Source organism: Domibacillus sp. A3M-37 (assembly GCF_024213455.1).
Classification (GTDB): Bacteria; Bacillota; Bacilli; order Bacillales; family Domibacillaceae; genus Domibacillus; species Domibacillus tundrae.
The window spans coordinates 1-54,681 of record NZ_JANAVL010000012.1 but is presented as its reverse complement, the minus strand read 5'-3'; the positions used below and the strand labels follow the sequence as shown (position 1 = coordinate 54,681).

Below are 54,681 nucleotides of genomic sequence, written 5' to 3'. Positions count from 1 at the left end.
AAGGGCAGCACACAAAATTTCAACCCTTAATTTCAATTATTGTCCTTTTTATTTTTATTTTTTATCCAGTATAGGGCCTGCAAATCAGGTTTGCTACTCTAAAAGCAGCACATTATATAAATCAATTAGTCAGGAGGGAATCGTTTGACTTTCATTCATTTTTTCATTCTCATTCCTATTTTAACAGCTTTTTTTATTCCACTCATAGGAAAGTTAGCGCCCAAACTTCATCTTGGCTGGCCAGCACTTTTTGTTCCGGTTATCTTATTCGGGTTTTTCACTGCTCAAATCCCGGCCATTTCTGCTGGCGAAACCATTTCTGGATCTGTTGTGTGGATGCAGGCGTTAGATCTTTATTTTTCTGTTTATTTAGATGGACTCAGCCTTATTTTCACTTTATTAATCACAGGAATCGGAAGCCTGGTTGTTTTGTATTCAATTTTTTACCTGTCAAAAGAAAGAGAATCACTCTCCCACTTTTATGCGTATCTGCTGCTTTTTATGGGCGCGATGCTTGGAGTGGTGTTATCAGATAATTTAATGGTGCTGTACCTTTTCTGGGAATTAACGAGCGTCTCTTCCTTTTTATTAATTGCCTTTTGGTTTAGACGAAAAAAATCTCGATACGGTGCCCAAAAATCCTTTCTTATTACAGTCGGCGGCGGTATTTCGATGCTTGTCGGGTTCATCATGCTTCACGTGATGAGCGGGACAAACAGTATCCAGGAAATCATTGCAATGAGAGATTCTCTTCAGGAGCATGAGTTATTTGTTCCAGCGCTTATCTTGATTTTGCTTGGTGCCTTTACGAAATCAGCGCAATTTCCATTTCATATATGGCTTCCTGATGCAATGGAAGCGCCAACGCCGGTCAGTGCCTACCTTCATTCGGCCACAATGGTCAAAGCGGGATTATTTTTAGTGGCCCGCTTTACACCTGTTTTCGGAGGAGAAGAGACATGGTTCTGGCTTGTGAGCGGTGTAGGAATTTTTACAATGTTTTGGGGTTCCTTCTCAGCCGTGAAACAAAAAGACCTGAAAGCGCTGCTCGCGTATTCAACGATCAGCCAGCTCGGGTTAATTATGTCACTGTTCGGTCTCGGTTCTGCTGCCCTTCAAGGTGGTGCTTCTACCGAATCTGTTATTTACACAAAAGCGATTTTTGTGGCACTTTTTCATCTTGTGAACCATTCTACTTTTAAAGGTGCTTTGTTTATGGTGGTAGGCATTGTTGACCATGAAGTGGGAACGCGGGACATCCGGAAACTCGGTGGTTTGATTTCATTGATGCCGGTCACGTTTACACTGGCTGTGATCAGCAGCTTCTCAATGGCGGGTCTCCCTCCATTCAACGGATTCTTGAGCAAGGAAATGTTTTTTACAGCTGCGCTGAATTCAAATAATTTGACCATCTTCTCAATGGACACGTGGGGTTTATTATTTCCAATTATTGCATGGACGGGCAGTATTTTCACCTTTGCGTATTCCATGATCATTGTCTTTCGGACATTCCTTGGTCCGTATCGCCGTGAAAGGCTGGAGAAAACGCCGCATGAAGCACCGATCGGAATGCTGGTTTCACCGATTATATTATGTGTGCTCATTATTCTGTTGTTCTTCATGCCTAATCAATTAAGTCACTACCTGCTTTCACCGGCCATGAACAGCATCTTGCCGACTTATCAAAATATGGAAGGCCTTATTCCTAAAATCTCTGCCTGGCATGGATTTAATTTGGAACTATTAATGACTGCCGGCGTTGTTGTGTTTGGCGCTTTCCTTATGAAGACATTCCGTTTTTGGAATTTTGTTTACGACTTGTTTCCTGAGCATCGAAGTATCGACCGCGGATATCAGTGGGTACTGGCCAAAAGCGAAAGTGGATCAAAACAAGTAACAGACCGCTATATGACAGGATTTTTGCGTCACTACCTTTATTACATTTATGGATTTCTTCTGCTTTTAGTGGGCGGCACACTCTGGCTGTCGGGAAGTATCGTGATTGATACTTCAGATGATGCTCCAGTAAGTTTATATGAAGGAATAATGGTCCTTATTATGGCAGCCGCAGCAATCGGTGTCCTTTTTACGAAATCGCGAATGACCGCCACGCTGTTAAATGGCGTGCTCGGCTATTCAATTGCTATTTTCTTTGTCTTATTTAGAGCACCGGATCTGGCTCTTACACAGCTTGTGGTAGAAACTGTGACCACTGTGCTGTTTCTTCTTTGCTTCTATCATCTGCCTGAATGGTCGAAGGAAGAGCGTTCAGTAAAGGTGCGCCTACCAAAAATAATTATTTCCATCGGGATGGGGGTACTGACTGTTTTACTTGCACTTTCTGTACAGGGGAACAAGATGTTCAAATCGATCTCAAGTTATTTTGAAAATTCCTATGAGCTTGCAGGCGGCCGGAACATCGTTAATTCAATTTTAGGGGATTTCAGAGCCTTTGATACGATGCTTGAAGTCGTTGTTCTATTTATCGCGGGCATCGGTGTCTACACGCTCATTAAATTAAAAGCACCGAAAGGGGAGGATGATATTGAGAGAGAATGATGTCATTTTGCAGACGGTGTCAAAAATCGCTGTGTTTATTATTTTAACGTTCGGCGTGTATTTATTTCTGGCAGGTCATCATCATCCAGGAGGCGGATTTATCGGAGGACTGACGCTCTCATCAGCTTTTGTCCTTTTGTATTTGGCATTTGATGTAGAGACTATTAATGCCGGTATTCCGCTGGATTATAAAAAAGTGGCGGCATCAGGTGTTCTGATCGCTGTCTTCACCGGAATGGGCTCTCTTTTATTCGGCAGCTCATTTCTCAGCCAAACATTCGCTTACTTCGACCTTCCTATTTTCGGAAAAACAGAGCTCGCTACTGTAGTCCTGTTCGAGTTAGGTGTGGCGCTTGGTGTCATTGGCGTTGTTGTCACCATTATGATTAGTATTAGTGAGGATGTGTAATATGGAAACGATCATTACTCTTTTAGTTGGGATACTCGTATCTATAGCCACCTATCTTCTGCTCTCAAAAAATTTAATCCGGGTTGTGTTGGGCACAGCCATTTTGTCACATGCCGTTCATTTGCTTCTGATGACAATGGGTGGGTTGAAGATGGGAAGTGTCCCCATTTTAGGCGATCAGGTTGAAACGTATACCGATGCGCTGCCTCAAGCACTGATTTTGACAGCCATTGTCATCAGTTTTGCCGTAACCGCCTTTTTCCTTGTTCTTGTGTATCGGACATATCAAAGTACTGGAACCGATAATTTGTATGAGCTGAAAGGGTCAAAAGATGAATAATATTTTAGTTTTTCCAATGGTCCTGCCGATCATAGCGGGTGTTCTTCTTCTCTTCTTCCGCTCAAATCCAAACATTCAGCGGTGGGGCAGCATCTTAACGATGATCGTCGTCTTTTTAATCAGCCTTTGGATTTTGCAGCAGGTAATGATTCAAGGCATCCTACGTCTTGATTTTGGGGAATGGCTGCCTCCATTCGGGATTACCTTTGTTGCAGATGCATTTGCGATGCTTCTTGTAACAGCATCTTCTCTTGTATCTATTCTTTGTTTAGTATATGCAGCTTTTGCCAAAGATGAAAAAAGAGAGCATTTCTTTTTATATCCTTTCTTATTGCTGCTGGTTGCCGGTGTAAATGGCTCATTTTTAACAGGAGATTTATTTAATTTATTTGTTTGTTTTGAAGTCATGCTTCTTGCTTCCTATGTGTTAATGACACTTGGTGGCGAGAAAAAACAGCTGACCGAAGGAATCAAATACATTTTAATCAATATTTTATCATCCTGGTTTTTCTTACTTGGTATGGCCTATTTATATGGGACGCTCGGAACATTAAACATGGCGCATTTGTCTGTGCGGATTGCAGAAGCCGGACAACCACCTCTGCTTACGACTATCAGTATTTTGTTTTTAGTCGTCTTTTCTTTAAAAGCGGGCTTGGTTCTTTACTTCTGGCTCCCGGGATCTTACGGAGCACTTCCGACAGCTGTTTCTGCCCTATTTGCTGCACTGCTCACAAAAGTAGGTGTCTACGCGTTATTCCGCTTCTTTACGTTATTGTTTTATCATGAGCCCTCCATTACGCATAAAATGATCGGATGGATGGCTATTGCTACAATGGCGGGAGGAAGCCTGGGGGCTATTGCCTACAAAGACGTAAGAAAAATCGCCGCTTATAACGTGATCATTGCAATTGGTTTTATTCTCGTTGGCCTGGCATCGAATAACACAGAAGCCATCCAGGGATCCATTTATTACTTAATCCATGACATTCTTTTAAAAGGAATGCTGTTTCTTCTCATTGGTACAGTGATTTATGTAACCGGCAAGACAAGATTTGATCAGGCAAGCGGTTTAATGACAAACTACCCTCTGTTCGGCTGGATGTTTTTAATTGTGATTCTTTCATTAGGTGGAATTCCACCGTTCAGCGGATTCGCCGGTAAGCTTTTAATTGGCCAGGGGGCTATTGGTGCCGGTGAATATGTAATGGCCGCCACTGCTTTTTTATCCAGTTTATTTGTTTTATATTCGCTTCTGCGCATCTTTTTAAATATGTTTTGGGGGGAGACATCTATTCACCTGAAGGATCAGGTTCATTTAGCAAAAGGCATGCTGACCCCTCTCCTGATTCTGGCGGTATTAACAACCGGGCTCGGACTAGGAATGGGCGTCATTTCTCCATATGTTTCAGAGGCAGCCAATGTGCTGATGAATCCCGAACTTTACATTGAAAGTGCCTTAAATAATAAATAATCCAATTGCTTGTCAAGGAGGTGGAGTGCATTGCCTATACAGCTTCTGTTAAACTTATTAATTGCTGTTTTATGGGTGTTCTTGAAGGATGCAGATACGTTTGAGATTCCTGATTTTGTTGCTGGGTTTTTAATCGGAGTTGTTATTATCTTCCTTATGCATCGATTTTTTGGAACGCCTTTTTATTTAATACGTGCGTATTCCATGCTGAAGCTGCTTTGGATCTTTAACTATGAACTTTGGACATCGAGTATCTTAATCATGAAACAAATCTTACTTCCAAGTGCTACATTTGAACCTGGGACTTTCTCTTATGAAACAAAACTCAAAAGCGATTGGGAAGTGACCGCACTTGCGCTCTTGCTTATGTTAACACCCGGTTCAACTGTATTGCGCATTTCACCTGAGGGAAACGTGTTTTATATCCATGCAATGGACGTGAAAGATTCAAAGCCAATGCTCTTAAAGTCCATTCGGATGTATGAAAAAATAATTCTGGAGGTGACTCGTCCATGACAAACTTAATCTTTGTGGCAGCGATTGTTTTGTTCAGCATCTCTATTGCCCTCTTGCTGATCCGAGTTTTAAAAGGGCCGACATTGCCTGATCGTGTAGTAGCTTTCGATGTGATCGGGGTTAACCTTATTTCAATCGTGGCAATATTAAGTGTTGTACTGCGGACAAAAGCATACTTAGAGGTCATTTTGATTATCGCTATTCTTGCTTTTATCAGTACGATTGCTTTCTCAAAATACATTGAGAGGGGACGTATCATTGACAGAAAACCAAATCGTTGAATTGATCGCAGCATTGATGGTCTTGCTCGGCAGTATTATGGCGCTCATAAGTGCTTATGGTATTTTAAGTCTGCCGGATGTTTATACGCGCTCACACGCCGGAACAAAAAGTTCGACACTTGCCGTACTATTGGCGTTGACCGGCGTATTTATTTTTTTCTGGTCTGCTGAACATTATGTGAGTATCCGCCTTATACTCGGTATTGTCTTTCTATATTTAACGGCACCTGTTGCAGGACACCTCATTTGCCGGGCTGCCTATAATTCAGAAGTAGAACTGGCAGGTGAGACAACAGATAACAGCTTGCAATACAACATTTATGAAAAGGAGAAAGACACCACTCACTAAAAAATCTCCATTATAATTTAGGACTGCTTGAATATCATTCAAGCAGTCCTTTTGCTTTATTATTCTATTAGATCACCGACTTCGAGTGACAATGCAACAAAAACGATTAAATGCTTATAAAGGATTGCAGGGTGAAACGTCCCTTCGAAAAATAAAAATCAAAGTTATTTGTGTAATGGATCTTAGCTAACTGTTCGCAGTTTAAAAGAGGTTGCAACTTGTTTTGGATCCTAGGATATAGTCTACTGTTTTCAGTTAACAAAATGTGGTCACCTTTTTCGATACCCGAAATAATATAAGTAACAGCATTCTCTATATACTTTTCCGCGTCTTGAAAAGGATAAAAAACATGTCCATGTAATGATTGTATTTAAAGGATTTAAAAAATGAAATCAATCCATCCGGTTTCCATAACGCATAAGAAACCTTTTGAGCATTTTTAATATCTTAAAGGTGCTTTTCTAACCTTCCAATCAGATTTTTCTAACGAAGGAAGAGTCTGATTGGAAGGCAAAGACTTGTTGATAAAATAGCCTTGTGCATGATTACATTCAAACTCGTGGAGTTTTTCCATTATCTCATGCGTCTCTACTCCTTCTGCTGTCACCTTTAATGATAAGTTATGAGCCAAGTTAATAATCGATTTCACAATAATTATATCGTTCCCATCGTTTAACATATCCATAACAAATGATTTATTCAATTTAATTTCATTGACGGGTAAATGCTTTAAATAAGCCAAAGAAGAATAGCCAGTACCAAAATCATCAATAGAGAGCTTCACACCCATATTATGTAATTGTGTAAGTATCTCGATGGCTCTTCCAGGATTAGTCATGATAAAGCTTTCTTTAATTTCCAGAGTAAGCAATGCAGGGGATACCCGGTATTGATCTAAAATTTCTTTTATCTTTCCGGGAAGCCCTTCGTCTTGAAGGTTACGAGTAGAGAGATTTACAGAAACAGTAAGGTTGAGTCCAGCGTCCAGCCATTCTCGAATTTGAGAGGCTGCACGGTCGAGCACCCAAAGAGTCAAAGAGTTAACGAATTCCATTTGTTCTGCCAACGGGATAAATTCATCTGGGAAAATCAACCCCAAACTTGGATGCTGCCACCGTACAAGAGCTTCCATCCCTACAATAGTATTTGTTTTCATATCCACTGTAGCTTGATAGTAAAGCAGCAGTTCTTCATTTTTTATGGCGGAGCGCAATTCTCCCATTATCATCATTTGTTTGAGACTATATAAATCAAACTTAAATTTTTAGCGTGTTTACGTCTTCCCATTCTTTGACCATACTGCTCTTAATAAAACGGGCAAAGGAGCGGGAAACATGAGAAAAGGAGTAACGATTCAAAACAGCCATGGCTGGACACTGGAACAGGTAAAGGCTTATGAGAAAACGGTGAAAAAGGCTTCTATGGCCAAGCGGTTGGCAGTGATCCGGCTCATGATGGAGGGCTATTACGCAATGGAAGCCGCCCAGCTGCTGAATGTTCACCGGGATACCGTTTCCGCCTGCGTCAAGAAATTCAATCAAGGCGGGATGAAGGCGCTGCTTCACCGTGGATCTTCGCCGGGCAAGCCGCCTCTATTGTCACCAGGCCAGGAAGCCGAAGTAAAACGGATGATTGAGCACAGCACCCCGGCTGAAGAAGGGTATGGCTGTGAAACCTGCTGGGATACCCGGATCTTGAAAGAGGTCCTGGAAGGAACATTCTCGATTAAGATGACCCGGATGGGCATTGGCAAGATGCTGAAACGCTGGGGCTTCAGCTATACACGCCCGACGTATACATGGAAACGGGCAGACCCCAGGAAACAGGAAGCCTTTCAAAAAGAGCTCCACATGGAGTCTTAAAGGCAGACAAAAACAGATCCCCACTTACGGCCACCACGCGTCTGTCAGCTTGTTTGGCTGTGTGAACGTCCAAAATGGCGAGTTCTTCTGCATGGAGAAAGAGCCGTGCAATGCGCAGACGTTTCTGGCGTTTCTCCGTTATATTCTAGGGATGCATAGAGACCGGCATATCGTCATGATCCCAGGCAATGCCCGGATTCATCATGCCAAGCTGTTGAACCCCTTTTTAGAAGAGAATGAACACCGTCTCACGCTGCTTTTTCTGACGCCGTATTCTCCCCAGCTAAATGCCGTTGAGCGTATTTGGGGCTGGCTGAAAGGAAGCGTCATCGTCAACCGGTTCCATGCCACCCAGAAAGATATCCGTGCATCCGTCCGTTCGTTCATGGAATAGTTGGACACTTGCCCGGAGAACGTCCTCCAGCGAATTGGTTCGTTAACTATGTTGAAAGATTAAGTTGTACTTATATAAATTCGTTTCGCTAATAACTTCATATAAAAATTTTGCTTTTTCTAATTCCTTTGCTAAAGAAGAAAGCTTCTTATGGGCCTGTTCTAATTCTTCTTTCTTTTATTATTTAATCCGAAGAGCCTAGGGAGGATTTCCCGTTACGAATTTGTCATATTTCATTGATCTGTCTTTTATTAAAATTTAAATGGATGGATACTGACTGAGCCAGCTCCTTATACTGCCTCAACGCTATAGGGAAACTTAAGAAAGAAGGAAAAGAGATTCAACCGCAATTTTCAAATTACTTTAAATACCTTTATTTTGAATTATAAAAAGAAAGAAAGGGAAGAATGATTTTCTCTGAAAAACTCATAAATGGGTTATTTTGGTATTTATATAGATTTTCTCTCTAACTTATATAAATATTCAGTATAATTATAACGTAAAGAAGTATTTACGTTATAATCGAAAGTAGGATCCAAAATTTCACTTTAATTTTTTTGATAGGGGTTTTTATATGTCAGGCTCAAACTTAACAAAATTTTCACTCGAATTAATGGACACACTAAAAAGGACATTGCAGAAAGAACACAACCGAACAGTGTCTGATGCTGACTTACATGATCAAATTGAATCGATGTCAAAAGTAGAAGTGATGGACAAATACCTTGAATCTCTTGAAGGAAAAATGAATGCCGATGAAGTTTGCAAAGTTGTAAAGGAAGTTTATAAAATAGATCTGGATACGAAGCCTGTTTTACCTACAGAAAATGATCTATCTGCGATCCATTCTAGTAGAAGAGCTATCATCAATTCACACCTCAGAGATTATGGAGAAAATGTAACAGCAAAAGAAAGTCGCATGGCAATTAATCAAATTTTCGGGATAAATTTAGATGGGATCTCTGCTTTGGACAAAGCAAGGATCTCATTATATTCAAAAGGACAGTGGCTTGCTCAAAAGGAGAACGATTTATTTGCGGTTTACACAGGAGATGGCGATATAGACGCAGAAGTTGTTCCTACAAAGTATTTCACTGAGAAAACCGAATTAAAAACCTTGCCAAATGAGCTACAGTATTCTCTCTCAGAGATGGGCTACTATTTTGACGAAAAAAGAGGAAACTATTATTATTCGAACCCCACTGGCCAGGCCGTATCTAACCATTTTAAGACGACAACTATGGGCAAAATCGGTGAAGTCATTCAAAAGTCGTTTTCACATTTGTGAAAACGACTAGTTTAAATGATTTTTAAAGCTTCCTTTACGCTGCTAGCTTAATATAAGTCAGCAGCAGTACCTGCATTACTTATCATTTCTCATCTTTTATAGCTATTTAAATAATAAATTTTTCTTTTTTTACTTTGCAAAAGATGAGAGAAATTTAACGCGATCTCCCATCGGTGGAACATTGTTATCAACCAATGAAATTTCCAGCACAGCCGGACCGTTTAAGCCAGTCAAGCTGTTAATGGCCTCTTGATTTAAATCTTCCATACTGTTAATTTTAAAACTTGGTATATTCATAGCTACTGCCATTGCTGAAATACTCACCGGCTCCTGCTCAAAAGCTGGATGAGAGCGTTGATACTGCAGTGTGTGGCCGTGATAGACCATGCCCAGGCGTGCATTGTTCATTACCACAAATAAAACTGGCAACCCATACTCTTTCGCTGTTAAAATTTCCATTCCATGCATAAAAAAGCATCCGTCACCTGTAATACATACAACAGGCCGTTCCGGTTCTGCTAACTTTGAACCGATTGCCGATCCAATTCCACTTCCCATAGCACCAAAATGGACATTAATGTCGTAGGTGTGAGCATCCAGAACCTTCATGTGATGAATAACGTAAGACATAAATTCACCTATATCCACAGAATATCTAGTAGATGTAGGCAAATAATTTTGCAGCTTTAAAAGTACATTTTTTGTATTGTATTCTTCTGTATTCTCCAATTTATGAACCATCGTAGAAGGCGCCTTTGCACTCCCAGACAACCCCAATTCTTTTAATTCTTCTATTAAAAATACTAAACTTAAATTAATATCACCTAAAATAGGAATATCAATCTCATACTTCCGGTTAAACACTGTCTGATCAAAGTCCATTTGTATCGTGAAGCGATCCTTTGTCAGATTTGTATTGTAATTGTTTGTAGCCGTTTCTCCCAAACTTGAGCCAATAATTACTAAGGCTTCCCCATCTCCTTCGTTAATTAACGCAGAGGCGGATTCATGGCCAGCAAAACCAAATACTCCTGCTGAAAGAGGGTGGGTTCCTGGAATAAGCCCTTTTGCTTGAGGGGTTGTCATAATAGACCAATCCAGCAGTTCAGCTAGTTCGATGACTTGATTAACTGAGTTTCTTCCTCCTTGTCCCACAAAGAGATAGCCGCTTTCTTTTTTGATCAGTTCCTTGGCTGCCTTTTTTATTGCCTCTATATTAGGAATGATCGGTTTTCTAATAAATGGAGCTGGTATTTTAATATTTTCTACTTTTCCCTGCTGAATATCAATTGGCATAGAAACATGAACTGGTCCTGGAACACCGGACATTGCTATTTCGGCCGCTTTTACAATTTCGCTAAGTAAGTTCTTGGAATCATTAACTGTTACACTATATTTTGTAACCGATTCAAAAACAGGTTCAGCATTTAATTCTTGAGAAGCATTTAACCCAACTGTATCAATAGGGACGGCACCTGTTAAAAATAAAACAGGTAAGTGTTCCCGCATCGCATTGGCAGCCCCTGTCACCAGGTTTGTTCCACCAGGCCCGCTGCAGCCCACACATACACTTAGTTGATTCGAGTACTTAGCATAGGAAGCCGCCATATAGGAAGCTGCTCCTTCATGCTTTGTTACAATTGGCGTAATACCGGGAATATCATAAAGCTCATCAAAAAGTGCATTAACTGAACCTGCCGGAATACCAAAAATATACTTAACTTCCATCTTTTTAAAATACTCTAATACCGCACGTATTGCTTTCATAACATCCTCCTTAACTAATTTATGGACTTATTTCCATTATAAAGGTATTTATCGTCAAAATCTTCACTTATTATTGGCTTACTGAAAAAATACCCCTGCATCAAGCAACAATTCATCGAATGTAGAAAATCAACTTGTTCCTTCGTTTCTACCCCTTCCGCGATCACATCAAGATTTAAATTTTGAGCCAGGGTAATAATCGTATTTGTAATAGCTGCATTATCACTATCTTCTATGATGTCTTGAATAAATGATTTATCAATCTTCAACGTACTGATAGGCAAGTCCTTTAAATAACCTAAAGAGGAATATCCTGTTCCAAAATCATCAATCGCAATCTTCACTCCGAAATTTTTTAGTAATTCCATTGTAGTCAGAGTGATCTCTGTATTTTTAATTATCTCGTTTTCTGTAAGCTCCAAATGTAAAAATTCAGGTGATAAATCAACCTCTTCTAAAATACTTTTGATGATTGGAAATAAGTTATTCTCTTCAAATTGACGAACAGATAAATTAACAGCAACATTTATAAAATAGCCTTGATTATGCCATTTCTTTGCTTGTTTACAAGCATTTCTTAAAATCCATTCCCCGATTGGTACAATTAATCCTGTTTCTTCCGCAATCGGTATAAATTCAGCGGGTGAAATCATTCCTTCTTTTGGATGATTCCATCTTACTAATGCTTCTACTCCTATAATCTTGTTTGTTTTACTGTTAATTTGAGGCTGATAATGGATCACCAGCTCATCATTGTCTAAAGCCTTATACAATGCATTTTCAAATTTCATGCTTTTAAACGTTCTATTATCCATTCCGCTTTTAAAAAAGTAGAAGCTGTTTCCTGATATTTCTTTCGCTTTGTACATAGCTGTATCTGCATTTTTGATTAATGTCTCAGTAGTTTGTCCGTTTTCAGGAAAAAGACTTATGCCGATACTTGTTTTAATATACACTTCGTTTTCTTTTAAATAAAAAGGTTTGGAAAAAAGGTCACTTATCTGCTCGACAACCTCTAGTACTTCTTTTTCACCTTTAATGTTTGGCAATATAATAGTAAACTCATCCCCTCCCTGTCGTGATACACTTGCTCCTTTTGGAATGCTAGAACTTAATCGTTTTGCGGCATCTTGTAATAACAGATCGCCAAAGCTATGGCCTAAGCTATCATTAATCATTTTGAAGCGGTCTAAATCTAAATACATAATAGCGATTTTCTTGTCTTTATTTGTTTGTGCGTTCAATAATTCTCGGTTTAGCCTGTCATTCAAGGACACTCTGTTTGGTAAATCTGTTAAACTGTCAAAGAAAGCAAGGTATTTAATTTCTTCTTCCATTTCTTTTCTTTCGGTAATGTCTTTGAAAGTCACAACCTCTCCTAGTGTTTCTCCTTCCTCTTTCATAGAAGCGATAACATATTCAACGGGAAAGCTGGATTGGTCTTTTCTATAGAAATACTGTTCTGTCTCAGAATAAGCTGATTTCCTTTTTTTCTTTTTTGGATTGTTTTCCTTGAAAATGACATTATAAGGTTTTCCAATCAGTTCTCCCTTTTTATAACCTAGCATCGTTTCTGCAGCTACGTTGCAAAAGGTGATGTTTGCATCAAGATCTAAACCGAAAATACCTTCACCTGCAGAGTTGAGGATCAATTCTTTTTCACGACTGAGTTGCTTTAATTCTGTTACAACTCTCTCCAATTCTTTATGTTTTATTCGTATTTCAGATGTTCTTTCTTCAATAAGCACTTCTTGTTTTTCCATATATAATAGATTGGAAAGCGTAGAGGTCGTAGCATCCACGACAGACTGTGCCAACTGCATATCTGCATCTGAATAAACGATTCCTCTTTCCTCCAAATTAGCTACGGCAACAACACCAAGAACCTCCCCTAATGAAACCATCGGTAGCATAAAAAGCCCTTTAATACCAAAATTGTGGCAAAGATCATGGTTTGGTCGTTCGTCGGCAAATACATCCGGAATAAGCAAGGCTTTTTTTGTTTTAATAACTTCCTGCATAACGGCATCATTGGTTTGGTCAAACATTGTCTTCGCGTGTATCTGCATCCACTCTTCTTCTGCCCAGTCACTATCCTTGCTTAACCCTGCTGGTTTTATTTTTTTCTCTGCTAAAGGGTCTAACAAATGTACTGCTACATTGTAGTTATTTAAAACTTTCCCTACGTAGAAAAAGCCAGTATCAACCACTTTTCGCATCGTGGAACATAAAGATAATTCGCGGGTAAGATCGAGCAGCAATTGTTTTTCTGCAATGAGATTTTCCTTACGTGTTAAATTAGTTGTATTTCGAATAGCAACAGCCGCCATATTAACATATGCTTCAACGGTTTGAATTTCTTCCTCTGTTAAGTTCATTGGATAACCGTAATCAAATAAAAAAACAAGGCCGAACAATTTATTCTCATATGAAATAGGAAGAACCAGTAATGATTTAATTTTAAATCCTGCCACAGATCGAGGATCCGGACGATTATCCTTCGATGTATCTGGTATATAGATTGTTTTTTGGGTTTCGATCACTTCTTTTGCGAGTAGGTCTCTTTCTGTATCGATTACCTGCATATCCAGCGTCATTCCATTCATGACCTCTGGCTTTCCAACATATCCCCGGAATGACCCATCATCCTGCGGCAAATAGATCCCAACAGAGTCGCACCGAACAATTTCCTCGGATATTGCTGTGACAACATATCCTAATACTTCCCGTAAATCTAATTTCGTATTGATTAATTTTGTGATATTCGCGAGACGTGAATACCTTGTTTGTTCTTTCACCATTTATGTCTCCTTCCAATTTAACTTCTATACTTTCTCCAGCTTACGAAGAGATTCCTCACTTTAATTCGAAAGATTGTTATACCAATAAGTAAGCTTCGTGCCTTTATAAGATCTTCATCCACTAAAAAATTAGAGGCAGCCGATTTTAGTTTTTTGCAAATATAATGTTGAAACCATATTTTCATTAAATTGTATCTATTAATCTTTTATAGCATTAAATTTAATTTTTCTTTATACAAATAGTCCTATGTCTTTTTAAATTCATAGTGTGGAATATTTTGGTTTAACATTATAAGTCTTCCATTATTATTAGTCATGACCACATTATACCACGCATCTTTTGCATATTTATTGTATTTTAACTGTATCATTTGACCTGAATTTTGGAATCTAAACATAGGTTGAACATAATTTACATTTTATCTAAATATAAATCGGTCTATTGGGCAATTGTTGAAAAAGCAAATTACTTTTTTCTCGCTATTGACTTATTTCTATTTATTGTAAGTTTAATTAACATATAGGGATTTAGTTCTGGACTTGAGTCAACTTTTTAAATAGCTGTGAGCTTTGTCCGTCCTGATTATTTCCGTTTATAAATTGATCTATTACATCTATTACCTGCATATATGTAGGTAAAGAAAACGAGTTAAAAAGCATGGCGTCCTGCTACACTGCCTTAGGGCTGACTTCAACCAGTCGGGATCAACAGAGCTTTTCCAGGCAGTTGATCTTAAGCACAGCCTCCTTTAAGGGAAAGATCTGCCCGTTAATGTGTGGTAATGGATAGCAAACAGAGGGTGATAGGTGATAATATGGTCATTTTCATTGAAAAGGCACTACTTTTCATGATTACATTGCGGCTTATTTCAGGAAGCATCGAGATCACAGCTGCGCTGTTAATGTTCAAATTTAATGATTTAGAAAAAGCCTTTTATATTAATAGCCTGCTTGCACTAGTAGGTCCCGTGATTTTAATTATGACAACGGGAATTGGCCTTTACGGGCTGGCGGGAAAAATGCCTTTAACAAAAAGCATTGGTCTTGTATGTGGAATTTTACTTATTCTTTACAGTTTGCGTTCTAAATGAGAAAGTGGACCGATTCAGTGAAATAAATGATTCGGTCCTTTTTGACGTTTTTTAGTTTTTAATTTAAAAATAAAACACCAAATAAAATCAGCATAACAAAAGCGCTTAATGTTGCTATAAAAGACGCTGCAGACACATTGCCTTAATGAAGAATTTGTTTATATGGGGTATTATAATGACCTGCTTTGGATTAATTTTCATCTCCAGGTTTGTAGTTATAAATTCCTTTTCCGTAATCATGTGTATGATCATTATCAATTTCTAAAGCCCCTTCCTGGTTAAAAGTAGCTAGCGTAACAGTATGAATGTTACCTTCGCTGATATTATAAGCTTGAAGTTGTTTATAAAGCCATTTTTCATCTTTTTCAATAAAATTTAAATTGTGTATGATCACTTCTCCATCAATGATTATTGGAATCGATACAAAAGCAGGTTTAGGTGATAGTTGCAGATCAATTGGTTGAAGAGACCGGATGCTAGATTTAGGAATGACGCTCACTTTCCCGGTTTCCTCCATTAAAGCAATTGCTATGTCTGAGGGATTGCTAAAACCCTTAATCCTAAGTTCTCCAAGTAATTCTTCAACTGTCATCTTTATCTGCTTTAGCCCTTGCTCATCAATATCTCCGTTGCGTATTAACACAGTAGGGGTTGAAGTTAAAGTATTTTTAAAAAAATTAATTAATACAAGTTTTGATAATAAAAGGTAGATAATCACGATTGCAAGTGAATATCCACCCGCTAGCCAATTGTTTTTTGAGGCAATCGGCTCCGATATAGCCGTTCCGAGAGTGATTACGAAGATGAGGTCATAGCTATGCATTTGTGCTACTGATTTTTTTCCGGACAACCTTGTTAATGCATAACCTAAGGCTACTACGTATAAAGGTGTCCATATATATTCAATAATTTCCACTTAATCACCCCTTCCCATTCATGCTTGGTCCATGTACCTATCTGCTAGCGGCACCTTAGTTTTCCATTGAAAGATTAAAAACGTATGGAATACTTCCCGTTTCTCAAGTTGACGAGGAAAAGTGCTTGGAACGACAATATTCTTTTCTTCTTTTAACTCTTTTACAGCATCGATCCATTGGTGTTGGTACATCGTATCGCGAGTAATCAACCAGAAAAGCATGTCACGTACACAACGGTCAGTCGTCATGTTATATAGCTGGCAAACCCGCCAACGACTTTGTGATTCTATCTTTAAATTGGTACAATTTCTCCTGACATATAGGAATCAGTAACTTGCTCATGGGTAGCAGCGAGACCTTTGGACATTCATCATTCTTGTGATAATCTTCAGTTTTGACATTCCAAGAAAGTATATAAGAAGATGCTGCATAAATGTTTTATTAAGAAGCAAATATCATATTTTTTCGCCATTTCAGTTACATAAATCCATTTTTAAGGAAATACTATCTTTATGGAGTGGTATAGGCAAATGGAGCAAAAAACATGAGGCGGCATTACGAAGAATGAGAAATTTGCATGGTGGCTCTTTACCTGTCCAATAACCAGATGTGTGACGTTTACCTGCTCCAGAAAGACAAGAATCTTTTCGTTTTTCTGTTCGAGTGCCTTCAAAAAACAGTATTCCTGTTCCCAAAAAAATTATACAAAAAAACCGAGATTTCTCTCGGCCTTTAAAATAGTATTTACCAGCTTGCCTTCTTCACTTCAGGTACCTGTCCTTTATACGCAAGTTCTCTAAAACAAATAAGACAAAGCTTAAATTTATGTAATACAGGGTGAGGACGGCCGCAACAGATTAACGGCTTTTGAGATGTTACCCGAAAAAAGTGACATAACTACGTCTTCAGTGAAGCACGCCGCGTAAGTGTCATCGTCCCTTTTGTTTTTTTAAGCCCCTACTATTTTGTTATACAATTCTTTAAAAGATTTTCTTCCTGTGAAAACTTTATAAGTAATTAACCTTTCTATGAATTTTTGATTTTTTCTTGAAAATATTTTTTTAAACTATACTGTCACATTAGTTTAAAAAGAACCTAATAAAGATTTCCCGAACAGGAAAGTCCACGCAGAGCAAAGCTCTTCTTTCGCCGTAGAAGTATTAATTATACACATAATCATTTTTCTGTTACGTTATCTTATTCTAATTTTCTTAGTATCGGCCCCACCTACGCCAAATACTGTGACAGCCACACGTGCCATCCAACCCATCTTCATTCTATTAGAAAATGTTTACATAATCAACATTATTTGGTCGTCAAATTACGACATATTCTAGCTTTATTCAATGAATGCTTTACCTACAAGGACCTTAAATAGGGCCTTTTTCTTTAACTTTTAAAACAGGATTCTAACCAAAAAGCTAGCCTTGCTATTTCTTTAAACTAAATATCGTCCGTAATATTTTCTTCAGTATACTTTAGAATAGCAGAAGCTGGATGTATTCATCCAACATTCTATAGGTTTAGCCTTCTTTCCATATTGTTTTTCAAATGGTTAAATTTTTCAAATGAATCTTCCGAGTGTTTTATCATTCCACTGATGCACCACATGCTGCTCCCGGTTTAGCACTTTCTGCAAATAAATCATCGTCGTATGAATGTCTTCATGATCCAGTGCCTTCATAATTGAAAATACATCGGCTTTGTTTAGATGTGAAATAATCGCAAAACTGTGCCTGAATACATGAGCTGTAATTTTAATATGGCCAGAGCGGACAAACGGCAAATCAACGCCCTTCAATATTCTTTGCAGATAATGCGCCAGCCCATCCGGCGTAAATGCCCGGCCGGTACTCGTTATAAAAAGCGGTTCGTCACTGCCGTTCGGAAAATGAACGGAGCGAAATCGGGCTTTTCTGTATTGAATGATGCTATCCAGCACTTTTGATTTCAGCGGAATTTCCCGGCGTTTGCTTCCTTTTCCAAGAACTGATAAATAATATTGGCCTGAAATGCTGTCATACCGGACATCGGATATTTTTAGACGGCATAGTTCTTCATTTCGCATTCCAGTGCTCACTAACACATGAATTATAGAAAAAGTGATGTGCTGCTGCCGCTCATGAAAATAGTCCAGCAGTTGAATGACCTCGGCCGGTCCCAGATCGCGGTTCGGACGATCCTCTGACCGGACGGATGCGTTCAAAAGCCCCTCATGGATTGGCTTCTGAATATAGCCGCTTTTATAAAGGAAGGAAAAGAAACTTTTCCAAATGACCGTTTTTCGCTCTAATGTAGCTGGTGAATAGCTTCCCCTTCTTTTGACATGCGGACTTTCTTCTGCTACCCACTTCTGATACCGTCTCAAATGGCGCTTCCCTAAGCTCTTAAACAGTGAGCCATCCACCGTATCCAAATCTAAATGCATCACAGGTCCATTCTCAAGCATCTGTTTGATCATCATTAGCAGTTCTTTTTCATATTCACGAATGGTTCGTTCCGAGCGGTTTGCTTTTTTATTGATATTCGTTTCACGGTACAAATAATAATGAAGCATATCGCGGTCATCAAAATAATAAAAGTCCGGCTTCCCCTCTTTTTCCGCCTGGTCTTTTCGTTCGGACAAATCTGTAATCGTTTCGTCTGGATTTTTCGGAAAAAGCGATCCCCATTCTTCATACTTGATTAAGTCGCTCATCTTTAACTTCCTTTACCTTTGTATTTATTTAGATTAAAATCTACACTCTTATTATAAAGAATAAAAATATAAAATTATACTTATTAAAACATAAAGATTATTTTTAAAATAAATAAAAAAGTAGCTTTTTATCTTAACATCAAAAAATGCTGTATTTGTTGAAATAAGAATAATAATGTATTTTTAAAAATTTTTTAAATTTGTTATTATAAATTATATATATAATTTTTGTTTTTATCACTGTAAAATACTATATTAAGGATAGTGAATTTATTTTAATAAAAAATAAATTATTATCTCACTTCTACAAAATAAACTATTTTAAAGAAAGTATATAGAAAATTCATCTTTAAAGCACTTCTTCCTAACACTAGTAGAAATCCCTACTTGCATTAGGAAGAAAATCCCTTGTGCGATTAACTAATTTTTTCTGTCTACTTGTTTACTTATCTATTTGTGTAATCGTATTTAAACGCCTTTTTATTTTGTTTGAAGAAGCAGGTTTAATTAAAGTACTTATATAATAGAAGAAACTTGGATTTTTATACGCAAAAGCGGCTGATGAAAGGATACGTGAACATGGATATTTTGAATTGCTATACAACAAAAGAAGCGGCTGATTTGCTTGGAAAGTCAGCAGTTACAATTGGTCATTATATACGGACTGGAAAACTGACGCCTGTAGAAGATGTATGGGGCGGCCACCGGGGGAACTTATTTGAAAAAAGTGCGGTAGAAAAATTAAAGGCAGAATTAGCTAATGAAGAGCCAGATGGAATGATGACGGGTGAAGCAGCTGCTTATTTAAAAGTCACAAGAGCTGTATTGCAATCTTATCTTAATGAAAATTTAATTCCTTATGAAAAAAAGATGTGGCGTAATCGGGAAGTCGTCATGATGAAAAAAGTTGATCTGGATCTGTTTCAGGAACAGTATCAGGAACGAGTTTTAGAAGATCGCTTAAAACAGCGGATTTTTTACGATCGTAAAAGGCGGCAGGCTTTTTATCAGCGATTTTCGTCAAATACTATTCAAGAAGCACGTTTAATCCGAAATAGTGAAGGAACATGGCTATTTTTAGTGATCGATACAGGTTTTGAAATTTCGTATGAAGAAGGCATTTACAAGCATGAGTTGAAACCAGATTATGCTCTATCTTTTGGAAAGCGGACGGGGACGCCAGGATATGCAAAACTAACACTTCCTTTAAAACTATCTCTTACTAGACAGTTTCTGGATCTCCTGTATCAGCAATATGATCTTTCAAATGTATATATGGAGTTCAAGCTAGAAGAAAACAGTATTATTCTATATATCAAAGATGCGTTATTTAACTCGGTAGAAAATGCCGAAACAATTGCCCATTTTTTGGAGAGTAAAGTAGAAGAAGGTCACATTGCGGCCAACTCGAAACAAATACGCATCGAGTCTGCAGAGAAAAGTTTATCAATTCATCTGCCGGCTAATATCAAAAAGAAAATTAAGCAGTTAGCGAATGAGCGAGGAACTACGATGCAGGAAATATCAAAAAAAATCATTGTGGATTATTTTAAATAAGTCCGTCCCCACTTTTTATGGTGATAACACCTCTTCATATGCTGCGACATGTTGAGGTGTTACCCATTAATATTCGTACTGTTATTAATATGAAAGTTAATCATTTTATTGGTCCTTAATCAAAAAAGTAGTTTCAAGGTGTAGAAAGAAATTCTTCCAGTGAATCCAATGCTTTTATCTCGTCAGTCCCTTCTGCCATAAGAATGACTTCAGTACCCGGCCCCAGTGCTGCAGCCATGACACCCATAATGCTTTTTGCCGCGATGACTCTTTCATTTCTGATCAATGTAATGTGGCTGCTAAATGTATTGGCTTTTTCAACAAACTGCGCGGCGGGCTTGGATTTAAGCCCGTCTTTTAAAGAAATTTTAACTTTTCTTTCTCTCATAGTCAGCTTACCCTCTTTTCCGTTTTTATTAATTCATCCATTCATATCGCCTTAATGTAATCGCTTACTTAATTTCATTGTACCCAACCTTTATATTTTTTATAATAGTAAAAGTGCCCAAACATTTCGTTTTATATTTGTGCACCTCTTATCATTTCGAAATATTCATAAAAAATCAATATTTTAAAATAAATTTATGTATACAAATAGATATGTATATAAATATACACATCTACTTGTATCTTCGCAATCATAAAGCAAGCCAATGTCATTTATGCTGGTTTGCACTTGTATTCTTTAACTCGTCTGCTTGAATACTCAATCAACCATATCCTCTGTACTCTACAGTCCCAAAAGTGACCAGTGGCTTTCTTGTAACCGTTTTTCTGTCTACACTGCATTTCTCCAATCCAGTATTCCTATGACTTTTTTTAACACTTGACCTTTTATATCTCTCCTATCTTTGATTCTTATTAGGGGAACATAAGTAAATAATCGGACTTTCCAAAGCTGCTCTATCCACTTTCAGCTTTTCTTATCTTTACTGTATTTTTTGCTTTTAAATCTTTATCCATGAAGAAGGTTCTTCTAAAGATCCATACATGCTTATGAACATTATATTTTTAGACGGTTAGTCAACTCAGAATGAGGAGGAATCAATAAGATCTTTCCTTTGCTTTTTCTTGCCTCCATTAGAGCATGGGCTTCGGCTGCATCAGCCAGCTTATAAGTATGGCCAATCATCATTTTTAATGCTGCTCTTCTAAATAGCTATTTATTTTTCTGCAACAGGGCGTACTTTTTCTGGTTGATGCTTTCTCATCGTTCCAAAGCAAAACCCAATACGGCTCTGCAGCTTGCATGAAGATCTTTGGACTGAATAAAGCCGCTATTTCCATATATCCATATACTTTTTCTTGTACTTTTTTTCGTCGACAGTTTCAATTAACTCTATAGCCGTTTGTTTGATTTTCTCATCATCTAAATGATCGTATAAATTTCTCATGTTTTGAATGATATCACAACGAATTAAAGTATAATTTTTTTCATCTGTACCATCTTTAAAACGATCAACCATGTATTCCATAACCAGCTCTTTTTGTTCTGTACCAGCAAGCCCTACTTTCCATATAGACTGTAGGCTATGCCTGGCTGTAACAAACTTTTCATCTTTTGTTACTTCCCACAGCCTAGGAAAATCTTTCATCATTCTCTTTTCTGGATCACTTATAGCTAAATTAGCCAAATATTGTGCAGCTCGAGAGCGTTGATGGTTATCCTTATGAGTTAAATCCTCTAGCAGTTGATCCCAAACTTCGTAAGCCCAATCCACTTTTTGTTCTGTTGCTTCTAAAATATTAAGATATGCTTCATAGCGTTCCTCTTTATTCTTTGATTTTGATTTTTCGAATTCTTTTTTCATTTGACTATCCATTCTCTCTACCACCTTAAATTACTTGAATAACGATCATAACCTACTACTTTTATGAATTGCGCCTGTTGTCCATATTCGATGCTGAAACAATTTTTGATTGACCATACGAAAAATTATCCTTTATAGCTAATTTTCCCTGTCTCAACTAATCCCTTAAGCCCCATAAACATTAAATTCCAGCCGTGTTCAGATCCATCGTGATACTCTCCAAGAGCTTTTTCAATAGCAGCTTTTATCCAATTTTCTTCATGAGGAACGATGATATTTTGTGTAAATGTCATTTCACAGCCTTGGTGAAGTTCTTTTAGCTCAACTGTAATCGTATCTTGTGATTCACTAAACGGCGGCATTTTAAAAGTAAACACTAATTTTTTGGGAGGATCAATTTCCAGGTACTCCCCAATCGCTCGATAATCTTTTCCATCTCGATGGCCAATGATTTCCCAATCACCTCCTATTTGAGGATTATTTCGTATGAGCTTATTTGTCCCTTCCAATGTAAAGAACCATTTTCTCATCATCTCATGCTTTCCACTGTCATGCTTATGGACTGGCTGGCGGAGCGGCACAATGACCCAAAATTGAAAGAAATCGGACAGCTTCTTGCTGTGCTGGGCGGTAAAAAGCAAGGCGGAAAAGTAATTGTTGGAGGAAACAACGGCGATTTAATGGACAAAGCCATTAAATATGTAAAATGCAACTCTATTGATCAATTCTTGAAAGAAGCTGCACCAGTTTTAACAGATGCTCAAAAAATGTGCATTCTAGTAAATATCATTGACTCATCTCTTGCTGATGGAGAAGCTGAAATTGAAGAACAAGAGATGTTCGGTAAGTTCTTGTCTGCTTTCGGTATTTCAGAGGAACGCTTCCTCCCTTCTTTAAAGTGATTGTTTTGAAAAACGATCGTTCAGTTTTCACAGATCAGAACCATGCTAAAAACAAGCCAGGCTTTGAAGTAGAATTATCTATGCCTAAATAAATATTAAGTAAAAAACTTGTCTTTTTAATACAGTTTTTTTACTTTTATACAATTTATTTACTTTTATCCCTTTTATTTTGAGAGGTTTTGCTATACACTTAAAAGAACGTGCATTCCCATAAGTGAAGATCGGAAAGCGGTTAAATATTAAAGTGAAAGATCATCCAGACAGCAGTACATGCCTTAGGATGGGAGCAGTCTCCTACATCCTCCTTAATAATCAATTAACCGAACAGCAAAAATGGCAGGATTTTGCACATGAACTATGCCATTTCCTTCGTCATGCTGGTAATCACAAAGCACTCCCATTCTCTTTTGAAGAGTAGCAAGAAAAAGGTTTTAAAAATTACACGACACGGTAGACGCGACCATTTTAATCAGCCAGCGAATTCCCGTCAAGGTTATTGCAAATCGTTTGGGCAATACACCCAAAATGATTTTGGCTGTTTATAGCCACTCATTTAAAGAGTTAGAAGAAGAATCAGTGCAGTCATTTGGAAGCCTGATGAACATGTAAATGGGGGAGCTTTTTCAAAAAGAGACCCAAACCCTTTATACAGCGGTGTTTTAAAAGATATTGATATTAGAGAAGCGAACATTCACTAGTAAGTAGTAAAATGAAATATCTCCTGAAGCGAATAAACCAAACGTTTCAATGGGGTGGTCTTTTGATAATGTTCTTTATAATCGACCGTATAAACGGCATCCTCATTTTTCCAAATCGTGTGAAAGTAGTTCTCTACCTCGTTGATTAGATTGCTTTCGTTTGAACCCTGAATCCATACATCTGTTTCGAGATTAAAATCATTTAAATTTCGTGATGTATGATTGGCCGATCCGCTAAGAATGACAGATTCCTCTTTACGCTTAATAAATATCATTTTAGGATGAAACTGTTCCGGCTTCTGTGCAAACCAGCGAACGTCAATTTTACCGTCTGAATCTTCTAGTAATTTATCTGTCACTGGCATATTAGGAAGTCCTAATGCCTTTTTCCCGAACAATATTTTGTTTGTATCAAGAACGAGCTTAACCTCCACTCCCCGTTTGGCCGCTTCTGTCAAGCCTTTTACGGTGGTCCGGTCTGCCAGGTAAAACATGGCCATCCAGATTTCGTCTCCTTTTTTTGTTTTGGCAAGTTCATTATGCAGTTGATCCCCTATCTTCCCCTCTGTCAGAAGACGAACATGAAGGTCTCCTTTATTTTTATAGGGTGTGACAAGCTCTGGGAAAATTACTTTACGCCGCGTATCGGCAGCCGCCTTTTCACTTTTTAACATATCGTTTGTAAGGGCGCCTTTCACTTCAAAAGCGACATTTGCGAACCTGGCGCTTGCATCTTGTGGATTAGCAGAGCTGATTAATGTGGTTTGTTCTGTTGTAATGGTTTTACGATGGTTTGCTTTTACATTAAATAATTTTAAATAGGAACGAACGGTCATATCGGGAGCCGTAGAGGAAATGGCATTTGGAAGCCAGCCGTTTTGTCCTTGCCCAAACCAGGCAAATAACATTCGATAAATACCGCTGTAAATAGGTGTTGAATCACGGAGAGGATCCATATTTGTGAGAATAATCTCAATACCGGCTTTTTTCATTTCCTCAAACTCCGGTACATCATGTGAGTTATAGGATGTATTTACCTCATCTGAAATAAAAATAATCGGCATATCTGGATTTGCCGCTTTTTTTTCTAACAGCTTCCCTGCGATTATTTTGGTTATCTCAGGGTATTTCTTCTCTTTTTCATGGTAGGAGTTAAATAAAAAATAATCCATGACAATAAACTGCTCTGCTTCGTCAATGATATCCAGGGTGCGGGCAAAAATTTCTTCTTTAAAGAACTTTTCACCGTTTTTTTCACCGGAAATATTATAGTAAAACTGGACATCTTCATCTAGCACACGGTACTCTTCACTTTCATATGAAATATGCTGAGGCGGCTTTTTATACACATTATAAAGCATGACCAAGACGTAAATAGTTAAAAAAAGAATGGCCAACAACTGCCACTTTTCCCATTTATCGAGTTTTTCTTTCACGGTCCTCACTCTTTCCCATTCAATTTCTTTTTATCCTCCCCTTCCTGAATCAAATACATTCGTTATAACCAGGGCAAGATCGATTTCACCAAATGGAGTAGTAATTACATATGTCCGATTGGGATGGTATCAATGACAACAGCTCTGGCCGCGTTAAAATAAATATTCCTTTTTGCAAGCGAGTGTCATGACGAGAGGAAGGGAGGCCATACTGACAATACACCACATGCTTACTTTGTCTGTACTTTTGTCCGTACGTACACCTCGGCTAATAATTGCTATCTTTTTGATAACTAAGCGTATGGTCTCCTTGCGTATTCTTTTTATGCCACAAGGTGTACATGTTGTAACCTTTTTTGATTAAGGTACAAACCTTATATTTTGCCATCACTTCATGTACATAAATCCATTTCCTTGTGAGAGCCTATTTTAACGTGGAGGTGTATAAAAATGGAGAAAAGAACGTGTGGCGGCAGTACAGATGAAGGGAAACTTGCCTGGTGGCAGCTGTCTCTTATTGGGGTAGGCTGCATTATTGGCACAGGGTTTTTCCTAGGGTCAAGCATCGCAATTAAAATGACAGGTCCTTCAGTCATCCTGGCTTTTTTGATGGCTGCATGTGGAACGTATATTGTACTTGAAGCGCTCGCAAAAATGTCCGCAAAAGATCCGCAAAAAGGGTCCTTTCGCTCCTATGCAAAAAAAGCATATGGACGCTGGGCTGGGTTTAGCAGCGGCTGGGTTTACTGGTGTTCGGAAATGTTAATTATGGGCAGCCAGCTTACGGCTATTTCCCTTTTGTCTAAATTTTGGTTTCCGCATATTCCTTTATGGGTGTTTGCATCGGGTTTTGCTGTTTGTGGTCTCCTTGTTCTCTTTATTGGAACAAAAGCGTTTGGAAAATTAGAAAGTATATTTGCTGTGACAAAAATAGCCGCCATCTTTATGTTTATTGTCATTGCCATTTTAGCGCTGACAGGGGTTATTGATGGCGATGCAAAAGAGGGGCTTCCTCAATCTGTTCATGAATTTTTCCCGAATGGAGGGTTTGGGTTTTGGAGTGCTCTTTTGTTTGCTTTTTACGCTCATGGAGGAATTGAAGTAATGGGCGTCATGGCCATCAACCTTCGCAATAAAGAGGATGCGCCAAAAGCAGGAAAAGTGATGCTTAGTTTGCTGGCACTTATTTATTTTACCGCTCTTTCCTTGGCATTGTTACTCGTTCCATGGACTTCATTCCAGCAGGACAAAAGCCCATTCGTTGTGGCATTAACAAGCTATAATCTCGACTTTTTCCCGCATGTGTTTAACGCGGCGATTATTATTGCCGGTTTCTCAACGATGTCTGCTTCCCTTTTTTCAGTTACCACGATACTCCTGACGCTGTCCGAAGAAGGGGATGCGCCTGCCATATTCAGCAAGCAAACAAAAAAGAAGTTAAAAGTACCTTTGCCTGCTGTAGCTTTAACCTCCGTTGGGCTTATACTTTCTATCGTTACATCCTTGTTACTGCCTAATAAAGTGTACGAATATATAACAACGGCTGCTGGTTTAATGCTGCTGTATAATTGGTTTTTTATTTTAACGATGTATCACAGATTAATCGAACCCTCTGCCGGGGACAAAATAAAAAGGGTGATCGGAATGATTCTTGTCTTCTCGGCTGTCAGTGGCACACTCTTTCACGAAACAAGCCGGCCTGGATTTTTTATCAGTTTAGGATTCGTCACAGTCATCGGCTCCATTGTCGTATTATTGCGTAAAAGATGGAAAGAAGAAGGGGGCACCGAAAGCACTGCTTAAGCAATTTAAAATAGCGCCTGATAAGCTTGAATGCCAAAATATATCCCGAATCCAATCATAGATAAGGAAGAAAGAATGGAAATGATTCTCAAAAACGTGATGGATAAAAATCTGCGGGCTCCACTGGATATAAAGGCCATTGTTAAATCCCATAAAAGAATGCCCGACACAATGGCCATACTGTGAATAATGATTTGACTTCCTGCAAAGGTTTCGGATGTTTCCACAAGGACGGAACCATATATTCCTAGCCAGAAAAGAATCGTTAGCGGGTTCAATAGTGACATGAAGAAACCAGATAATAATGATCGTTTAAGACGGATATTTTTACCGAACCTCAAATCCATTTCAATTTTATGGAGTGTAAGCAAATTTTCTACACCTGTATACGTAAGAACAAAACATCCAAACGACCAGAGGAGCGTTTTCATAAAAGGCGAATCAATAAATTGCCCAACCCCGAAATAAACCATGATCATATACAGAACGTCGGCTGCTAAAGCACCAAGACCAAAAATCCAGGCATGAAAAAACCCGTTTTTAATTCCCGTATCTAATTGTGCAGCATTAACAGGGCCTATTGGCGCAGCTAAAGATACGCCTAAAAATACATAGGTAAAGATTGAATTCATGAAATATCCCTCCGTACAAACGATGTTTTTGCATCATATTCAAAAGATGCGGCTTGTACGATTATTTAAAGGAGAAATTCTAATGAATAAACAAATCATACTTCCCCTTTTTTTACTGACAAGTGTTCTTTTAATAGCAGCATGTCAGTTATACGAGGGGAAAATAGCTGTAGAAGCAAATGAAAAACGGACTGAAAAAGCACCGATCCAAAATCTTACAAATTCAAAAAAGGGCGTTATGTTAACTGTGGAAAAGGAACTGTACAGCACATCAGAGACTGAGATCACGTTTATGATCATAAATGAAAGCGATTTTGAACTTACATATGCCGAACCTTTTGCCATTGAAAAAAATATCAATGGCACTTGGTATTCTGTTCCCTTTCAAATAAATACGTTTGAATCCAAAAGCTATTTACTCCGCCCTCATGAATCATCTGCACAGACCGTTACACTCGATCCTTATTTAGAAAGTGACCTCCCACCGGGCAAATATCGGCTCGTAAAATTTTTTGGCGAACTCCTTGATTCTGAACCAACCGCTGAAAAAAAACTCATACTCTCTGTTCCTTTTAAAGTAAAGAAATGACATCATGTTCACTCTATAAAAAAAGCGATCTTCTTATGGAAGAATCGCATTCATTTTATAAAAATAGTTCTAGTGCACACGTTACATATACAACCCTGCCAAAAAAATACTGAGCGCTTCTTGATAGATTTCATCAAATTGTGTGATTGGAAGCGGATTTGTACCCTGGCCAAGCTCAATGGTAAAGCCAGGACGCCGCCACTCCTGGATAAACCAGTCTTTGTATCCGGCATAGCTTTCTATTGTATGGACAGGCTCATAGCCGCTGACCCGGCCGAATTCTCTGACGAGGGTTTCGGATTCTAGAGGCTCCGAGTTTGCAAATCCCCAGTAAATCTCTTTTCCCTGTGTATGAAAAGCGAGCACTCTTGAAAAGTCCCGCCTTCTTGTCAGCTCTGCCATAGCAATCGCTTCCGGCTCGGTTAATGGCCGTTCCCCTCCATAATCCCGCGGACCCGGCTCTTTCGGATTGTTCTCTCTCTCTTCTTCCCATTTCGCTGGAAACTGATCATTCAGATCGACGCCTTGAATATTGGCTTTCCATCCAGAAAAGTCCTCATTTCCATTATTTAACTCCACCACTCTGCTTCTCCACGGTTCACTGGCAGGTGGGCCGTTCACTACAAGATTTACACCATCCGGATTCACCATCGGCACAATGGATAAAAAACTTTCTTGATACAAACGGTAGGTTGAAAGGCCCCGGATCGGATTTTGGTTGGTCAATGATAAGACATAGTCATTTAAAAACGTCATGATCACTGGTGTCGTTATCCATTCATTGGCATGAAATGAACCATTAGAATGAACTCGTTTCATCCCATTTCCAATCGTGACTTCAGGTATTTCCTTATCAAGCACAGAACGGCCGATCGAAGGCACACGTAAAAATGGATATACGGTTCGTAATTGCCTAATATCCGTCATCATTTGGCCATAATCGTACGGCCGCTTGCCCTGGACAATTCGCCAGGTAACCCGTGACGGTACACTAATCGTTTGCCCGACCTGCAATTGATCAGGGACCAATCCAGGGTTTGCCAGGACGATTGTATCAATTGGGATCATGTAGTTTTGAGAAAGACTCCATAACGAGTCGCCACCCTTTATTCGATAATTTCGGGTAACAAAACCTGGAATTCGCACTCTTTGTCCAACTGTCAGTCGATCCGATTGAAGTTCCCGGTTGGAATCTCTAATAAGCTGAAGATGAATGGTAAACAATTGGCTGTAGTACCATAATGAATCACCCGGCCTTACAAAAATATCCATATGGCTCCCCCTCATCGTTCTTCTTCCTAAAGTGTATGTGAATTTTCCGGCTATTATATATAAAAAAAGAGAGGGAATAACTTCTCCCCCTCTCTTTTCCAATCGTCTATTTACCCTTCCATGGATTCATCAAACGCAGCAAATACCTTGTCAAATTCCTCGCCGCTTTCGATAATGGATAATTGCTCGTCACCTTCAATTCTAAAAAAGAAGACATCGATCTCTTTTTCCGGCTCTTCTTGAGTTTCTTCTACAGACCCGACAGCAGCGTATTCTGTTCCATCGAGATTTAACGTGCCCAGCACTTCAAATTCTTTCTCCTGATCGTTCTCATCCATCAACGTTAGAATGTCACCAGCTACAATTTTTTCCATATTACCTTTCCTCCCATGTTCTTCTAAAATAATTGCGTCAAAATATTATACCCACTCACTTATCTTTTAAAAGAAAGACAAATTTTTATCACAAAAATTATCAGATTCAGTATGTACTGACGTCTAGATCTTTAATTGCGCATGGGGAACGACAGGTTAGTCTTGCCGCGCTGATCCTGGGACGAAAGTAAATATCATCAAGCGAAACCAAGACAGATACTCGTTATCAGCCATGTGTGACGTCCTGCACACAACGGCTGTACAAGCCCAGCGTCGCCTTATGGGAAGTTTTATGTTTCTCGATGATTGATTTTATCGTATTGCTTGTTGGCCGCTCATCTCTAAGCGCCATACGCATAGTAGACCTTCGCATATTTTCACCTCGCTTAGTACAAAGACGGAACCGCCCGCACTTCTCTCTTATTGAATAAAATGGTATTTATAAAATAACGGTCTGCGTCGAGTTGGTGGTCATTTTGTTTAACTGGTTCGTCTACGCCGCGATCTGCTGCTTTCTCGTTCCAAATGTAAGACGCATATTCACGAAACGTTTCTTTGCAGCAGTCGTTGTACAGAATCATCATCTTCTTCAACGCGGATTCGACATTTCGGATGCGGTCCACAACTTCATTTATCGCACTGACCACTTTCATTTGCTCCTGCTTCAGCAAAGTAATGAAGGACGCGGCAGAGGGATCGACAATAATTCCTTTTAACAGATGCTTTATGTCTGCTGTAAAGGCTTTTAAGTCTTCCAGATATTCCGGATCGGTCTTTTGACGATTCCGAGCCCGGCCATCGTAATGATATTCCTTTGCTTTGTACCAGGTTCCATCATAAAAACCCCACAATCCAAAGGTTGTCGGGTTTTTGGTGCCGTAATCGCACGCTACGTAATATTGTGTAGCCTGTCCACCGTATTAACAACATGCTCATCTTTATCAAACATGTCATAAATAACGCCTTCAGCAAGCACCCACAAGCCAAGAATATAGCGCTTGAAGAAAACTCCGCTGTATGAGCGTCGGTACCGCTCTTTCACTTTCTCAGATAGCGATAAATTGTCATCCATCGTAAAGTGAAGGTGCAGCATCCGCTTATCCTTCACTTTATCCAGGTATTCGACCTTGAACCAGTGATATGGTCCGGCCGGATTGCAGTTAAACCATGTTTTCGATCCCTCAACAGAACAACAAGCGGTTGCCTGATTGACGAATGATTGCGGCATCAGAGCCACTTCATCGAAAAACATGCCTGCCAGCGTGATCCCTTGGATAAGATCCTGGGAACCTTCATCTTTTCCGCCGAAAACGTAAAAATAATTTGTTACACCTTTGAAGCGGATCGTTAAATAGTTATCAGCGCGGTGTTCCTTTACCTTATATCCACGCGTTTTAAGCATCCGTTTGAGCGGCGTGATGACTGCGCCGATTGTTTTACCGGCCATCCCAAGGCTTTCTTCATTAAATGTTTCCATTGCCCACATAATATAGGAAAGTGACATCACAACTGTTTTGCCAGCACGAACAGATCCGTCGCAAACAATGCCATCCTGATCTTTAACAGGAGAATCTTTCCGCCACCAGGTCAATACTTGCAGCTGCTTATTTGAAAACGGCTTAAACGTAAACGGAGCGGGCTTTTTCTTCCTCGACATTTTATCTAAAACCGATACATTCTTAATCACTTTCGGTTCCGCTGCCTTCATCGCCCCACCCCTCTTTCGTCTTGCCTTCGATTGCGTCTAAGAAGCCATCATCTTCAAATTCGTCCTCGTTATCATCCTGAGCGGCACGCTGCGCAAGTTTCAGTTTTTCTTCTTCAATACGACGTTTGAATTCGTCAGGGAACAAATCGAAATAGCGGTCCAGCTTATCCAGTGCAAACTTCTTATCAATAAGCTTCACACTTACGCCATCTCTTCCTTGTCTTACTTCACTGACAATTGTTCCGTCAATTTCATCGCTGTTTTTGAAGAACATTTCATTGTAGGATTCAACGCGCGGTACCATTTCTTCCACTTTTCCATCTTCTTTTAAGACGACATCATATCTTCCAGTGTGAAGTCTTTTCGATGAAACGTCACATAGTCGGTAATGTCCGCAAACGCGATCTTAACGTAATAATCTATCACGTCTTTTGCGCTGATAAACAGGTCTTCTTGCAGGTCCGCTTTCAGCTCGCGGATATACGCCGCAACCTTAACATTTCTTAACAGGCGGCTCCCTTGAACATGAGCCGTATCTTTCGAATAACCAGCCTTGATTGCAGCCATTGTCGCATTGTAGCTTTTTACATAGTGCATGCAAAAATCCCTTTGCTGTTCACTGATTTCAGCCGTTTCCGGTTCTTCCATAACTTTCTTTTTGCTAGGAGAACGAGCCTTTTTCGTTGGCGTCTTCTTTTGTTGTACAACATTCTTTTTCGTTTGTTGTACAACATTCCATTTATCACGCTGTTTCCAGACAGCGATCTTCTTTTCATCTATGCCTAATTGATCTGCAATCGCTCGATTTGTTATTTCACCCTTATGCTGCTTCCATATCCTAAAAGCTTCATCCCTTTTCGGGTCTCTCCGTCTGGCCACGTCACATCACCACCACCTCCAGGATTGTTTTTGAGCAAAGAAAAAAGCACCGCTGTGGGTGCTTATAGAGAACGAAATTAAATTCATGTCATACTTATAACTTCTAATTTGTCTTTACGTACATTCAATTGCTTGCTTAACGCTTCTTTAACTAGGGTTCCTACACCATCATCTACATCTGGATTTATTTCCACCTGTTCATATTTCTGACGGCCTTCTGGCATCCCATTAGAGTCCAAAAGGTAATAACTCACTTTAATTTTTATAAGAACACCTCCTTTTCCTTTATATTTAGACAAAGTAAGATAATTTCCTGCCTCATTCCTTACGCTAATCGCTTTGTGTATTTGGACATGAAAAATAGCACCCCGTAGGATGCTTGTTGTCTTTGCTTGTATTACATGTCTGCCGGTTCATCTTTAATACTGACCGGTCTTACTAATGAGATCTTCGTAACTAAATCCAAGTTAATCGCATCGTTGTTCTCGTCAATAAGCCATTTGTCTTCATGATCGGTAAACATCCTCAAGACCACTTCTTCCTGACCAGGTGGACCTTTAACTTCGATGATCTCACTATTGTCTTTATCGAATTGAAGTTTGACTTTATAGACGATTTTATCCATTGCGCACTCCCCCTTTACCTTGCACTTCGACAAAAGGATTTATTTCCCTCCCACTTACTCGCCTCAAAATCTGTTATCATGTTCAAGTGACTTCAAAGGAGTGTACAATATGGAGAAAATTGATTTAAGCGTCGTCTATAATATTTTAGAATATCCAGACATTAAAAGTGGCCGCTGTGATAACTGCGATACGGCTAAATTCAAAAGTTCCATTAAAGATAGAATCTTTCTTCGTGAGTGCCGGAATTGCGGCATGAAAAAGATTGTTTAACCCTGTCATTTGATGGGGTTTTTATTTTGATAAAAGAAAAAAGCACCCCGAAAGATGCTTTATTTTTGTTCTTTAATTTCAATTCTTTCTCTTAACTTCTCTTCTTTTAATTCTTTTTTAACAAAAGAATTAATAAAGTTAGCTTGAAAATGAATCAGATTATCTGAATAATAACGGAATCCTTGGAATACGGAAAAGAATAAGTAACCTAATATAAATATAATAGCAAAGGTAAACCAATTAAGTTCATGGCGGAATATTATCACTCCCACAGATATTAGCGACAAACCGAGTGATACTACTAATGCTCCCAGACCGTGAATTGTAGTCAATAGGTATCTGTGTCTCTCTGCGATATAATTTCGTTTGTCTTCCGGTATTAAAAGTAATTGTTTTTGCCAATAAAACTCGAATGTAAAATATGCTCTATGGTGATCGAATTCATGTTTTCTTATTCCTAAGTCGTCTTCGTCGTCTATTAAAGCTATTATCTTGCTCATAATTTTGGATGATTGCTTAGAAAATATCCAATTCAATGAAAAGTATATTTGGTGCATTAAATATCCTAATACTATACCAACAAAACCCAGAGAAATAAGGATCCCCAACAATTGCGGTACAGTAAATTCAGTTCCGAGAAATGTAGTGTTTTCATACGAAATATAGGTAACATAACTAAACAAAATAAAAACCCACCCAGGAATACCCCATCTAATTAAATACTTTGTCTCGAAATTCATTCGCATTACCCCCCATAATCGATATTTCGACAAAAGGAGATAATTTCCTGCAAAATAAAAACGCCTAATAAGGCGCTTCTCAAAATTGGTTACTAAAATAAACGACAACCGACTGCATCATTACACCAAATTCTTCGTTAAACACTATTAAAGAAACAACAAGCAGTGCGTTTGTTGCAAGTTTCCCAACAAATTTACACATTACGATATAAATAATCAGCGTTATTATTGCAATAGGCGCAAAGTGCAATAATGTGCTTACTCCAGCATCTTTAATGCTTTCTATAGTATTCGTAATGGCTAAGTTTACTTGTTCCATAAATACCACCTCCTTACCAATTATTATATCGGCAATGATGGTTTTTTCCTATAAAAAACGTTACCAAAGCGGCAGTGCAAATTGCCTTCTCATTATTACGCCATTTGTACGACAAAAAACGCATCCTTTTAAAGGACACGCAAATTATTCAAGCTCAAAAAAAGCCTTCTGAACTCTAAAGTCTTTGCATATAATCGACTAAGACCTAGAAAGGAGGAGCTCTATGAGCATTAGCATTTCGAACAAAGGACTATTATTATTGGTCATAATAATTTTATTTCTCTAAGCCGCCTGATTAGGTTATCTCCAAGAAAAAGCAATAAATGTTCCGAAGGAGGCTGGGGGCCTCCTTTTTTTAATTTTTTGTTTACTTTATTGTATGAAGACATATTTAAACATACTACAATAAATATAAGAAAAATTAAGAAACAAGAAAAAGGCTGCCGTTTTTTCTATCTTCAATTTTCTTTTCAGCACGTTCAAGGTATGTCTGAACAGACGATTTCGTAATCCCGAGCAATTCCGCCGTATACTCGAATGTGATTCCTTCCGCTTTAACCAACGTAAAAATATCCCTTTCCCGCTTCGTTAAATCTGCCAATACATCATCCAGCAACCATTGCTCATCAGCCGTAATTTTTCTCTCTTCTTCAATCACTTTATTCGGCACAACCGCCTCAATCAGTTTCGGATCTAATGTATAAGCACCTGTCCGATCTGCCCCGCGTCTTGCATCAGGATTCCGGCCGGACACCATCCATTGAATCGCAAACTCTACTTCGCTGATCATGCTGTTGATGAGCGTTTTATCCTGGAGGTCCTGCTCCAACAATTCGGGTTTGGCTTCGATGGCTGCCTTCATTTCCTTCAGCGCTCGTAATGATTGTTTGTATTCGTAAATGAGTGTCCGCATGTTTATTCCCCATTTCTTTTTATTAGGCAAATAAAAAAGGACACCAAACAGCGCACGAATTTTCGTGTCTGTTCAGTGTCCTTCAGATGGCTGAGAGAACTTATTTAGCTGCTTTTATTCCTAATTCGCTTACGGTAAATTTTTGTTCTTCTTGCTCTCGATGTTTTTGGAAAAACTTTTCATCAATTCCTGTTAAAACAGTAAGAAAACTTTGATCTATTTTTAAATCATCCATTAGATCTGAAACAGAGTAAATACCCTTTTCAAAAAGCAACTGTAATATACTCTTTATTTTCATTGGTTTTTCTACCGAAATTTCATTGTCCAAAGGTTCAATTTGCTTATAGCCCTTCTTGTTAATAGACATAAAAAAGTAGCGCTGTTGCTGATAATTAATAAAACCTAACTTATATGCCCTCATCCCTATTGCCTGTAAGGAAACCTTCCACTTTTGTTTTAGATCTATATAAGCATCGGGATTTGATACCTTAATTATCCTACTGCAGTCTAATTTAAACTGTTTTTCTGGCAACAAAAATTCTGAAGCGAAAGCATGAGCTTCATCTTCAAGTTGTCTGTACGATTTCTTATCCTGCATTGTAAATTCTACTTTATAATGCAGAAGTAAGTGACCTAGTTCATGTGCTAAATCAAAATTCCTCCGTGCAGCTGACTTTTTAATAGAACCTAAAATTATATATGGTCTATCCTCTTCAGTCCACAAACTATAAGCATCAATTGTCTCTCCAATTTCTTTCTCAAAAACAAACGCACCTGCTCTTTCAAGTAGAAAGAGCAAGTTTTTGTTTGAATTTTCCTCTAAACCAATTCTTCCCCTGGCTAATTCAGCAATATGTCTAATTTGTTCTTCTCTACTCATTTCTGAGTTTTTCTTTAAAAATGAGATAGTGTCTTTCCTTAATTCTAAGAGTGAGTTCTTTGGATAATTAATTTTTGATTCAATTTTCTTCAAGAAAACGTCAATAAACCTAACGTGCATTAATTCACTTTGAGACTTATTTAGCGAATTGATTGTCTCAGAACGATATGCAATATTTTGGACTTGTATATTATTCATATCAACATCAGATAACAAGTCATTACTGTAGAAATATGAAGATTTCACATTGAAAATTGTTTTTAAGATGTTTACCACTTCTAATTTGGGAGACATATACCCATTTTCATATTGCCAAATAGCCTGCTCGGTTACACCGACTTTTTCTGCCAACTGACTTCTACTTAAATCATTTAGAATCCGTATGTTGGTCAAACTTTTACCAATGAACACAGGCTGTACCTCCTTAAAACCCTATTTCTTCTTCTCTTCTGCATCTAATGCTATGCCAAATACATGAGCATCTACGGCATCTCCTGCATCACCGCTATTAGTTAAGACATCTTTTAACTCATCATCAATGTCGATCACAGGTGCTCCACTAATGTATTTAGTCAAGTCATCGATTAAGTATGCTTTATTATTAGCAGGATTAGGCATCCATAGTCTAATTTGTTCAATTTGTTGACCTTCATCGATTAGATATGTGACGATATAAAACCGTTTATAGGTAGACTGAACTTCAGCAATTTCTTGATTGTCATGCTCGCTTAAACGAGTATCTTCTATTAATTCCAACTCAAGCTGGCCTAAAAACTCAGCTGGTTCAGTTGGGACATGTTTAAAATCAACATTTGAGTTGATCTTCATCAAGTTCTCCATATAGGAAATTTTCCTATTGCGTGTTTGTCCCTTAGCATCTCTTCCACGGTCGACTTGTTCCTCATTGAAATACCTGGCGTTTCTCACAATAAATAAAGTATCTTCATCATCGTGATTAAATTCCAAGTACTGCCAGGTTAAACCAGCTTTAGCTAATTTACATTCAACACCATACTTCTCGCATGAAACTGCGACCTGATGATCAATGTGATTTCCTTTAACCCAAGCATAAGCACCGCTTACTTTTAGAGTTCTTGCTTTTTCTCGACGAACATCTAGATATTCACGATATCCCTCAAAAATTCCATCCACAATTTTTTGATTTAAATCTTCTGCTAATTTATAATTCGTCATTTTCCACATACCCCCTATATTTTCTAAAATAAGATTTAATCATTTAATTTTATTAAAGAAAATATGATTTGTATATGGATTTCTTAAAGTTATTTCAAATTAATTAAAATTCCTCTCCTTCTTCTCGTCTCAACCTCTTAATTTTTCCTTGATGTGTGATAATTTTATATTCACCATGTGAAGGCAGTTCTCTAATTTTGACCTTCCCTTCACAAATTACAACCACACATACATTCGGTATATCCATTATATCTAATTCCAGCTTCATTGTGGAAGGATCAATTGTGATATCTTTCATAGTAGAGAAGCCCCCAGTCTGTTAAAATAAGATTGTCGATAATATTTTAAAGAGCCGGGGACTTTTTCTCGGCTTTTTTGTATAAATTTTCATCGATCGGTGCATACTGGTACTGACATTTGCAAAACCCAACTTGTACAACCCAAAACCATTTCTGCAGTCAGGTACTTGCCTGGCTGTTTTTTTATGCTAACCCCCACCGTTTCTTCGCCATTTCCAGACGTTCCGGCGTTAAATCCTGATACTTCGTTAAAATGTGTTCATCTGACACACCTTTGTCCACGAACCGCTTGTACTGCGCTTTGCTAAGGCTGCCGTTTGAATTAACCGTGCGCTTTAACCGGTAAGGCTCCGCGACCTGCTGTGCTTTCTTCAAATACGCCGGCCTCTTGGCATCAAACTTCTTGCAATACTCGGTCATTTCTTCTTTGGTCCACTGCTGTTCAATTACTGCGCCTCTGTATGCCATATCATTTTTCCTCCTCATAAATATTCAACGACCAGCTCAGGTAAAAAGCGGAAAATACCGTCCAAGCTAACTCGCATTTTGATCGGTTCACCATTTTCCCTGGCTTCCGTCAGCATCTGAGTGGCTTTTTCCCAGTCACATTCACTAGAACTTTTCTTTAATGCATATCGCTGATAATGCCAGATGGCAAAAACGTATTCGCCCCACTGTTCGGTGATCTGCTCCGTTTCTTCTATCTTTTTCCGATTTCCTGACTCCCACATTTCAAGCGGGCTTCGTATATGACCGGGAATAAGTGCCAATACATAAAGAACAGATATCTCTCGCAACAGGTTTCAATTACAGACACAGGGGTATCTAAACTAAAAACAGTCCAGAGGAGCTGTGAAAGATGCCTAGAAACAGATATATAGTCAAACTCGAGCGGAACGGTGAAATAACGCAAATTGCGATCATTGCCAGAAACCTTAAAGGTATGTATAGAGAGATTGACAAACTATACGGACATTTTCTTACTGATGAGAAAGGAAACGATGCAGGAATAATTTCTTTCGAAGAAACACCTTTATGCCACACCATGAAAGAGGAATTACATACACTGCCAAGCAGCAACCGAAAAGGATTATTATCTAAATAATAGATACCCCAATAAAAAAACTGTCAATAGACGGTTTTTTTATTTTATAGTGCCAAAACTTAACAGAAGCGCTCCCGGTCGTTCCCCATCCATTGCTTTTCGATAACGTGCGCTTTCTTAACATCAAATGGTTGTCCATCCTTATTAATAGGCTCCACTTCAAAAATCGTTAGCTGCTGCATACCGGTCACCTGCCTGCATTAATTCTTCAAACCATTCACGATCCCCCGTCAGCAGCGCTAAATCAATGAGCGATGATCGATCTTGCCACTGTTTAATCAAATGATCAGCTGGTTGCAATTCTAGGGGAGAATAAATACCTGGTGTTGGTTTCTTCATCTGAGGATCTCCACCAATCAGATAAACCACTTTCGTTAACTCGACTTGTTGCCCGTGAAAACCGTGCTGCATAATATTGCTCACATATCCAATTGCCTCGAGGCATCCGCCGATTTTAACTTTCTTCCACTCTCCAATTCTCAACAAGGCTGCCACCCCTTTAATTACACTTTTTTTGTGTTACATAAATTAACAAAGTAACATTTAATTTTCTTCACATCGGGTATACTATCCATTCAAAGATTTCAATAATAAGGAGGTTTTCTCAATATGTCACCAATTGAACTTTTCGGATGGATGTTATCACTGCTTTTGATGGTTAGCTTTATTGCTTCATTAATTTTCATATCAAGAGAACCCAGATTGTTTTCGAAATCGGAATACGATTCACCACAAAATAATAATCAAAATCGCGAACAAAAAGGTAAACAATTTTATTAAAGCGCTTCTAGCGCTTTTTTATTTTGCTTTCATCGTTTCTGCGTCCAACCTCCTTGTAACATGTTACATCCTCCTTACGACGCATATTGAATGTACTGTTAATCATTTACATGTGTAATCTACTTTTAACAGGGGTATATATGCTTATAGATTCAATCATTTGATCCTTTACACGAATTTTTCTCTACTCCTTTTATGGTAAAGAGAAATTTTGGTGGGGGGTGATGAAATGAGAAGGATCCAAGGCATAAATAATTTAATTCCTTACCTTGATTCGATCGACTTCCTACTAACTCATGAGGAAATTCAAGACCTAATTGCTCAAAAAAAGCTTCCTCACAAAAAACCGGTTAGTGGAATTTTCATTTTTGATTTAGACCACATCGATTGGTGGGTCAGCGGAAACCGAATCAAAGAATGATGTTTTGGAGCCCTACTTCTTAGTGGGGCTTTAATGCTTTACAAACTCTGGATGTACTGATAATTAAACAAATGCAACGACCTCTTCCTCTTCTTCATCAAAGGCCACTATCCAAGGAACTGTTTTAGGTTTCTTCCCGCAATTCTCACATTCCAATTCTTCATAGAAATAAGTGGATTTTTTGTTATCTACAGCATCTCTTAAATCATAATCAAATCCCATACGCTCTTTGCACTTGGGGCATGGAAAAGTTAATATTGGCAAATTCTTTCCTCCTCGCATTTTTGGACGAATTGTTTATTCGAAAATACTCAACTGACAATCTGCTTTAACGACTCGCTGCTTCTCTTTTTTATGCCATTTGTTCGCTGCGATCATACAGCTCTCTGGTAAAAACTCCAGGAGTTCGTGGTAATACCCTTTAAATACTGTGCCACCGCCAGCATTTGATATGAACCATTCATCAGGTGGTTTAACACCGCCCGGACAGCAAAACCCCATGCGGGATAAGCAATATATTTTTCCATCCGGAAACAGTAGTTCATCCCCATGTTCCAGCATCGCAAGCGCTCCTTTATGACGAGATATGGACGTACCATTGTTTAGAATCACTAGAATAAAATAGTTCGATAATACTAGTTTATAGCCTATTTTCCAGGGAATATACAAGACAGGAGGAATTATAAAAATGTTTATTTTATCAAATCAACAATTAATTCAAGCCTATAATCAGGCGAAAAAACTGAACCTGGAAATAGCATTCATACATATGCTTAATAAAGAAATCGAAGCAAGGAATCTCTCCAAAAAATTAGTACCTTCTGATGCTTGAAGTATCAGAGGGTTTTTACATGTATAAAGTGCTTACTCAACAGTTTCGGTCTAATGTTGAGTATTAATTTTCTCTGAACTTTTTTATTGTGGTTAAATAATTCGAAACGGTTAGGAGGCAGGTCTATTTGAGTCTATATTTAAACGATCATTATGTTGATGACATCTCGAACAAAATATTGAGTCTACGGGACCAATTGATTAATGAAAAAGCTAATCTGGACAGTAATCCAGTCTATGCAAACATTGAAAAATATTTAAAAAGCTGGCGTGAAAATCTTGTTGAAATTTACGCTTACTCTATTTCAAGAGATATGGACGTCACATTCAGTATTTTGAGAGAATGGGGAAACGAAGCTGTTGATACTCTGGTGAATCTGAATATGCCCTTGGATATTGCACTTGATGAAGTGCGGGATTATCGGAACCTAATCGGTCTTATCATTAAAGATGAAGCCGTTAAATACGATTTATCCTTTGATCAATTTTATGAGATCCTTTCACGGTTTGATGCCGTGGTGGACCGGGCTGTTCACTGGCTTAGCATATCTTATACAAGAAAATTCCTTACCCGTATCAATGCTGCAGAAGCAGTCGCACTGGAATTATCAATACCTGTAATTAAAGTAAATGAGACTGTCGGCGTTCTTCCTTTAATAGGAGACATTGACACGAAAAGAGCACAGGAACTAATGGATAAAGCCTTGACAAAAAGCAGTGAATTGTCTTTAGAATATATTGTTATAGACTTATCAGGTGTTCCAATCATCGATACCATGGTAGCAGATCGAATATTCAAAGTCATAAACGGTCTTTCTCTTTTAGGGGTTAAAACATTACTGGCCGGGATCAGACCCGAGATTGCCCAAACCATGATTAACTTAGGCGTCAATGTCAACACTTCAGATATCCGCGTCTATTCCTCTCTGCAAAAAGCTTTGAAAAGTTTACGAGTGGAAAGCCTTTGATTTTCTGAATCAAAAGGTAATTTACAAGCATGAGTGAAGAATTGTCTTTCACTCGTGTTTTTGTTTTTAGACGTACTGTTGAGTAATAAATTTGAATTAAAAGAATGGTTGCTTTAAAAGAATACTCTGTTAAAGAATATTGTTGATTTTCTTACAATAAAAATACGCTGTTTTCGCACATTAACTAACGCATCAAAATGTAAGCATATTAAGAAAAGTAAGCCCCTAATGGCGCTTACTTGTCTCTGTTTAGGATTGTCATTTATTTCACTCATGGTAGGGAGGTATTTCACCCTTTTCATCGTAAACAGAGGAGCTTCCACACTCCACCTTATAAGATAAAAGCCAAGAACCTGTTTCAGCTCCTTTCCGCCAATTTTCCTTGAAGGTGACGATATATGTTTCTTCTTCCATTTCTTTTGCACTCGTTTTTCTTTCGACCTCGTACCCCTTAATAGTTCCTTTCCATTTTCCAATTTTATTCGGAAATACATCTGTCACAGTCCCATTGCCAGCAGTAGCAAAATCAACAGCATCTGCTTTTGTAAAAGGTGGTATAGGAGGAGTGATGAATTGAAAATATCCCCAGCATAGCCCGTATACAAGAAGTGGAATGAGCAAAAACATCTTCGCAGCTTTATTTTTTGAAGCTCTTTTATATAACCATCTATCTACACAGGCATATAATAAGGCGGCTGGCGTTCCATATAATAACATTAGGACATCTAGCAAATCTAGAACTACTAAACCTAGTGCTGCTCCGAATATCCCATGTAAGAAAATATAAAGCCAATCATGTTTTTGAAACCATTTCCTTTGCAAATATTCGATTCCGACTGAGACTAGATTGCCATATGTGAAAATAATGCCCCCTACATACATGATATAAATAGCTGACGACCCCGCAAATGCATTGCCAAGGTTATAGATGATTTCCGAATCGGGGTCTTTCAATCCCCAAAAAGCCATACATATAGAAGTGACTATTGTGGCAACAAAAGTTGCCGTTAATTTTCTGTTTAACATACTTTTTAATTGATTTTGCATCTGTTCATTCCTGTCTTTGTTAATATGGATATTGCATTTTTTACTCAATCTTGTATCTTATTTAACTACTTGTTCTAATGGTGAGTATATTAAGAATAAGGGAAGTCATCAAATATCAACCTCCTTCTTTAACAGATAAATACCATTGTTTAACGGTGCTTAAATTGAAAACAGTTTTTTATTGTTTAGGCTCTGTTAAAGGCTAATGTTGATAAAAGCCCTGTTTGTTCTGTGATAAACCTTATGGACGTACTGTTGAGTAAGTGTTTTATTAATGCATCTTCCTTTTGAAGGAATATAGAGTTAAACTTTAAAAAGATTGTTATATTCCTTTGGGCGCCTAAAAGTAATTTGAAATTTTAATACAGGAGATTGATATCGTGCTTAAAATAAGATTAAGAAATTATTTGATAGTATCATTTGTTTATTTGGCGGCAATGCTGTTCTTTTTAGACATTGATAAGAATGCGTATATTGGCGGATTGATCATTTATACCCTTTTCTACTTGATACGTACTTATCGCGAGATAAAAAAAGAGAAGAAGTAATTTTAAAGGCTGCTTACGTTGCAGTCTTTTTTGAAAAAATCTCTTACTGAACAGTATCGGTCAACTACCGATTAAAACTTAATATCCGTCTCCAGCTTAGCGTAACAAGGTTTGTTGCCCTGCCAGCTGATAATTTGCTTTCCATGTCCGCTTTCCGGATTGGGTAACTTTTTCAACACCCCATCCTTCACGATATATGCTGCACTTTCCATGAGGTCGATCTCTGCTGTCATTTTTAGATCCATAGCTGTTTTTTCACCCCGGGCGCCCCCAGTCTGTTAAAATAGTAGTGTCGAATACTTTTTAACGGGCCGGGGACTTTTTCTCGGCTTTTTTGTATAAATTTTCATCAAGCGGTGCATACTGGTACTGACATTTGCAAAACCCAACTTGTACAACGCAAAACCATTTCTGCAGTCAGGTACTTGCCTGGCTGTTTTTTATTGTTCTCTCCACCGCTTCTTCGCCATTTCCAACCGTCCCGGCGTCCACTGCTGCTCAATTACTGCTCCACGGTATGCCATTTTTGTTTTCCTCCCATCAATTCTTTAAACCACCTTTTATAAAGGCGATCACACTCCCAAAAGGTTATTTATGTTATAATTGTAATTATTTATGAAGGTGGTTAATCATTGTGAATAAAAAGTTTCGTGTTTCTATATTCATTGGTGGTTTCTTTCTTTTTTATCTTCTTTTTATAATTGTCGGTGGACTTGCAGAATTAATCGATTTGAACCCGCTTCGCTTTGTTATTGATCATAATGACGGAATTGCCGTTTTTACTAGCCCGCTTCCATTTTTAGTCGTTTATATTGTCATGTATCAGTTGTTTAAATGGATACACACTAACTCCCGCCAAAAAATAAGTAAAGGATAACTCTTTTACTATTAAGGAGGGCAAGCCCCTCCTTATTGATTAAACACCTCTGTTCTGCTCAACTTCTTTTTTCTGCTGACTAACTTTTTCATATTACTCTCCAATTCTCAACAAGACTGTCACCCCTTAAAATAGTTTTAGTTGTTCGAAAAGAGCTGTACTTTCTGACTTATCGAAAATAACCTCTTCAATAACTTGATCTGATGCGGTTTCTACGCTTTCGATTTCTTCCGGTTGATCGACTGCTTCGAAACTTTCAAACCAGTGAACCGGATAACAGGCTAACATCCCTTTTAATTCTGCTGACGGGTACATGTCTACATGTAGACATGCCCCACGAGCAATGACAAAGTACGTTTTGCCGATCAACTTTTTTGAATGCTCCCAGCACCAAATGAGCTTTGCAGAATAGATTTTATTTCTTTCGATTTCAACCGTTCGTTTCCACGGCTCTGGCTGCCATTCTGCCGTTTGATTTCCTTCCACGATCTGAAAGTACTTCTTTTCAAAACAGCCAGTGTGCGCACCTTTCCGAGGGAATCTGGATGCGTATACATGATCCTTGCCGGCTGGAAAGAGATAAAATGTTTCATACGTTGGCAGAATCTCTGCATCAAGGCATGTTCCTTGCAGCACGTTACTCCCTCCTTGCAACTATTTTTGAGTGCACATTAGTTTTAGTATTAGTACCAATATTAGTAATGACATTAGTACTAATAAGGGCATAAATGACCAATCTGGACGAACTATTGATTAAATGTCTGCAAGTTAATCACTCAATATCCAATTAGCGTATAATTATTAGCAGACTGTAGGACGACTTAGAAATATCTGAAATTTTGTTATCCTAAATAGAAAGAGGTTATAAAAGTATGGATAAACTAATGTTTTTTTTATACGCGTTTATTATTCAATTTGTTTTTGGACTTTGTGTGATTATTAATCTAAACCAAAATACGAATCGGTCGTTTAGTGAACTAAGCGGTGAAGAACTTACAAAATCTATTATCATTGGAGTTTTAGGGCTTACTGCGCTTATTTTGTTCCGTGATGCTTATAATGTAAGATTTAAAGAAATTTCAAAAAGAGCGAGAATAACATTATCTCTTTTTTCATTATTTGTTTCAGTTATCACAGCAGTTTTACTTGTTGGTGATTGTTTGATAAGTTAAAAGAATTTAATAAATAGTTTCGGTCTACTGTTTCAGTTTCCAATCTTCAAAATATGGATCATCCGTAAAGTCACTTTCGTACAGTTCGTCATAACAAAGAGTTTTCCAGGTATATCCTGTTGTGCGGATCTCAACGATTTCCACTAACATACCTTCATTAAAATTTTTTGCTCCTGTGATAATGTCGCCTGGACCAAACATTTCATTCGCTCCTTCACAGTTTCGGTCAAATGCTGATCATCCTTGCCCTAATTCTTCAATGAGCACTTCAAACCGCGGCGTTTCGCTATAAAACTTTGACACAGTCAGATCCACCACCTGGCTGTCATCCTTCCAAATCACCTTATTCAGCGCGTCCTTGATGCCTTTGACGTAATTGTCCACGTCGGGCTTTGTGACCGGTCGTAACATGCCTGCTTCTGCTTTAGCTAACTTCCTTTTGCTGAACTTTTTCAGCATGGGCTTGTATACTTTTACCTTGACCTGCAGTGGACCTTCCAATAGCTTAGCCGGTCGATGTTGTGCGGCCACTACCTTTACATATTCCTTAAAGTTTCTCGATTTAGCTGGATCATATAGAATAGTGTTTCCACTCCAATCCTTGCCGGCACGAGGCGGCCCTTGGGCAACCGGCTCACCATAAACAGTGAAATGAATCATCTACTAAAACTCCTTTCAAACTTCCTTTACAGCCAATTCGTTCAATTAATTTCTAATTCATGCATACTTTTTAGTTTATTAGGTATATTTATATAGTCGAATAAACCTAATTGTCATAAAATAAAGTTAAATACATGACAATAAACTCAAAAACGGAGTGTAATTTATGCAGGAATTAACTGTTATCCTATCTAAAGAATTAGGAAAATTAATTAACGAATACTATCAATACAGTGATCTAGAAATCAAAAACCAAATTCAATGCGATATTCAATTACTAAGTGAAGCTATTCTTCTATGTGATCAATCCATATAACCTAGCAACTTTGACTGTGTCTTAAAAATTCTTATTATTGAATTCTGTATATTGTTAACCATGTTTTCAGTACCATGTTCTTTTCGCCGTGTATTGGCGTTTCTGAACGTTCTGGAATTGGACATCGACTGCTGCTTCCTGCGGATTTGGCGTTACCTTCACGACGTTGCCTAGGCTGTACTGATCACGTTCTTTCGGATCCGTCACGGCTAAATGCTTGTTATGAGCAAAAATGAACAGCTTGCGTTCAGCATCTGTTAAATGCTCATATCCTTGAATCGGTGTCATGCTGTCTTCCCCCCTTGCGTTGATAAATAGGTGTCAAACATCCGGCGGCCAGCCATAATCTCTGCTGCATCTGTTTTTCCGTAAGAGACAGTTAATTCAACAATTAATTCAATCGCGCTCATGACTTTGCCCGTGTTCTCATAATGAGTTTTCAGTAATTGATAAGCGTTTGAACGATTCATGCTGCATCACCACCCGTTTTTTCTTCCGCCTCAATTCGCTTCGACGCTTCATCTTAGTTAACTTCATGGGTTTTTCTTTATTGTTATCTATTCGTTAACTTATAATTGTCAATATAAGAAAAGAGGTGCTCATCAGTGCGCGGAGACCGTTTAAAAGAATTAAGAACCAGCAATAAGTTAACTCAAGAGGAATTAGGAAAAAGGGTTAATGTAACAAAAGTATCGGTTTCTGGATACGAGAACGGTAACCGAACTCCTGATACTGACACCCTTCAGAAAATTGCCGATTTTTTCGAAGTCACTACAGATTATTTGTTAGGACGAAGTAATGTGAAGAAGCCTGCTTCACCTAATACTTCTGACGATGAGCGCGAAATGAAGGAATTCTTCAGCAATCCAAGGCTGAATGTTTTCTTTAAAGAAATGGCCGATTCACCAGAAGAACAGCTTGAAGAATTACAGGAGTTCTGGGAGATCATCAAAAAACGAGGATTAAATAAAAAATAACACGCTGTAGTGTGTATTTATTTTAACCTCACATTCGATGTACTTATAATAAAGATAACAAAAAAATCCTGCTGGATTCGTGATAATTCCAGCGGGATTTTTTCTTTGGTTTACCGTTATTTATGGTGTAATTCTCAGTGACTTGTCTAGATGAAGTTATTAATACTCTCTTGGCAGCAGTGCATACCACTCTTTTAAGAAATCAAGCCAATATAAATGATTTCCGTATTGGGGTAAAAACTTTAGTCACCTCAATAATGCCAAACCACTGATTTAATTACAAAGGAAAACCCTAGCATAGACATGAACCATAAACAAATCATCAGTGTATCCTGACATGTTTGTTCCACCGTAATTGTTTCTTTTATTTATATTGACTGTTGATACATGGACTCAATAAACGGCCGCACCCCGTCTACACTTAGTGGCTTACTAATAAAATAACCTTGAATTTGGTCACAACCTTTTTCTTGTAGAAATTGATATTGTCTTTCGTTTTCAACACCTTCCGCAATAACAACTAAGTCAAGATTTCTTGCTAGTGATAAAATAGTTGAAACAATGGCGGCATTACTTTTATCATTCTCAATATCATCAATAAAGCTTTTATCGATTTTTAATATATCGATAGGTAGATTCTTAATATGACTTAATGAAGAATATCCGGAACCAAAGTCGTCAATTGAAATCATAATACCTAATTGTTTAAGTCTTTTTAATTTGTGAATAGCGATATCCATATCTAACGTCGAACTTTCCGTAATTTCCAGTTCTAAATATTCGGGGTCAAGTGATATTTCTTTTAATATTGAACTTACCTTCTCAATAAAGTCCTTTTGCATAAATTGAATGGTGGATACATTAACGGAAACCTTAATATCTTGTATTCCTTCATTTATCCATCTTTTAATCTGTAGGCATGCTTCACGTAAGACCCAATCACCAAGTTTTGTAATGAGTCCCGTGTCTTCTGCAATCGGAATAAACGTAGAAGGAGAAACGTTTCCAAAGTGACTATTCCTCCAACGAAGTAAAGCCTCTAAACCAACCACTTTACCAGTACCTAATTCCAACTTAGGTTGATATACAACACTTAACTCATTCATTTCAATTGCTTTTCGTAGTCCATTTTCAAGATTTACTTTCATAGTCACGTGATCATCCATTTTTACATTAAAGGTCTGGTAACGGTTTTTCCCTTGTTCTTTCGCACTGTACATAGATGTGTCAGCTCTTTTAATGAGACTATCTACCAGAATACCATGTTCTGGATATAGAGATATCCCGATACTTGAAGTGATAAACAATTCATTCCCGTTTATTAAAATTGGACTTTGAAGCTCTTGAATAATGTCTTCAGCTAATTGTTCTGTTTCTTCCTGTGTCGTATTTTTTAACAATATCATGAATTCGTCTCCACCTTGCCTGGAGACCACGTTTGGCTCACCAACAATACTTTTTAGCTTATTGGCAACAGAGATTAATAATAAATCTCCAATGTGATGGCCTAGTGTATCATTAATAAATTTAAATCGGTCTAAATCAATAAACATAATGGCTAACTTGCTGTTTACCCTTTTTGCCGCCTCTATCTCGTTTTTGACGACTTTTTCGAAATACCTCCGATTAGTTAAACCGGTAAGACTATCATGATAAGCTATATATCCAACTTTTTCCATCGATTCTTCTAACTGTTGGTTTTTTTCAAACAATTCCTTGGTCCGGTGCTGAACTTTCATTTCAAGTTCCCTGTTTAATTCCTTTGTCTCATATAATAACTCGCTGTTTTGAATTAAAGTAAGGATTTGTCTAACAATAATTAACAGTGTAGAAGCAATCGAACCGATAACAATGCTGTTAATTTCTAATACCCCTTGAAAAATCATAAAGGTAAAAATTGTTAAAACACACAAATAAGGCAAAATTAATTTTAAGGTTAGGAAATCAAAAATTTCCCCTGACTTTCTTACTATTCTAATATTAGGTTTACCCTTCACTTTAAAGTCCTCATGGTTATACAAACTTGCCAACCCAAACAACAACATTGCGAAGGGCCAAAGAGGATCAATAAAACTTCCCTGTTCATATAGGTTGTTTATTGTTAAATATAAGTAATAAAGATTGGACACTAATAGAAGAAAAAACCCTAAGATAATTAAGATAAATGTTTTTTTGGGTAACACATTTTCCGATGAATAAAATAAGCTTAACAAAGCAAAAAGCACCATTAAAATTCCAATTGGATAACTAGCATAAACAATGGTGTACATTAGTCCTATTTCTAAAGCAGAACTAATGATAGGTTCAATTACGTAATACCAAGTAATTGAGACAAAGACAACCATGACAATAATAATATCAAAGATGTACTGGATTGTTTTTGATGTGTTTTTGGTTATAGCCATAACAGAAATAAGCGCAATTAAAAAGAGAAAAATAGCTACATACCAAAATAAATCTGAAAGACTCGTGTATTGAACTGAATAGGCAAAATTATACCTAAAAATCGCCATTCCAATTGCATAAGAAAAGGAGGCAAGGGATGAAAGTAACCAAAAATATCGAATGCTCCCAATACTTTTACGATAGAACTGCTTTATCAACATAACTCCGGCAACAAGAGGGGCTACTATTTGTAATATGGTACCTCCTATTAATAGAATTGCATCATAGCTCTTAAAAAATATTATTAATGTATAATAACTGAGTATATAGAATGCAATAAAATAAATGAAAAGTTTATTATTTTTTGTAGTAGAATTGCTCATTAATCACAGCGCCTTTCAAGTAATTATGTTCTGTATTTATAATCTATAAGAAGATTGGTCATCCATGTGATGAATCCGGGTATAGATAGGTCCGTGCATCCATGGTTTCGTATCACAAGATAGAAATTGAGAGATTGAGAGATACTATACCAAGAATAAAGTAGAACAAACAGGCTATTGATCTAGAAAGTACTTTTTTGTTCTTTAATCTTTTAACTGGAAAAACCCAAAAAGGTTTTATCAGACTAATTAAGATAAGTAAAAAGAATATACCACCCAATACCAAAAAAAACTCACTTGTTGTCAATATTCTCCACTGTCTAAAAATAAATATTTATATAATGAATAAAATTATTGAATCCCTATTACATATTATTAGTACATTTCTTTTGAACCATAATTTATCATATCTGTGTAATTTTTCAGAACTCTATTTATTCCCATCCTGCTTATTAAATGATTACAATCTTCGACCAAGAGGACATATGCATTACAGTATTAGTCTAACTTGTAGGCTATTCCATTCTTGTTAAGCGGGATAGTAAAATTGATAAAGATTTTTTCAATTAGATGTTTCCTCTACTGCTGTTCTAAGCACATAACAAAAAACCTCAATTAATTCTAATGATAGCCATAGGCTTTAGCGCGTACACCAATGTTTTCTAAGAGTTCCTTATAAATGGTCACGTCGTCTTAGCTTCCGCTCGTTTAATTAGTACATCTCAGACGTCAACTGCTCTTAGTTCATGATTTGGTTCATTACTCACAGTTGATTTTTAAATTTCTAAAATCAATAAACAGTTTTACAGGTCTTTTTGCACAGATTCAGGTAAGAATCTTTTCTAATTCGATTATATAATTAGCAATAAGTAAATTCTACTACTCTTTATCATATTTTGTCGATCAAAAGTAGTAGGATTTACTATTATTTTGTAGAGAAATAGCAATAAGTGGTTATTTATCAGTATTATTTCTGCTATGCCATATGATTTTATACATAACAAAAGAGAGGCGAGTACTTTATAATGGGTAAATTTTTTAAGATTGGTTGTTTAGGCATCATAGGTATTTTCGTGCTGCCTGTTATTATCGGAATGTTCGCAAGCGATGATACTTCCACTCAGCCGACAACAGAAACATCAGAACCAGCAACAGAAAAAACGACTGCAGCACCAGAACCGGAAGAAGAGCCAGCTGAAGAACCTGCTGAGTCAACACCAGGTTTAGGTGAAACTGTTGAAGTAGAAACAATGACATTTACAATTAATGAAAAATCATCTGCTGCACAGGTCGGCCCTTCTTCATTACCAGAAAGAGCAACTGGTAAATATGTTGTATTGGATGTAACAGTTCTAAATAAGTCGAATGACGCTGTTACAATCGATAGTTCTTACTTCAAGCTGAAACAAGGCGAGAAAACTTTTGAAGCAGACAGCATGGCAAGCATGAGTGCAAACCAGAATGAAGATGGATCTATTCCAAATAGCTTGTTCTTTGAACAATTGAATCTAGGCTCTGAATTAAGCGGCAAGATTGTATTTGATGTTGCAGCAGATGTAGCAGATGCAACGGATCTTCAAGTTCAAGTTCAAGACGGTGTTTTTGGGACAAATACACAATTGATTAATCTCCAGTAATTTAATGTTTTTTAATAACTCTATCTTTTATTTGATAGAGTTTTATCATATACCAAAACCAAACACTAGTTCCCTAAACTGGAAAAAAGGCGTCCCTTATGACCTATGTGAAATCCCACCTTGAAGACTTTATTGAGAATTTATACATGGAGATATCAATTACTTCTCCTAAGCAGCTAAACATCAAGTTAATTGCCAGGAGGCTCAACATAGAGGTGGAATATAGTTATAAGACAAGCAAGTGTGCAGAGATCGGCGGTATTATGATGATCAGGCTTAATGAGAACTTATCTAAAGCAGAACAATGGCAGGAATTTGCTCATGAACTTTGTCATCTATTAAGACACTCAGGTAATCAAACCTTGCTGCCCTTCCCTTTTGTGCAGCTGCAAGAGTGGCAAGCAAATACATTTGCCCTTCATTTTTGTATTCCTACTTTTATGCTCCAAGAAATTGATCTGCCTTTTCATAAACGATTAGCTGTTACCCAGATAGCTGAAACATTTGGGGTTGAATACTCCTTTGCAGAAGAACGACTTTTGCTTTACGAGATTCAGATGATGGGCATTATGTATAATTCTCCTTCTCTTTTATGATGGCGGTTTTGTTTTAACAAAAGGCTCTTTTAAACGATAATATTGATTTTTTTCGCAAAAGAAAAAGGACCGTTTTTGGTCCTTTGCTTTATTCCTTCTTCAACTCAAGCCCCCGTTAGCCATCCATGCAGCTCAAGCATTGCACCACAGATTATGTAAGGAAACTCGTTCTTACATGGGAGTTTAAGTACATTTCTTCACAATCTTTCCTTCACATAACAAAAAAAGCCACCTGGATTTGGTAACCTTATCGGTAGCTCACAACTCGTTGTTTAGGAAATTACTTTTTTCCCATTACTGCAAAATAGTTTTCTTCATTATCTGCAAAGTTAAATACTCTACCAGATGGCATATTTACAATCTCTCCGACTGTAATATTTTTATTTAATAAGTCACTGTGTAATTGTTCAAGATTCTCCGTGAAAAACATTAAAGAAGGAGTACCGAGATTTAATCCAGGAGACATTTTAGAAACGAAATCCTTATTGTGCAGAATGACGCTTGTTTCTGCACCTTTTTTTGGAGCAATTTCAATCCATCTCAATCCCTGATTGTTGTTCTCTTCAGCTATTACAGTAAAGCCTAATTTTTCCGTCCAGAATTTCACTGCCTCATCTTGGTTATTGACATACAACATAATTTGACCGACTTTACTAAACATACTCCTTTCACTCCCTTATAAGAAGACTGTTTTTACTATCTAAATTAATATTCTTTGTTGGGAAGTAAAAATCCTTCTTCAATTAACCTGTCTCTTTACTTGAATAAGGAAGTACTTTACTTCTTATTTGAGTAAGGCCCCCTGTTATCTTTAAGTGTTGATATGTATACGTTATGGAGTTAGTATAGTTTCATGGACACAGTTTAATTAAGTCCTTACAATTATTTTTGAGAGGATGTGTCCGAATTGGAACGTAAACCTGCAGGCAAAAAATACAACCTTGATTTTAAGAAAACGATTGTGGATTTGTATCATTCTGGCAGCTCAGTTAAAGAATTAAACAGCGAATATGGCGTATCAGAGGTAACGATTTATAAATGGGTGAAAGACTTTACCCCTATCGGTTCAGAGAAAGAGGCACTGACACCAAAAGAGTTAGCCGAGATTCAGAAAGAAAACCTTCGGTTAAAACAGGAGGTAGAAATCCTAAAAAAGGCTATGGCCATATTCGCGAAAAAGTAACCGAAACAGAGCTCAACGATTTTATCGAGGAACACAAGGATCAATACCCTGTTCAGAAGATGTGCGAAATACTGGCGGTGCCAAGAAGCAGCTACTATGATTCCCTTGAAAAAACGACGTCAAAGCGTGAACAGGAAAACCAGGAACTCATGAAGGAGATCCAACGGATTCACCTGGAAAGTAAGGCACGTTATGGCGCTCCGAAAATTCATAAAACCTTATTAAACAACGGGTTTTGTTTAAGCCTAAAGCGTGTCCAGCGCCTAATGAGAAAGGCAGGCATTCGTTCGATTACCAAGAGAAAATACCGTCCCTGCCCCTCAAAAGAAAAGGTTGTGCAGCTGGATAATCTTTTAAAACGAGACTTCTCTACCTGCACGATCAATGAGAAATGGGTGGCGGATATTACGTATATTCCTACGGTAAAAGACGGCTGGTGCTATCTGGCCTCTGTATTGGATCTGCATTCGAAAAAAATCGTTGGCTATTCTTTTTCTCGTTCTATGACATCAGAATTGGTGATTGAAGCACTTCAAAACGCCTGTTTTTTTCAAAAGCCCCAAAAGGGCTTAATTCTCCATACTGATCTTGGCTCACAATATACCAGCAGTGAGTTTACTCAGTATGTTCAAAAACACGAGATCCAGCAGTCTTTCAGCCAGAAAGGCTGTCCTTATGACAATGCCTGCATAGAATCATTTCACGCCATACTAAAGAAAGAAGAAGTTTATCATACGCAATACACAGACTATCGAGCTGCAAATCTGGCTATGTTCCAGTTTATAGAAGGCTGGTATAACCGAAACAGAATCCATAGCAGTATCGGTTATCAGACACCTCAAGCCATTGAGGATGAAATTAGAAAAACAGCTTAAGACTTAATTTTTTTGTGTCCAAATTATTGACTCAAATCCATTACGAAATTGTTGATGGTTCTTATTTATTAACTTTTTAACTAACCTGATATGTGGTGGTGAAGCCCAGAATTCACCCTTCACTTAAGGGGTAGAATTCGGCTTTGATAGAAAACTCCTGTTTTGCGTTTGGAGCCGCCGTTATTTTGTAGTACCAGCAAGTGCAGCAAATGCACTTCTGAGTCGCCCAGGTCTCTTGTGTGGTTGCCCCAATGTGTTTCAAAGCTAAATTT

At 37.9% G+C, this 54,681-nt stretch carries 67 protein-coding genes and 4 pseudogenes; 29 read left to right on the top strand and 42 right to left on the bottom strand.

The window, feature by feature from the left end:
- The first annotated feature begins 144 nt into the window (after positions 1-144).
- From NLX67_RS16245 to NLX67_RS16215, 7 genes are read left to right on the top strand one after another with little or no spacing between them, the layout of a single operon-like run.
- The gene (locus NLX67_RS16245) at positions 145-2,559 is read left to right on the top strand and encodes a Na+/H+ antiporter subunit A (protein WP_254312567.1); all 2,415 of its coding nucleotides are present in this window, start codon (positions 145-147) and stop codon (positions 2,557-2,559) included.
- Positions 2,546-2,968 carry a Na(+)/H(+) antiporter subunit B gene (locus NLX67_RS16240; protein WP_254312566.1) on the top strand — a complete coding sequence of 141 codons (423 nt, stop codon included), beginning with the start codon at positions 2,546-2,548 and terminating at the stop codon, positions 2,966-2,968. The genes NLX67_RS16245 and NLX67_RS16240 overlap by 14 nt, the downstream gene beginning before the upstream one ends.
- A gap of 1 nt (position 2,969) precedes the next feature.
- Entirely contained in the window at positions 2,970-3,308 is a 339-nt protein-coding gene (locus tag NLX67_RS16235; RefSeq protein ID WP_254312565.1) for a Na(+)/H(+) antiporter subunit C, read from the top strand.
- Positions 3,301-4,782, top strand: coding sequence for a Na+/H+ antiporter subunit D (locus tag NLX67_RS16230; RefSeq protein ID WP_254312564.1), 1,482 nt, complete (start codon positions 3,301-3,303; stop codon positions 4,780-4,782). The genes NLX67_RS16235 and NLX67_RS16230 overlap by 8 nt, the downstream gene beginning before the upstream one ends.
- A 30-nt stretch (positions 4,783-4,812) precedes the next feature.
- Positions 4,813-5,298, top strand: a complete 486-nt coding sequence (locus tag NLX67_RS16225) for a Na+/H+ antiporter subunit E (RefSeq protein ID WP_254312563.1) — start codon at positions 4,813-4,815, stop codon at positions 5,296-5,298.
- Positions 5,295-5,579 carry a Na(+)/H(+) antiporter subunit F1 gene (locus tag NLX67_RS16220; RefSeq protein WP_254312562.1) on the top strand — a complete coding sequence of 95 codons (285 nt, stop codon included), beginning with the start codon at positions 5,295-5,297 and terminating at the stop codon, positions 5,577-5,579. Before NLX67_RS16225 ends, NLX67_RS16220 begins: the two co-directional genes overlap by 4 nt.
- Positions 5,557-5,928, top strand: coding sequence for a Na+/H+ antiporter subunit G (locus tag NLX67_RS16215; protein ID WP_254312561.1), 372 nt, complete (start codon positions 5,557-5,559; stop codon positions 5,926-5,928). Before NLX67_RS16220 ends, NLX67_RS16215 begins: the two co-directional genes overlap by 23 nt.
- Positions 5,929-6,367: 439 nt before the next feature.
- On the opposite strand, the gene NLX67_RS16210 is transcribed toward NLX67_RS16215, so the two are convergent.
- The gene (locus NLX67_RS16210; protein ID WP_254312560.1) at positions 6,368-7,150 is read right to left on the bottom strand and encodes a putative bifunctional diguanylate cyclase/phosphodiesterase; all 783 of its coding nucleotides are present in this window, start codon (positions 7,148-7,150) and stop codon (positions 6,368-6,370) included.
- Between the two features lie 112 nt (positions 7,151-7,262).
- Here NLX67_RS16210 and NLX67_RS16205 point away from each other — a divergent pair, with 112 nt between their 5' ends.
- The 3 genes from NLX67_RS16205 (at position 7,263) to NLX67_RS16195 (ending at position 9,472) form a co-directional block, all read left to right on the top strand.
- Complete coding sequence (locus NLX67_RS16205) at positions 7,263-7,790, top strand: helix-turn-helix domain-containing protein (protein WP_254312559.1); 528 nt, start codon at positions 7,263-7,265, stop codon at positions 7,788-7,790.
- Positions 7,708-8,184, top strand: a complete 477-nt coding sequence (locus NLX67_RS16200) for an IS630 family transposase (protein WP_309143143.1) — start codon at positions 7,708-7,710, stop codon at positions 8,182-8,184. The genes NLX67_RS16205 and NLX67_RS16200 overlap by 83 nt, the downstream gene beginning before the upstream one ends.
- Positions 8,185-8,758: 574 nt before the next feature.
- Positions 8,759-9,472: a hypothetical protein gene (locus tag NLX67_RS16195; RefSeq protein WP_254312558.1), complete on the top strand. Its 714-nt coding sequence runs from the start codon at positions 8,759-8,761 to the stop codon at positions 9,470-9,472.
- Between the two features lie 129 nt (positions 9,473-9,601).
- Here the strand turns inward: NLX67_RS16195 and NLX67_RS16190 are convergent, their stop codons facing one another.
- On the bottom strand, positions 9,602-11,239 hold the full coding sequence (locus NLX67_RS16190; protein WP_254312557.1) for a thiamine pyrophosphate-binding protein: 1,638 nt from the start codon (positions 11,237-11,239) through the stop codon (positions 9,602-9,604).
- Positions 11,240-11,253: 14 nt separating this feature from the next.
- Complete coding sequence (locus NLX67_RS16185; protein ID WP_254312556.1) at positions 11,254-14,040, bottom strand: bifunctional diguanylate cyclase/phosphodiesterase; 2,787 nt, start codon at positions 14,038-14,040, stop codon at positions 11,254-11,256.
- 815 nt (positions 14,041-14,855) lie between these two features.
- Here NLX67_RS16185 and NLX67_RS16180 point away from each other — a divergent pair.
- Positions 14,856-15,131 (top strand): YqhV family protein, encoded by a 276-nt coding sequence (locus tag NLX67_RS16180; protein WP_254312555.1) that lies wholly within the window; start codon positions 14,856-14,858, stop codon positions 15,129-15,131.
- A gap of 190 nt (positions 15,132-15,321) precedes the next feature.
- On the opposite strand, the gene NLX67_RS16175 is transcribed toward NLX67_RS16180, so the two are convergent.
- The 5 genes and pseudogenes from NLX67_RS16175 to NLX67_RS16160 form a co-directional block, all read right to left on the bottom strand.
- Positions 15,322-16,047: a DUF421 domain-containing protein gene (locus NLX67_RS16175; RefSeq protein ID WP_254312554.1), complete on the bottom strand. Its 726-nt coding sequence runs from the start codon at positions 16,045-16,047 to the stop codon at positions 15,322-15,324.
- A gap of 18 nt (positions 16,048-16,065) precedes the next feature.
- Positions 16,066-16,338 (bottom strand): manganese catalase family protein, encoded by a 273-nt coding sequence (locus NLX67_RS16170; protein WP_375143399.1) that lies wholly within the window; start codon positions 16,336-16,338, stop codon positions 16,066-16,068.
- Between the two features lie 2 nt (positions 16,339-16,340).
- On the bottom strand, positions 16,341-16,415 hold the full coding sequence (locus NLX67_RS23255) for a DUF4025 domain-containing protein (protein ID WP_375143398.1): 75 nt from the start codon (positions 16,413-16,415) through the stop codon (positions 16,341-16,343).
- 377 nt (positions 16,416-16,792) lie between these two features.
- Positions 16,793-16,900: pseudogene (rpsN, locus tag NLX67_RS16165) on the bottom strand (type Z 30S ribosomal protein S14); the annotation flags it as partial.
- 712 nt (positions 16,901-17,612) lie between these two features.
- Positions 17,613-18,746: a tyrosine-type recombinase/integrase gene (locus NLX67_RS16160; RefSeq protein WP_254312552.1), complete on the bottom strand. Its 1,134-nt coding sequence runs from the start codon at positions 18,744-18,746 to the stop codon at positions 17,613-17,615.
- Between the two features lie 579 nt (positions 18,747-19,325).
- On the opposite strand from NLX67_RS16160, the gene NLX67_RS16155 reads away from it, so the two are divergent.
- Positions 19,326-20,303, top strand: a complete 978-nt coding sequence (locus NLX67_RS16155) for a helix-turn-helix domain-containing protein (protein WP_254312551.1) — start codon at positions 19,326-19,328, stop codon at positions 20,301-20,303.
- 133 nt (positions 20,304-20,436) lie between these two features.
- Here NLX67_RS16155 and NLX67_RS16150 read toward each other — a convergent pair whose 3' ends face one another.
- From NLX67_RS16150 to NLX67_RS16135, 4 genes and pseudogenes are all read right to left on the bottom strand, one after another.
- Positions 20,437-20,691: an HPr family phosphocarrier protein gene (locus tag NLX67_RS16150; RefSeq protein ID WP_254312550.1), complete on the bottom strand. Its 255-nt coding sequence runs from the start codon at positions 20,689-20,691 to the stop codon at positions 20,437-20,439.
- Between the two features lie 615 nt (positions 20,692-21,306).
- Positions 21,307-21,444: pseudogene (locus NLX67_RS16145) on the bottom strand (zinc-binding dehydrogenase); the annotation flags it as partial.
- Positions 21,445-21,580: 136 nt separating this feature from the next.
- Positions 21,581-22,126, bottom strand: a complete 546-nt coding sequence (locus NLX67_RS16140; protein ID WP_254312548.1) for a hypothetical protein — start codon at positions 22,124-22,126, stop codon at positions 21,581-21,583.
- 113 nt (positions 22,127-22,239) lie between these two features.
- A complete protein-coding gene (locus NLX67_RS16135; RefSeq protein WP_254312547.1) occupies positions 22,240-22,647 on the bottom strand; it encodes an SRPBCC family protein in 408 nt (135 codons plus the stop codon).
- Positions 22,648-22,665: 18 nt separating this feature from the next.
- Between NLX67_RS16135 and NLX67_RS16130 the strand changes: the two genes are divergently transcribed.
- The 3 genes and pseudogenes from NLX67_RS16130 to NLX67_RS23250 form a co-directional block, all read left to right on the top strand.
- Entirely contained in the window at positions 22,666-23,016 is a 351-nt protein-coding gene (locus NLX67_RS16130) for a hypothetical protein (protein WP_254312546.1), read from the top strand.
- Positions 23,017-23,296: 280 nt separating this feature from the next.
- On the top strand, positions 23,297-23,434 hold the full coding sequence (locus tag NLX67_RS16125) for an ImmA/IrrE family metallo-endopeptidase (RefSeq protein ID WP_254312597.1): 138 nt from the start codon (positions 23,297-23,299) through the stop codon (positions 23,432-23,434).
- Positions 23,435-23,472: 38 nt separating this feature from the next.
- Positions 23,473-23,625 (top strand): annotated as a pseudogene (locus tag NLX67_RS23250) (site-specific integrase); the annotation flags it as partial.
- Positions 23,626-23,710: 85 nt separating this feature from the next.
- Here NLX67_RS23250 and NLX67_RS23085 read toward each other — a convergent pair.
- On the bottom strand, positions 23,711-25,150 hold the full coding sequence (locus tag NLX67_RS23085) for a phospholipase D-like domain-containing protein (RefSeq protein WP_254312545.1): 1,440 nt from the start codon (positions 25,148-25,150) through the stop codon (positions 23,711-23,713).
- A 450-nt stretch (positions 25,151-25,600) separates the two neighbouring features.
- On the opposite strand from NLX67_RS23085, the gene NLX67_RS16110 reads away from it, so the two are divergent.
- A complete protein-coding gene (locus tag NLX67_RS16110) occupies positions 25,601-26,953 on the top strand; it encodes an amino acid permease (RefSeq protein ID WP_254312544.1) in 1,353 nt (450 codons plus the stop codon).
- 5 nt (positions 26,954-26,958) lie between these two features.
- Here the strand turns inward: NLX67_RS16110 and NLX67_RS16105 are convergent, their stop codons facing one another.
- Positions 26,959-27,585, bottom strand: a complete 627-nt coding sequence (locus NLX67_RS16105) for a LysE family transporter (RefSeq protein ID WP_254312543.1) — start codon at positions 27,583-27,585, stop codon at positions 26,959-26,961.
- An 82-nt stretch (positions 27,586-27,667) separates the two neighbouring features.
- Here NLX67_RS16105 and NLX67_RS16100 point away from each other — a divergent pair, with 82 nt between their 5' ends.
- Positions 27,668-28,174 (top strand): immunoglobulin-like domain-containing protein, encoded by a 507-nt coding sequence (locus NLX67_RS16100; protein WP_254312542.1) that lies wholly within the window; start codon positions 27,668-27,670, stop codon positions 28,172-28,174.
- An 81-nt stretch (positions 28,175-28,255) separates the two neighbouring features.
- On the opposite strand, the gene NLX67_RS16095 is transcribed toward NLX67_RS16100, so the two are convergent.
- From NLX67_RS16095 to NLX67_RS16065, 7 genes and pseudogenes are all read right to left on the bottom strand, one after another.
- Positions 28,256-29,446, bottom strand: coding sequence for a M14 family metallopeptidase (locus NLX67_RS16095; protein ID WP_254312541.1), 1,191 nt, complete (start codon positions 29,444-29,446; stop codon positions 28,256-28,258).
- Between the two features lie 110 nt (positions 29,447-29,556).
- Entirely contained in the window at positions 29,557-29,820 is a 264-nt protein-coding gene (locus tag NLX67_RS16090) for a DUF1292 domain-containing protein (RefSeq protein WP_254312540.1), read from the bottom strand.
- 386 nt (positions 29,821-30,206) lie between these two features.
- Positions 30,207-31,477 (bottom strand): annotated as a pseudogene (locus NLX67_RS16085) (PBSX family phage terminase large subunit).
- Positions 31,478-31,499: 22 nt separating this feature from the next.
- A complete protein-coding gene (locus NLX67_RS16080) occupies positions 31,500-31,832 on the bottom strand; it encodes a terminase small subunit (RefSeq protein ID WP_375143397.1) in 333 nt (110 codons plus the stop codon).
- A 23-nt stretch (positions 31,833-31,855) separates the two neighbouring features.
- A complete protein-coding gene (locus tag NLX67_RS23080) occupies positions 31,856-32,407 on the bottom strand; it encodes a terminase small subunit (protein WP_254312538.1) in 552 nt (183 codons plus the stop codon).
- A gap of 83 nt (positions 32,408-32,490) precedes the next feature.
- Positions 32,491-32,706, bottom strand: a complete 216-nt coding sequence (locus NLX67_RS16070; RefSeq protein WP_254312537.1) for a hypothetical protein — start codon at positions 32,704-32,706, stop codon at positions 32,491-32,493.
- A gap of 98 nt (positions 32,707-32,804) precedes the next feature.
- On the bottom strand, positions 32,805-33,032 hold the full coding sequence (locus tag NLX67_RS16065; protein ID WP_254312536.1) for a hypothetical protein: 228 nt from the start codon (positions 33,030-33,032) through the stop codon (positions 32,805-32,807).
- A gap of 109 nt (positions 33,033-33,141) precedes the next feature.
- On the opposite strand from NLX67_RS16065, the gene NLX67_RS16060 reads away from it, so the two are divergent.
- Positions 33,142-33,303: a DUF8096 family protein gene (locus tag NLX67_RS16060; protein WP_254312535.1), complete on the top strand. Its 162-nt coding sequence runs from the start codon at positions 33,142-33,144 to the stop codon at positions 33,301-33,303.
- Positions 33,304-33,362: 59 nt separating this feature from the next.
- Here NLX67_RS16060 and NLX67_RS16055 read toward each other — a convergent pair whose 3' ends face one another.
- The 8 genes from NLX67_RS16055 to NLX67_RS16020 form a co-directional block, all read right to left on the bottom strand.
- Positions 33,363-34,043: a BA5345 family protein gene (locus NLX67_RS16055; protein WP_254312534.1), complete on the bottom strand. Its 681-nt coding sequence runs from the start codon at positions 34,041-34,043 to the stop codon at positions 33,363-33,365.
- 79 nt (positions 34,044-34,122) lie between these two features.
- Positions 34,123-34,362 (bottom strand): hypothetical protein, encoded by a 240-nt coding sequence (locus tag NLX67_RS16050; RefSeq protein WP_254312533.1) that lies wholly within the window; start codon positions 34,360-34,362, stop codon positions 34,123-34,125.
- Between the two features lie 421 nt (positions 34,363-34,783).
- Entirely contained in the window at positions 34,784-35,275 is a 492-nt protein-coding gene (locus tag NLX67_RS16045) for a sigma factor-like helix-turn-helix DNA-binding protein (RefSeq protein ID WP_254312532.1), read from the bottom strand.
- 100 nt (positions 35,276-35,375) lie between these two features.
- Positions 35,376-36,566 carry a spr1629 family repressor/antitoxin gene (locus tag NLX67_RS16040; protein WP_254312531.1) on the bottom strand — a complete coding sequence of 397 codons (1,191 nt, stop codon included), beginning with the start codon at positions 36,564-36,566 and terminating at the stop codon, positions 35,376-35,378.
- A gap of 21 nt (positions 36,567-36,587) precedes the next feature.
- Positions 36,588-37,349 carry a spr1630 family ClpXP-sensitive toxin gene (locus tag NLX67_RS16035; RefSeq protein ID WP_254312530.1) on the bottom strand — a complete coding sequence of 254 codons (762 nt, stop codon included), beginning with the start codon at positions 37,347-37,349 and terminating at the stop codon, positions 36,588-36,590.
- A gap of 103 nt (positions 37,350-37,452) precedes the next feature.
- Positions 37,453-37,647: an XtrA/YqaO family protein gene (locus tag NLX67_RS16030; RefSeq protein ID WP_254312529.1), complete on the bottom strand. Its 195-nt coding sequence runs from the start codon at positions 37,645-37,647 to the stop codon at positions 37,453-37,455.
- 184 nt (positions 37,648-37,831) lie between these two features.
- Positions 37,832-38,116 carry a hypothetical protein gene (locus NLX67_RS16025; RefSeq protein ID WP_254312528.1) on the bottom strand — a complete coding sequence of 95 codons (285 nt, stop codon included), beginning with the start codon at positions 38,114-38,116 and terminating at the stop codon, positions 37,832-37,834.
- A 14-nt stretch (positions 38,117-38,130) separates the two neighbouring features.
- A complete protein-coding gene (locus tag NLX67_RS16020; protein WP_254312527.1) occupies positions 38,131-38,379 on the bottom strand; it encodes a hypothetical protein in 249 nt (82 codons plus the stop codon).
- Positions 38,380-38,507: 128 nt separating this feature from the next.
- Between NLX67_RS16020 and NLX67_RS16015 the strand changes: the two genes are divergently transcribed.
- Positions 38,508-38,753 carry a hypothetical protein gene (locus NLX67_RS16015; protein ID WP_254312526.1) on the top strand — a complete coding sequence of 82 codons (246 nt, stop codon included), beginning with the start codon at positions 38,508-38,510 and terminating at the stop codon, positions 38,751-38,753.
- A gap of 59 nt (positions 38,754-38,812) precedes the next feature.
- Here the strand turns inward: NLX67_RS16015 and NLX67_RS22855 are convergent, their stop codons facing one another.
- Together NLX67_RS22855 and NLX67_RS16010 are read right to left on the bottom strand one after the other, a co-directional pair.
- Positions 38,813-38,935: a hypothetical protein gene (locus NLX67_RS22855; protein WP_256519928.1), complete on the bottom strand. Its 123-nt coding sequence runs from the start codon at positions 38,933-38,935 to the stop codon at positions 38,813-38,815.
- Complete coding sequence (locus NLX67_RS16010) at positions 38,913-39,239, bottom strand: hypothetical protein (RefSeq protein WP_254312525.1); 327 nt, start codon at positions 39,237-39,239, stop codon at positions 38,913-38,915. Before NLX67_RS16010 ends, NLX67_RS22855 begins: the two co-directional genes overlap by 23 nt.
- Before the next feature lie 123 nt (positions 39,240-39,362).
- Between NLX67_RS16010 and NLX67_RS16005 the strand changes: the two genes are divergently transcribed.
- Complete coding sequence (locus NLX67_RS16005; protein ID WP_254312524.1) at positions 39,363-39,533, top strand: hypothetical protein; 171 nt, start codon at positions 39,363-39,365, stop codon at positions 39,531-39,533.
- A 229-nt stretch (positions 39,534-39,762) separates the two neighbouring features.
- Entirely contained in the window at positions 39,763-39,954 is a 192-nt protein-coding gene (locus tag NLX67_RS16000) for a hypothetical protein (protein ID WP_254312523.1), read from the top strand.
- A 63-nt stretch (positions 39,955-40,017) separates the two neighbouring features.
- Here NLX67_RS16000 and NLX67_RS15995 read toward each other — a convergent pair whose 3' ends face one another.
- On the bottom strand, positions 40,018-40,218 hold the full coding sequence (locus NLX67_RS15995; RefSeq protein ID WP_254312522.1) for a hypothetical protein: 201 nt from the start codon (positions 40,216-40,218) through the stop codon (positions 40,018-40,020).
- A gap of 33 nt (positions 40,219-40,251) precedes the next feature.
- Positions 40,252-40,515, bottom strand: coding sequence for a hypothetical protein (locus tag NLX67_RS15990; RefSeq protein WP_254312521.1), 264 nt, complete (start codon positions 40,513-40,515; stop codon positions 40,252-40,254).
- Between the two features lie 127 nt (positions 40,516-40,642).
- Here NLX67_RS15990 and sda point away from each other — a divergent pair, with 127 nt between their 5' ends.
- Together sda and NLX67_RS15980 are read left to right on the top strand one after the other, a co-directional pair.
- On the top strand, positions 40,643-40,786 hold the full coding sequence (gene sda / locus NLX67_RS15985) for a sporulation histidine kinase inhibitor Sda (RefSeq protein ID WP_254312520.1): 144 nt from the start codon (positions 40,643-40,645) through the stop codon (positions 40,784-40,786).
- Positions 40,787-40,913: 127 nt separating this feature from the next.
- A complete protein-coding gene (locus NLX67_RS15980; RefSeq protein WP_254312519.1) occupies positions 40,914-41,753 on the top strand; it encodes an STAS domain-containing protein in 840 nt (279 codons plus the stop codon).
- 267 nt (positions 41,754-42,020) lie between these two features.
- On the opposite strand, the gene NLX67_RS15975 is transcribed toward NLX67_RS15980, so the two are convergent.
- Complete coding sequence (locus tag NLX67_RS15975; RefSeq protein WP_254312518.1) at positions 42,021-42,800, bottom strand: hypothetical protein; 780 nt, start codon at positions 42,798-42,800, stop codon at positions 42,021-42,023.
- A gap of 619 nt (positions 42,801-43,419) precedes the next feature.
- On the bottom strand, positions 43,420-43,593 hold the full coding sequence (locus NLX67_RS15970; RefSeq protein ID WP_254312517.1) for a DUF3954 domain-containing protein: 174 nt from the start codon (positions 43,591-43,593) through the stop codon (positions 43,420-43,422).
- A 389-nt stretch (positions 43,594-43,982) separates the two neighbouring features.
- Between NLX67_RS15970 and NLX67_RS15965 the strand changes: the two genes are divergently transcribed.
- Positions 43,983-44,225 carry a DUF3935 domain-containing protein gene (locus tag NLX67_RS15965; protein ID WP_254312516.1) on the top strand — a complete coding sequence of 81 codons (243 nt, stop codon included), beginning with the start codon at positions 43,983-43,985 and terminating at the stop codon, positions 44,223-44,225.
- A gap of 126 nt (positions 44,226-44,351) precedes the next feature.
- Here the strand turns inward: NLX67_RS15965 and NLX67_RS15960 are convergent, their stop codons facing one another.
- Positions 44,352-44,861, bottom strand: coding sequence for a hypothetical protein (locus NLX67_RS15960; protein ID WP_254312515.1), 510 nt, complete (start codon positions 44,859-44,861; stop codon positions 44,352-44,354).
- A gap of 236 nt (positions 44,862-45,097) precedes the next feature.
- Here NLX67_RS15960 and NLX67_RS15955 point away from each other — a divergent pair, with 236 nt between their 5' ends.
- The gene (locus NLX67_RS15955) at positions 45,098-45,397 is read left to right on the top strand and encodes a hypothetical protein (RefSeq protein ID WP_254312514.1); all 300 of its coding nucleotides are present in this window, start codon (positions 45,098-45,100) and stop codon (positions 45,395-45,397) included.
- A gap of 24 nt (positions 45,398-45,421) precedes the next feature.
- On the opposite strand, the gene NLX67_RS15950 is transcribed toward NLX67_RS15955, so the two are convergent.
- From NLX67_RS15950 to NLX67_RS15935, 4 genes are all read right to left on the bottom strand, one after another.
- On the bottom strand, positions 45,422-45,598 hold the full coding sequence (locus NLX67_RS15950; protein WP_254312513.1) for a hypothetical protein: 177 nt from the start codon (positions 45,596-45,598) through the stop codon (positions 45,422-45,424).
- A 36-nt stretch (positions 45,599-45,634) separates the two neighbouring features.
- Positions 45,635-46,057 carry a RusA family crossover junction endodeoxyribonuclease gene (locus tag NLX67_RS15945; RefSeq protein ID WP_254312512.1) on the bottom strand — a complete coding sequence of 141 codons (423 nt, stop codon included), beginning with the start codon at positions 46,055-46,057 and terminating at the stop codon, positions 45,635-45,637.
- A gap of 382 nt (positions 46,058-46,439) precedes the next feature.
- Entirely contained in the window at positions 46,440-46,661 is a 222-nt protein-coding gene (locus NLX67_RS15940) for a hypothetical protein (protein WP_254312511.1), read from the bottom strand.
- Positions 46,658-46,843 (bottom strand): hypothetical protein, encoded by a 186-nt coding sequence (locus NLX67_RS15935; protein ID WP_254312510.1) that lies wholly within the window; start codon positions 46,841-46,843, stop codon positions 46,658-46,660. The genes NLX67_RS15940 and NLX67_RS15935 overlap by 4 nt, the downstream gene beginning before the upstream one ends.
- A 135-nt stretch (positions 46,844-46,978) precedes the next feature.
- On the opposite strand from NLX67_RS15935, the gene NLX67_RS15930 reads away from it, so the two are divergent.
- Positions 46,979-47,350, top strand: a complete 372-nt coding sequence (locus tag NLX67_RS15930) for a helix-turn-helix domain-containing protein (protein ID WP_254312509.1) — start codon at positions 46,979-46,981, stop codon at positions 47,348-47,350.
- Between the two features lie 368 nt (positions 47,351-47,718).
- Here NLX67_RS15930 and NLX67_RS15925 read toward each other — a convergent pair whose 3' ends face one another.
- Positions 47,719-50,118 carry an EAL domain-containing protein gene (locus NLX67_RS15925; RefSeq protein WP_254312508.1) on the bottom strand — a complete coding sequence of 800 codons (2,400 nt, stop codon included), beginning with the start codon at positions 50,116-50,118 and terminating at the stop codon, positions 47,719-47,721.
- 1,025 nt (positions 50,119-51,143) lie between these two features.
- On the opposite strand from NLX67_RS15925, the gene NLX67_RS15920 reads away from it, so the two are divergent.
- Positions 51,144-51,755 (top strand): DUF4352 domain-containing protein, encoded by a 612-nt coding sequence (locus tag NLX67_RS15920; protein ID WP_254312507.1) that lies wholly within the window; start codon positions 51,144-51,146, stop codon positions 51,753-51,755.
- Between the two features lie 98 nt (positions 51,756-51,853).
- Positions 51,854-52,351: an ImmA/IrrE family metallo-endopeptidase gene (locus NLX67_RS15915; RefSeq protein ID WP_254312506.1), complete on the top strand. Its 498-nt coding sequence runs from the start codon at positions 51,854-51,856 to the stop codon at positions 52,349-52,351.
- 280 nt (positions 52,352-52,631) lie between these two features.
- Here the strand turns inward: NLX67_RS15915 and NLX67_RS15910 are convergent, their stop codons facing one another.
- Positions 52,632-53,012, bottom strand: a complete 381-nt coding sequence (locus NLX67_RS15910) for a VOC family protein (protein ID WP_046181409.1) — start codon at positions 53,010-53,012, stop codon at positions 52,632-52,634.
- 246 nt (positions 53,013-53,258) lie between these two features.
- On the opposite strand from NLX67_RS15910, the gene NLX67_RS15905 reads away from it, so the two are divergent.
- Positions 53,259-54,409, top strand: a protein-coding gene (locus tag NLX67_RS15905; protein ID WP_254312505.1) for an IS3 family transposase whose coding sequence is annotated in 2 segments (ribosomal slippage) — positions 53,259-53,499 and positions 53,499-54,409 — 1,152 coding nt in all. Because the reading frame shifts where the segments join, the coding sequence is not laid out codon by codon here.
- Positions 54,410-54,681: the final 272 nt, after the last annotated feature.

What these genes read in the sequence shown, in the direction of transcription:
- NLX67_RS16160 (WP_254312552.1), bottom strand. Translation starts at nt 18,746, where the DNA reads ATGAGCGACTTAATCAAGTATGAAGAATGGGGATCGCTTTTTCCGAAA.
- NLX67_RS15990 (WP_254312521.1), bottom strand. Translation starts at nt 40,515, where the DNA reads ATGCTGGAACATGGGGATGAACTACTGTTTCCGGATGGAAAAATATAT.
- NLX67_RS16015 (WP_254312526.1), top strand. Translation starts at nt 38,508, where the DNA reads ATGCCTAGAAACAGATATATAGTCAAACTCGAGCGGAACGGTGAAATA.
- NLX67_RS16035 (WP_254312530.1), bottom strand. Translation starts at nt 37,349, where the DNA reads ATGACGAATTATAAATTAGCAGAAGATTTAAATCAAAAAATTGTGGAT.
- NLX67_RS16065 (WP_254312536.1), bottom strand. Translation starts at nt 33,032, where the DNA reads ATGGATAAAATCGTCTATAAAGTCAAACTTCAATTCGATAAAGACAAT.
- NLX67_RS15950 (WP_254312513.1), bottom strand. Translation starts at nt 45,598, where the DNA reads ATGTTTGGTCCAGGCGACATTATCACAGGAGCAAAAAATTTTAATGAA.
- NLX67_RS16210 (WP_254312560.1), bottom strand. Translation starts at nt 7,150, where the DNA reads ATGGGAGAATTGCGCTCCGCCATAAAAAATGAAGAACTGCTGCTTTAC.
- NLX67_RS22855 (WP_256519928.1), bottom strand. Translation starts at nt 38,935, where the DNA reads ATGCAGCAGCTAACGATTTTTGAAGTGGAGCCTATTAATAAGGATGGA.
- NLX67_RS16000 (WP_254312523.1), top strand. Translation starts at nt 39,763, where the DNA reads ATGAGAAGGATCCAAGGCATAAATAATTTAATTCCTTACCTTGATTCG.
- NLX67_RS15945 (WP_254312512.1), bottom strand. Translation starts at nt 46,057, where the DNA reads ATGATTCATTTCACTGTTTATGGTGAGCCGGTTGCCCAAGGGCCGCCT.
- NLX67_RS16205 (WP_254312559.1), top strand. Translation starts at nt 7,263, where the DNA reads ATGAGAAAAGGAGTAACGATTCAAAACAGCCATGGCTGGACACTGGAA.
- NLX67_RS16050 (WP_254312533.1), bottom strand. Translation starts at nt 34,362, where the DNA reads ATGGAACAAGTAAACTTAGCCATTACGAATACTATAGAAAGCATTAAA.
- NLX67_RS16055 (WP_254312534.1), bottom strand. Translation starts at nt 34,043, where the DNA reads ATGAATTTCGAGACAAAGTATTTAATTAGATGGGGTATTCCTGGGTGG.
- NLX67_RS15910 (WP_046181409.1), bottom strand. Translation starts at nt 53,012, where the DNA reads ATGTTTAGTAAAGTCGGTCAAATTATGTTGTATGTCAATAACCAAGAT.
- NLX67_RS16135 (WP_254312547.1), bottom strand. Translation starts at nt 22,647, where the DNA reads ATGATGAGAAAATGGTTCTTTACATTGGAAGGGACAAATAAGCTCATA.
- NLX67_RS16125 (WP_254312597.1), top strand. Translation starts at nt 23,297, where the DNA reads ATGGGAGCAGTCTCCTACATCCTCCTTAATAATCAATTAACCGAACAG.
- NLX67_RS16130 (WP_254312546.1), top strand. Translation starts at nt 22,666, where the DNA reads ATGCTTATGGACTGGCTGGCGGAGCGGCACAATGACCCAAAATTGAAA.
- sda (WP_254312520.1), top strand. Translation starts at nt 40,643, where the DNA reads ATGTTTATTTTATCAAATCAACAATTAATTCAAGCCTATAATCAGGCG.
- NLX67_RS16060 (WP_254312535.1), top strand. Translation starts at nt 33,142, where the DNA reads ATGGAGAAAATTGATTTAAGCGTCGTCTATAATATTTTAGAATATCCA.
- NLX67_RS16105 (WP_254312543.1), bottom strand. Translation starts at nt 27,585, where the DNA reads ATGAATTCAATCTTTACCTATGTATTTTTAGGCGTATCTTTAGCTGCG.
- NLX67_RS16150 (WP_254312550.1), bottom strand. Translation starts at nt 20,691, where the DNA reads ATGAGAGAAAGAAAAGTTAAAATTTCTTTAAAAGACGGGCTTAAATCC.
- NLX67_RS16180 (WP_254312555.1), top strand. Translation starts at nt 14,856, where the DNA reads ATGGTCATTTTCATTGAAAAGGCACTACTTTTCATGATTACATTGCGG.
- NLX67_RS15940 (WP_254312511.1), bottom strand. Translation starts at nt 46,661, where the DNA reads ATGACACCGATTCAAGGATATGAGCATTTAACAGATGCTGAACGCAAG.
- NLX67_RS16235 (WP_254312565.1), top strand. Translation starts at nt 2,970, where the DNA reads ATGGAAACGATCATTACTCTTTTAGTTGGGATACTCGTATCTATAGCC.
- NLX67_RS16190 (WP_254312557.1), bottom strand. Translation starts at nt 11,239, where the DNA reads ATGAAAGCAATACGTGCGGTATTAGAGTATTTTAAAAAGATGGAAGTT.
- NLX67_RS16080 (WP_375143397.1), bottom strand. Translation starts at nt 31,832, where the DNA reads ATGGTACCGCGCGTTGAATCCTACAATGAAATGTTCTTCAAAAACAGC.
- NLX67_RS16185 (WP_254312556.1), bottom strand. Translation starts at nt 14,040, where the DNA reads ATGGTGAAAGAACAAACAAGGTATTCACGTCTCGCGAATATCACAAAA.
- NLX67_RS16090 (WP_254312540.1), bottom strand. Translation starts at nt 29,820, where the DNA reads ATGGAAAAAATTGTAGCTGGTGACATTCTAACGTTGATGGATGAGAAC.
- NLX67_RS16195 (WP_254312558.1), top strand. Translation starts at nt 8,759, where the DNA reads ATGTCAGGCTCAAACTTAACAAAATTTTCACTCGAATTAATGGACACA.
- NLX67_RS16230 (WP_254312564.1), top strand. Translation starts at nt 3,301, where the DNA reads ATGAATAATATTTTAGTTTTTCCAATGGTCCTGCCGATCATAGCGGGT.
- NLX67_RS16155 (WP_254312551.1), top strand. Translation starts at nt 19,326, where the DNA reads ATGGATATTTTGAATTGCTATACAACAAAAGAAGCGGCTGATTTGCTT.
- NLX67_RS15975 (WP_254312518.1), bottom strand. Translation starts at nt 42,800, where the DNA reads ATGCAAAATCAATTAAAAAGTATGTTAAACAGAAAATTAACGGCAACT.
- NLX67_RS15925 (WP_254312508.1), bottom strand. Translation starts at nt 50,118, where the DNA reads ATGAGCAATTCTACTACAAAAAATAATAAACTTTTCATTTATTTTATT.
- NLX67_RS15970 (WP_254312517.1), bottom strand. Translation starts at nt 43,593, where the DNA reads ATGGATCTAAAAATGACAGCAGAGATCGACCTCATGGAAAGTGCAGCA.
- NLX67_RS16005 (WP_254312524.1), top strand. Translation starts at nt 39,363, where the DNA reads ATGTCACCAATTGAACTTTTCGGATGGATGTTATCACTGCTTTTGATG.
- NLX67_RS16110 (WP_254312544.1), top strand. Translation starts at nt 25,601, where the DNA reads ATGGAGAAAAGAACGTGTGGCGGCAGTACAGATGAAGGGAAACTTGCC.
- NLX67_RS16030 (WP_254312529.1), bottom strand. Translation starts at nt 37,647, where the DNA reads ATGAAAGATATCACAATTGATCCTTCCACAATGAAGCTGGAATTAGAT.
- NLX67_RS16025 (WP_254312528.1), bottom strand. Translation starts at nt 38,116, where the DNA reads ATGGCATACAGAGGCGCAGTAATTGAACAGCAGTGGACCAAAGAAGAA.
- NLX67_RS16095 (WP_254312541.1), bottom strand. Translation starts at nt 29,446, where the DNA reads ATGGATATTTTTGTAAGGCCGGGTGATTCATTATGGTACTACAGCCAA.
- NLX67_RS16045 (WP_254312532.1), bottom strand. Translation starts at nt 35,275, where the DNA reads ATGCGGACACTCATTTACGAATACAAACAATCATTACGAGCGCTGAAG.
- NLX67_RS15935 (WP_254312510.1), bottom strand. Translation starts at nt 46,843, where the DNA reads ATGAATCGTTCAAACGCTTATCAATTACTGAAAACTCATTATGAGAAC.
- NLX67_RS16100 (WP_254312542.1), top strand. Translation starts at nt 27,668, where the DNA reads ATGAATAAACAAATCATACTTCCCCTTTTTTTACTGACAAGTGTTCTT.
- NLX67_RS15955 (WP_254312514.1), top strand. Translation starts at nt 45,098, where the DNA reads ATGGATAAACTAATGTTTTTTTTATACGCGTTTATTATTCAATTTGTT.
- NLX67_RS16140 (WP_254312548.1), bottom strand. Translation starts at nt 22,126, where the DNA reads ATGGATAGTCAAATGAAAAAAGAATTCGAAAAATCAAAATCAAAGAAT.
- NLX67_RS15920 (WP_254312507.1), top strand. Translation starts at nt 51,144, where the DNA reads ATGGGTAAATTTTTTAAGATTGGTTGTTTAGGCATCATAGGTATTTTC.
- NLX67_RS16020 (WP_254312527.1), bottom strand. Translation starts at nt 38,379, where the DNA reads ATGTGGGAGTCAGGAAATCGGAAAAAGATAGAAGAAACGGAGCAGATC.
- NLX67_RS16220 (WP_254312562.1), top strand. Translation starts at nt 5,295, where the DNA reads ATGACAAACTTAATCTTTGTGGCAGCGATTGTTTTGTTCAGCATCTCT.
- NLX67_RS15915 (WP_254312506.1), top strand. Translation starts at nt 51,854, where the DNA reads ATGACCTATGTGAAATCCCACCTTGAAGACTTTATTGAGAATTTATAC.